Source organism: Atopomonas sediminilitoris (genome assembly GCF_022601735.1).
Lineage (GTDB): Bacteria > Pseudomonadota > Gammaproteobacteria > Pseudomonadales > Pseudomonadaceae > Atopomonas > Atopomonas sediminilitoris.
Genome location: NZ_JAKUMM010000011.1, coordinates 1 through 57,671, shown reverse-complemented (window position 1 = coordinate 57,671; position 57,671 = coordinate 1). Strand labels below are relative to the sequence as shown.

Sequence of the window (57,671 nt, the reverse complement as noted above, 5' to 3'; positions counted from 1 at the left end):
CGTCTTTGATGTGGCAAGTCATGCCGGTCTGGTGCGCAATGAGGAAGACTTTGGTCAAACCTTGGCGGTGTGGGGGGTGTCCAGTGGTCCGTACGTGGTAGTGCCATTGTTAGGGCCAAGCACGCCACGCGATTTGGCGGGGCGCCTACCTGACGCCACGCGCATAGCTATAGGTAACGTTGATCACGTACCGACTCGCAATAGCATTACAGCAACAAACATCATTGATACGCGTGCGGGGCTCTTAGAAAGTGAAAAGCTGATCACGGGCGATCGCTACACGTTTATTCGCAATGCTTACCTGCAGCGTCGTGATTTCTTGATCAACGACGGCGTGGTAGAAGACGATTTCTAAGCGTTGCTTAGATGTTGAAAAGGGCGATGGATCTAATCCAATCGCCCTTTTGTTTTAGCGCATGGCGGTAATCAGTATCCCCAGAGATGACAAGCCATTGCCGAGGTCGTCTACGCGCTTGATCTCCCCCGTAATTTCAAGCCCCTTAAGCGATGGGTGATCCGAACTGATCTGCACTTCGACATGCTCGCCAATGCTGGGTGTGCAGGCTGCTTCAAGATGCAGGCCGGTGCTGGATAAGTCTTTGCAAGTCGCCGGAATGTTCCTTCCTGCGTAAATAAGCGTGGCCCCTGCTTCAACTTGCATACGGATGAAATCGCGTTTCTCGCTGTAAGCTCTATCCGTCATACTCATGGACGCTGTCCTCGTTGTTGTGCTCCCGCTTTCATATAAGCCCCATATATGGTGTCTGTAAAGGTATTCACCGACGACTGGTGATGCGCGATGCGAGGATATGGTCTATTGCTCAACTTAGGGGCTGGGCTATGCGTTGCTGGCTGGCCTTGAACCCTGAAAACGATGGGAGTAGTGTCGCCCACTTGAATGGCGCTACCTAAGGGCACCCATTGAGGCCTGATGACGCAATGATGGAACAGCAGCACGCGAAACTGCTTGTCGTGGATGACGAAGAGGTTGTGCGGCACAGTTTGGCCGTGTACCTAGAGGACTCCGGCTATGCCGTTGTTCAGGCTTGTGACGGAGCGCAAGCGCTTCAGTTGTTAAGCAGTGAAGCGTTTGATCTGTTGTTGTGCGACCTGCGCATGCCCAAGATGGACGGTCTGACCCTTATTCGCACGATTAAGCAAACCCACACTAGTCTGCCGGTGATTGTGATATCGGGTGCTGGCGTGATGACGGATGTCGTTGAGGCGTTAAGGCTTGGGGCTTGTGACTATCTAATAAAGCCCGTGCATGATCTAAGTATGCTGGAACATGCGGTTAGTAAAGCGCTAAAGCACGCTCGCCTTGAACAAGAGAATGAGCGCTACCGTCTAGAGCTTGAAACGGCTAACCGTGAGCTTAAAGCCAGCTTGCGCTTGCTGGAGGATGACCAGGCGGCCGGCAGGCAGTTACAGATGAATATCCTGCCGCCGACGCCTTGGCGGGTAGGGGATTTTAGTTTTAGTCACCAAATTACCCCTTCGCTGTATCTGTCGGGGGATTTCATTGATTACTTTCAAGTAGATGAAAACCTGATCGCCTTTTATTTGGCCGATGTCTCAGGGCATGGCGCGTCATCGGCGTTTGCTACTGTGTTGCTGAAGTTCATGACCACGCGCCTGCTCTATGAGTTTCGGCGCAACAGCTTAGAAACGTTTGCGCCCTCTGAAGTGCTTAACAGCATCAATCGTGGATTGATCAACTGCAAACTCGGCAAGCACGTGACGATGATCGGTGGAGTCATCGATCTACGCACGGATACGCTGCATTACAGTGTCGGCGGCCATTTGCCGCTTCCTATTTTGCTGGTAGATGGGGAAGCTGTTTTTTTGGAGGGGCGTGGTTTGCCTGTCGGCTTGTTTGAAAAGGCGACGTATCAAAATCATAGTGTCGCTCTGCCAAAGTGTTTTTCCTTGGTGTTGCTCTCAGATGGCGTCTTAGAGCTGCTGCCTGGTGATACCTTGAAAGGCAAAGAGGCGTCACTCCCAGCTTTAGTGGCCAAAACAGAAGGTAGTCTCGATGGGCTGCGCAGTGAATTGGGGCTGGCCAAATTGCGAGATATCCCAGATGATGTGGCCTTGCTGGTGTTGAGCAGGAACCTGCAATGAGTAATGGGCAAATCCAGTTTGCCGAACAGGACGGAATGTTCGTCCTTAAGTTTGTTGGCGATGTACGCCTGACGTTGTGTGCAACGTTGGATTACACGATTGAGAAGATTTTCTCGGCGTTGAGTTTCCGTGCGATTATCATCGATCTCACAGAAACGAGCTGTATCGACAGCACGTCGCTTGGCTTGCTCGCAAAATTGTCGATTCTTTCACGAGAAAAGATAGGCCTGCTGCCGACCATCGTGAGTGATAGCGATGATATAAGCCGCTTATTGATGTCGATGGGCTTTGATCAAGTGTTTAATTTGATCAGCGGTCCCGCGCCTTGCATCGATTGTGCGGATCTGCCAGAGCAAGATGTGTCGGAAAGCGAAGTCAAAGCTAAAGTTTTGGAGGCGCACAGAATATTGATTGGCTTGAATGCTCACAATCGAGCGGCCTTCAGCGATTTAGTGCATGCCTTAGAACATTAATTTTTTATTTAAAAGCCCGCATTTAGCGGGCTTTTAAATGCGTTATTTTAACTTAAGAGCTTTTCTAGCTTAACTTGGTCGATTGCAAACAAGCGAATGCCTTCGGCAAGTTTTTCTGTGGCCATGGCATCTTCATTATGCTCCCAGCGGAAGCAGGCTTCGGACAAAGTTTGCTTTGCTTCGCCAGTTTGTTGGCTGTTCAGTGCCCGGCTCAGTTGACCTGAGTCTGCCGCTAATGCTTCCAATAGTGCTGGACTAATGGTTAAACGATCGCAGCCGGCGAGCGCTTCAATTTGTCCGATATTGCGGAAGCTGGCACCCATTACAATGGTTTGGTAATCGTTCTGTTTGTAGTAGCGATAGATGCGGCTTACCGACTGAACACCTGGATCGTCAATGCCTTGATAATTGATACCTGTTTGCTGCTTGTGCCAGTCATAAATTCGACCCACAAAAGGTGATATCAGCGTGACGTTCGCGTCAGCGCAGGCGCAAGCCTGTGCAAAGGAAAAAAGTAGGGTCAGGTTGCACTGAACGCCAGCCTTCTCAAGTCTTTCGGCAGCTTTGATGCCTTCCCAAGTGGCGGCGATCTTGATGAGCAGACGGTCATTGTTAATGCCGCGCTGATTATAAAGCTCAACCAAGTTCATAGCCTTGGCGTAGCTGGCTTCGCTGTCAAACGATAGCCGTGCATCAACTTCTGTCGAAACGCGCCCAGGGATTAGGCGCAAAATCTCTTCGCCAACGCTCACGGCAAACAGATCGCAAGCGCGGTTGACGTCGCCATTAGCGAGCTGGCGGGCTTGGTTCAGTGCATCAGCATAGCGCGGCAGTTGTGCGGCTTTCAGTAGTAGTGATGGGTTGGTTGTGGCGTCAACCGGGGTGAGTTTTGCTATCGCCTCAAGGTCGCCGGTGTCGGCAACCACGGTGGTCATGCTGCGTAATTGTTCGAGCTTGCTGGTCATACAACAACCTTATTTTGAGTCGTAGAGTGACCATAGCGGAAGCAGTGTGTACGGCACAATCGCGCAGCGTTAAAAAACTATGTTGGTGCTAGGTCAAAGCGCATTAACGGCCCTGAAGAAGGTCGCAAGCTTGATCGAATAAACGCAGAGGATCTTGTGTTTTATGCACTTGCGTTGAAAGCAGCTGGCGAAATTGACGTGCGCCGGGAAAGCCCTGAGCTAGGCCTAAAACATGGCGGGTAATATGATGCAGTGCGCCGCCTTCGGCTAGGTGTTGCTCAATATAAGGCCGAATGGCCCGCAAGGCTTGTTCGCGAGAGGGAGGCATATGGTTGGCGGAGAAAAGCGCAGCATCTACCTCGGCAAGCAAATAAGCATTGTGATAAGCCTCGCGTCCTAACATGACGCCGTCGCAGTGACGTAAGTGCTCTTGGCATTCCGCTAAGGTCTTAATTCCACCATTAATAATGACTTCAAGCGCTGGAAAATCTTTCTTAAGCTGATAGACCCACTCATAGTTGAGCGGCGGTATTTCACGATTCTCTTTCGGTGAAAGCCCTTCCAGAATGGCAATTCGGGCATGGACAATGAATGTATTGCATCCTGTTTCCGCAACTTGGCCTACAAAGTCACAGAGTTGGCTATAACTTTCTCGCCCATTGATGCCAATGCGGTGCTTAATAGTCACGGGTATAGAGACGGAGTCCTGCATGGCTTTAATGCATTCGCTGACGAGAGCAGGGTGAGCCATCAAGCATGCGCCGATCATGTTGTTTTGTACCCGGTCGCTAGGGCAGCCAACATTAAGGTTTACTTCGGCATAACCCGCTTTTTCAGCAAGTCGACTGCTGGCAGCTAAGTCTTGCGGGTTACTGCCTCCTAGCTGAATAGCCAGCGGGTGCTCGTCCGTGTGATAGCGCAAAAAACGCTGCGTATCGCCGTGTAGCAGTGCGCCCGTGGTGACCATTTCCGTATACAGCAGAGCATGCTGAGACAGTTGGCGTAAGAAATAGCGACAATGCCGGTCTGTCCAATCCATCATCGGTGCAACAGAAAATCTCCTATTTACCGAATCCTCTGGTTTTCCTTGATTTTCTAAGGGGTTGTAAGGCATTTGGTGAGTTCTCGTTTGCTACGATTTACTGCGATTTTTGCTTGTTTTTGCAATGCGTTTGCTAAAATGTAGCAACACACAACAGTCGTGTAGCAAAAAAACATGGGCACAATTACTACTCGCAAGCGTAAAAACGGTTCTACGGCCTATACGGCACAGATCCGCATCATGAAAAAGGGCGCGACAGTTTATCAGGAAAGCCAAACCTTCGATCGCAAGGCCGGAGCACAGGCCTGGATCAAAAAGCGCGAGTCTGACTTGGCTGCGCCGGGCGCTATCGAGAAGGCAAACCGGAATGGGGTTGTAGTCAAAGAGATGATTGACCGCTACCTGAAAGAGTATGAAAAGCTTCAGCCGCTTGGAAAAACCAAGCGTGCGACCCTGAGGGCAATCAGCGAGACGTGGTTGGGGCAGGTAGAAGACAAAAACATCTCAAGCCAAGTCATCGTTGAGTATGCTATGCGTCGAATGGGGGAAGACGGAGTCCAGGCGCAAACGGTTGGAAATGATCTTTCTCACTTGGGGGCAGTGCTTTCAGTTGCCAGACCAGCATGGGGCTTCGACATCGATCCTATGGCGATGCCGGATGCGAGGCGCGTGCTTAAAAAAATGGGAGCTGTAACTAGGAGTAAGGAGCGAAGCCGTCGACCTTCTAAGGATGAGCTGGATAAGTTGTTGGGATACTTCTGCTCGATGAGAGATCGCCGCAGGCAGGAAATTGATATGGTGCGTGCCGTTGGCTTTGCGCTGTTCTCCACGCGGCGACAGGAGGAAATTACCCGCATACGCTGGGATGCGATGGATGAGGGCAAGCAATTGGTTCTCATTACTGACATGAAAAATCCGGGACAAAAGCATGGAAATAATGTTTGGTGCCACGTTCCGGATCCAGCCTGGAGCATTCTGCAGTCGATGCCGCGAATTTCTGATTACGTATTCCCCTACAACGCTCGCTCTATCTCGGCCTCATTCACCAGGGCGTGTTTGTTTCTCGAAATTGATGATTTGCATTTTCATGATTTGAGGCACGACGGAGTAAGTAGATTGTTTGAAATGGGATGGGACATTCCTAGAGTGGCGTCAGTGTCAGGCCATAGAGATTGGAACTCTTTGCGGCGGTACACCCATTTGAGAGGTAATGGAGATCCCTACAAAAATTGGCCGTGGTTGGAGCGTATTGTTAGTGGCCCCGTTATTGAAGCCAAAAAACGGTTACGGCGATTGCCCTGATCCTCTTCCCATGAGTTTTTCATGCTCCATCTTCGCTTTTTGGTGTTGAGCGTCGAGATAGGTTGCAAGGTCATTCAAGTGAACGCCTCTGGCAGCTTTCTGGCTTTTTTCGATTGCAACTAACGGAAGATCAATGTCGCCACTGGCAATCTTCAATTTAAGCTTTTCCGGCGTCAGGTGGCTGAAATAGTCGCGACAAACGCGCTCAAGTGGAATGATCACTATGCCGTTGTATTGTGCTAGCAATATAAAAGCAGTGTTCATTGTTGCGTCCCATTTGGGGTGATTGATTTAAATCGTATGGTTAATGCCGGGTGCGCATAGTGTTGATGCGTCTGGTGTTGAAAGGTGGAACGAGTAAAAGTATGTAGTGCTGCGGCAGGTCTCGCTGTCTATCGACATGCTGTCTAGGAGTGTTTTTGTGATATGCGAGCACACCTGATCTTTAATTCGCTCAATATCAACTGAGAGGTCGCACGGCAAAAACTTGTAGTACTTGATGTGAGTGAGATGTTGTGCCCAGGCTTGAGCGCTTGATCCATCCTTGTAATCCTGTACATAGATCTCAGCAAGGCAATCTTTGATCTTGCAGTAATGGAGACGGAGCGCATTCGCGCAGTAAATTTTATACTCACTTTTTGAGTGCTTGTATACAAACATCAAAACTCCATGCGGCTGATTTTGAACTATTTCTAGTAGCTCTGTGTGGTTGATGTTCTCCGAGAATACTTCATGCTTATTAACGGCTGTGCTGACTAGTCCAGCGATCAGCGGGTCAGTGCTAAGGCGAGGGGTGGTGGGTAGGGCCATATCTAATACTCCTTTCTGAGTAAACTTAGCCGAAGTGGCATTGGCAGAGTTGAGGGTCTGCTTTACTTTTTATTAGGGTTGCTAATAATCGGTTTCGTTGGGTTTCTTAGTGGTGCCCATGGCCATAAATGGCTTGATCGAGTTCGCCTGCTGCTGCTTGCAGATATAACCATGGTGCTTCATCTCTCCTCATTGTGAGTATTGTGTGTCTGGTTTTTGATAGCCGTTTGCGCTGCCTATTTAAGGTGTTCTTGCGGCACGACTACCAACACTTACCGTGGCGGTTTGACCCATGGTCCATTGAGGCGTCGAGTCCAGTCTTCTTCTTTCTGAAGTCGCTTCATTATTTTCTTGACGGTAAGCCAGTACCTGTATCGGGTCTCTGGTGCATCTGACGCCTGGTGAACCTTCAAAAACCAAATAATGTGCTTTAGCCTCCACTGTTCTGGGCGTCGCAGCCTCCATCGACCATAAATAGCCTCGAAGATTTTCCTGGCTTGAGCCAGCTCGCGTTCATATGTACTAGGGGAGCCTTTCAGAACGTGTTCGAGGAAGTCCTCCATAGGGCATTTCATTTAGTGCTGCTTCCCAGGTATGAGTTAGTGATTTCAGTTCTGTTGTGTCCTAGCTCTTTGCTAATTACTTGTCGGCCTTCGCGGTCTGACTCTTTCTCTTGTTCTGATAGGATTTTACGTTTTGATATTACTGGGGAGGGGTGGCCAACCAGCTCTTCGTAGCGTTGGCATGCGTACGCGGCCCTAAGCTCATGAAAACCTTTGATGATGTTGATGAATCCACTTCTTCTGGCTTTTTCAATGGGGCCGCGTAGGAAAGATATGTAGCTTTCCTCAGGTGAAAGCAGGTTTTTACTGGACTTTGGTGAAACTTCAATTGCATAGTCGATAGCTGCTTTAACAGCGTCGGTTGCTGGGATCCAGCGTTCTGCAAACGCACCTTTTCGGCCACCTTTTGTTCCATCTTGTATGTTTATCTCTCCGCGCTTGCTTGCTTCGTTACGCAAACGCGGTAAGTTCGATAGGATTGCCTCGCGAAGTCGCATTCCACATGCTCGAGCCAAGCCAACTATTGCTGCAACACGTTCTAGGTCTTTAGCTACAAGGTGCTCTTGAAGTAATGCAACGCTGTTGGTGTTTGTTCCGTTTGGAGGTGAGGTGCGTATAAAAGTGCGCTTTTTATCAAGAAGAACTCCAATTTTATCGATCCGTATTTTGTTGTCTCCTCGCAGAATCTTAAAAACCACATTGCATGAGGAAATCCTGTTATGTGCAGTTGCTACAGAAATTTCCTCTTCTTGCATCTGTGCCTTTAGGTGGTCCGCATAGCTAACAAGATTTTCGTGACTGATCTTGCGTAAATCATCTATGCCAAGATTTATCCTCATCCAGTCGCAGAACAAGTTAAAGCGTTGGCTGTGCGCTTCTACTGTTGCGAACCTTCCGTTTCCACAATGTGCTCTTAGAGCGTTTTTGGCTGCATGCTTCGGACTTCTTCCGTGTCCAAAATTTTTTGCATTGTGTTTCCCGTACTTTGCCATATCTAATTCTCCTGGTTAATCGTCTAAAAAATTCACTAAACAATGGTCTGGGCCTTAATTTTTTAAGTTGTTTTTCTATTCGCAGCTGGTTCCGCCAAGATATGGTTAGTGCTGACAGGGAGAACCCTGCATCCGGCTGCATTCAGATCGAATCTGTCATTAGTTAGCGCAAGGCATGGCCGTTTAAGTCCAGGAAGGACGGCGGATATGGCTGGTGGGCTGACAGGCCACCGCATTGGGCGTTAGTGGATCGTTTACCATCGGCTGCCGTCCATGCCCGCTTGTCACGCGGGTGCCCATTAGGGCGGTCGTCAGTATCTCTTTGATGGGGGGGTAGACGACCGAGCAGCCGAGTAGGCTGCCTATCTTGTCGTCAAGTTTTGTGGGTTGCGATCTGACAGCGAAAACCAACGCTGTTCAGGACGAGAACAGGTATCGGCTATGCAAGTGCAGCGCTATGAGTCGTGTGCTTTTTATGAAGCAAACACAATCGCCTGCAAGAGAGCGGACGATGTAGCTTTTGAGGTGATGCTTTAGAAGTGCTGGTAGCCAGCTATGCGTAACGTATCCAGCATTGGATCGCGTCGGCAATAAGACTGTCTACTGGTTTTAATTTTTTTGCAATAGGTGGACGGAAATTTTTTTTGTCGGAGGTTTTGTCGATAAAAGTTGGCTTACGACCCACATATCACCTGGCTTCTGCCAATCCGTCTCTGTCGAAGGCTGTCATGCGACGTGTCAGCATAACTCTTACTGCGAGAGGTAAAGCCTTCCTTCGATTCAGAATGAGCCTGTCTGAGGCAATAAAATTCGTCATATGCCAACTTGGCTGGAGCAGCGATTTGCCTGCACGGCCAAGGCCTTTGCTGCACGTGTTCCGCTGAGCGGGCGCAGCGGAAAAAGGTTGTTGCCGAACAGTCACTGTTTAAGATTGCCGAAAGGAAGGTTCAACAATGGAACGTTGTTGCACCAACATTTCAGGGGGTGTGTTGATGTACTTCAGCATGCACACGAAGGGGCTTCGTGCGCATGGCGAGAGACATGTCGGCGGGCAGCCTTGGCTCGTTATTTTTAGACTCCAACAATTTCTAGAGCGGGCAGCTGGCGTAATTTCCTGCGCGGTCGGCGTACAGTCGGCCCTTCGATTGCTCTGTTTCAGTGACTGTGTCTTGCCCGCTGGGCACCATCTTGAAGAAGGAGTTTTGCTTAAGCGTGCCTTCTAGGCCGGGTTTGCATTTTGGGGAGAGGTAGGAAAATGGTTGCGATGAGAGCATGAGGCCTTTACGGACGAAATTCACAACCTACTCAATAGCACCCTTGGAAATTTGCCGGTGGAGCCGCTGTGGCACGGCCTTTATCGAGGAGAGAAGCCTGCAATCTTTGCCGGCGATGAACCTATTTTCCTGACCAGCACAGGCGGGGAGAGCGGAGCGTTGATTAACTTCCTTGATTAAGATCTCCCAGCTTTACGGCGAATGTGCGCAGAACTGGCGAATGTGCCTAGTGGTACCTCGGTGGCGGTTGCCGCGACTCCTCACGATCAGCGTGAATTGACATAGAAGATCTAGGCGTTAGTCACAATGCAGCCGGCGATGAAAGGGAAAGAGTCCGTCTTTACAAGGCTGATTATGGCTGCGGTAGAGCCATACCTTAGCGCTGCGCCACGTGCGCAGCCTGAAATCGTGGAAAAACCGCCAGTTGTTGCAGGTGTTGGCCTGCGTGATTGCAAGGCTGTCAGAGCGGAGGCACTGCAAGAGTTTGTTGGCGCGCTACTGGATGCCGGAGTACTGGGAGGCTGGGCAGAAGAGCGATTTATGGAATTTGTAGAAACCTAGGGTGATCAGCAGGGTGCCTGAACTGAATAACACCGATGATAATTACGATTACGGCTACTTTGACTCAACTGCAGACGTCGACGCCTTCATTAAGGCTTTATTCGAACATGAAGTTGCAGAGCATAGTCACATGCGATGCAAAGACGTACAGGTCACCAGACAGGGCAAGCCGAGAATGCTCTCTGGGTGTATTTTCGCCAAGTCTGGCTCCATAAGAATGGATTGTGGAAAGCTAAATCGTATCGAGCGCGTGCTCTTGCTTGGGCATGCTGCGCTTGGGATCTCAGGCGCGCGTACATTGGCGAGTCGTATCCAGAACAGTCTTGAAGAGAAACTCACGGCAAGCCTTCCCAAAGGGGTTGTTTCAATTAAAGATTCTGGCTTTTTCATAAAGCTGCCTGATGGCGAAACAGAATTACAAACGACAACAGATGACTCAGCAACTGTGCTTTTTGCAGTCATTAAAAGCAGTGGCAATGGCGCACGCTTTCGCTTGCATTCTAATTAACAGTGTTAGTCTAGCTGTGACAGTTTTCCCGAGCTAGGGCCTTTTGTCATCGATGATGGTTTTATCATTGATGATCTTGAGGCTACGACAAACAAAGATGACCTCTCAGTGCCGGCTAAGATTGATTTTTTCTTAAGTATAAAGGCAGAGAAGAATGTTTATGCGCCGGCCGATAAGGGTGGCGAGCCGGCAGTGATGGTTAACATGATGTTCTCTGTCGATTGCCACCTGGCTCATCAGGATAGCGATGAAACTTGGACGCACCAGTCGGTCGCTGATCGCTTAGCTAAGAACAAACCAGACCATATTATCTACAGTATTGCCGGTAATTTTGGCGAGCAACGGGGTTGGCTGCGTAGTTGTCAGTACCAGTCAAAGGAACTTGGCGCCGCTTATTGATGCCTGAAGCGCGATAAAAACTGCCAGCTAACAGACCGTGTGAAAACAAACTAGCAAAGCGACGTTAGCTCTCAAATGCCTCGACTCAGTTCGAGGCGTTTGTTTTTTTGGAGGCTGGCGTAACGTGAACGGGCAAAAATGGCTCTTTCAGACCGGCAGTTCGATCATTTACTGCGCGCCCAGTACCTTGATTGCTCGTTTGAGGTTCTAGGCCTGCACGGCCAAGGCCATTTCTGCATGTGTTCCGCTAAGTTGGTGCAGCAGAAAAAAGGTCGTTGCCGAACAGCCACTGTTTGAGATTGCCGAAGGGGTTCTCAACGATGGAGAGTCGACGAACCATCATCTAAGGGTGTGTGTTGATGCGCTGCAGCATGAGCTCCTATGCTGTTTCGTGGGCATGCCGCGAGACATACAGAAGGGTCGACTGGGTGCATTGTTGCTTGAGCGGGTAGGCGGCGCAATCTTCGCTGCGGGCGGCGTACAGCCGCTCCCCTCGATTGTGTTGTCAGCGGCTGCGTTTTACCTGTGGGGCACTGATAGTTGTTCTACGCGCTTTAGATGAATGCGCTGGGATCGAGCTGTTGGACATCGCCGTAATTTTTAACCGCACGATGGGGGGGGACACGCTTGGTGATCTGAGCATCCTCACATACTTAAAACTGCTCGCCGTTGGAGTGGCCGGTGCCAGCAATGGCGCTAAGCGAGAGCTGGTCAAGCACTTTTTTGTTGGCTTGGGGCATCGGCTCGTGCGGTTGGCTATCGGCGCACTTCTGGGCCGCTTCGTGAGGGAGCACCAAGCAGTGCTCTGCATCCACGATCATCCGCACTTTGTACGCCATGTGTTTGCCTTTCGGCGCATCGCGCTCGCCTTGCTTGCATATTTCAGTGTGTCGATATCGTTGAGTAAAAGACACCTAAAGTATCGCTATGAGCCCTACAAAAAACACTAACCTGGTGAGCTATTTCGAGTTCGCCGATTGGACCAATATCTATACCGAGGCTCACATTGCTGAATTGATCCAGGTCCCACTCGCTGAATTTCTCCAGAACCCAAGTTTCTATCTGATCCAAGCTGGCCAGGAGACAGCTGTTGCGTGTGTCATGAATGGCTACAAACCGCTTCTGCCCAAGCAGGTTCTGGCCGCAGCCAAGATCCACGCGCAATGGAACTCGGAGGGCTAATCCAGGCCGCCTTAAGTGGACACACCATTAAGCATTTATACGAGCCTCGAAGGCTTCGGGGATATGTGGTTAGCGTGCTGTGAAGTCGTTGGCGGTTGTAGTCGATTTAGATCTGTTCAAACACGGTTTCACGCACTTGAGCGGATCTTGAAGCGCTCGACTTAGATGCATTCAACCTTTAAGACTATTAAAGAAGCTTTCCTCGCAAGCATTGTCGTAGCAGTTGCCTTTGCTACTCATAGTGCATCGAAGGATGTGCTTTTTTGCAGTAGTCCCTGATAAGCCGGAGCCTAGTACTGGCTGGCTTGGTGGCTACGAACGATGACCCCCTTAGGTTGCTTGCGGCGCTAAAGCGCCATTTGTAGTGCGCCCAGACTAGACCAGCGATCATCCGCGACGTTGGACGAAAGAGCGATTAATCTCGACGTGCCAATGCTGCAGTTGGAGCGGCTTGCGAATCAGTCACGCGAAATAGTCATTGCCTATGCGTTACTTAGCATTAGCCACTAACGTGCTTTGCCAACGAGTCGTATAGGCAGGCGATAACAACGTCTGCCGCATGGCCCAGTCGGCTGTTTTAGCCAGTCGTGCCGGTTGTAAGGTGCCGCGTCCCCAGCGTTGGTTGATTGCATCCAGCGTGCTCATCAGTTGTTGGCCTTGGTTGACTGGCGCTTGGCTGAATAAGTCCGGTGTGTAGTCGGTATGGCTGCACAAATCACTCAGTAATACTTGGGCTTTGGCATAGCTAAACCCTTCTCGGTAGACCTGCTCCAAGCCAAACAGCGCGGCTTTGATGATCAGGCGGCTGTCGTCGGTTGGGTAGGGTAGTTGGCAGAGAATGCCGTTGGCGTATTTCGCTTCGCTAGGCTTGAACATGCCGGTGCGTAGGCTGACGCGTACTTGGCGGCACAGCGAGCCTTGTTGGCGGAGTTTCTCGGCGGCGCGGCTGGCAAAGGCGGTCACGGCATCGGCAATCGGTGTGAGTTCACGTAGGCGTTGCCCAAACGAGCGGCTACAGCAAATCTCCTGCTTGGGCTCAATCACTTGCTCAAGACTCAGGCAGGGTGTGCCGCGTAGTTCGCGCACGGTCTTTTCCATCAGCACGTTAAAGCGCTGTCTTAGCGTCCACACGTCCGCTTGTGTTAGCTCCCAAGCGGTGTTGATGTTCAGGGCTTTTAGCTGAGCGCTCAGGCGTGAGCCAATGCCCCAAATATCACCGACTGGCGTAATCCTCAGTAGCTTGTTCCGCCGCTCAGGGTCGCGTAAATCAACCACGCCGCCGGTTTGTTGTTGCCAGCGTTTAGCCGCGTGATTGGCGAGCTTGGCGAGGGTCTTGGTCGGAGCAATACCAATGCCGACTGGGATGCCCGTTTTTTTCAGCACCTCAGCACGTAGCTGGCGGCCGATGTTTTCCAGCGGCTCAGGCAACCCCGTGAGCTCGGCAAAGGCTTCGTCGATGCTGTACGCCTCGACACTCGGCAGGCGGGCTTCTAGCACACTCATCACCCGTTCACTCATGTCGCCATTTATGTGTAATAGAAAGTCAATAAGAACCGGGCCATGCTCGCCCTTGGAGCTTCTCATACCCAACCGGTATGGCTGTAGCTTCTGAGGAGATCGCCGTCGCTCACCGGATCATCCGGTCATCCTGTTAGTAACCGGTCAAAGCTGATCTGTTACATCGAAGGCGGACACCTGTCCATCGACAACACCCCTGCCGAGCGGTGAACCGCCCTCCCATGTACATATGACCAAAACGTCGCCGTTATCCTACCGTTCTGTCATGCCTACCCACGACGGAGTATTGACGGTCTCCGTCCTATAACATAGCTTTTCCGAAAGGCGCTCAAGTACATATCGTCATGTGCATACGAGCCTCGTGTCGTTAAAAGAAATGGTTGGTGCCGCATGAAAGTGCTCTTCATGATGCCGTTCGGCGTGTCGAGCTTCTCCGCCCCCATCAAGATCAAGGCTTCGTCTTGGTGTTAGTGCCAGATGCACGTCACCTTGCGGTGCAGGAATGGAGTGTGAACATGAAAGCAGAAACGGAATCGCGGATTTTTTCGGTGGACGAATATGTCCGTCCGTCTAACGGCGAACCGATCCGTTCAGTTGTTCTGGAGACCAACGATTCTGTCGTTGTAGTTTGGCACGCCTACCCTAGGCAGGAAATAGCTGCCCATGTCCATCCTCACGGCCAAGATACTTGGACGGTTATCTCAGGTGAGGCCAAGTATTATCAAGGCAACGGCGTAGAAATTCATCTTAAAGCTGGAGATATTGCCATTGCAAAACCTGGGCAAGTACATGGTGCCGTGAACTCTGGTCCAGGACCTTTCATATTTGTCTCCGTGGTTGCGCCGGGCAGTGCAGGTTTTGCGTTATCTGAGAAATAGGCGAAAGGCCTGAGAGGAACCTGATGAATACACGAGTATTTACGTTCGCTGGTGGAGAAACGGGGGTTTGGCGCGTTGTTGCGATGAATGCCGTGGCAGGAGCCCCTCTCCCTGGAATCCCACGGCTCAACGTAGCCGCTGGCTCTGTTTCGCCGCAGCCTCCGGGCACCAAATGGCTCCTTCGCGGGATAACGAGTAACGAGCGCTATGTCGTGCGTGAAGAGAAGGATCGTCTCGTGGCGAAGCAGCCAAGCTTGGGTCGAGCAGAGGCTACCTGCGCCGCCCTGATCCCTATCCGGAAAAACCCCTCATGGTGGGGACTGTCTCAAGACGAACGCCGGAAGATTTTTGAGGAACAGTCCCGTCACATTCACATCGGGCTCCAATATCTCCCTGCTGTGGCCCGCCGCCTCCACCATTGTCGGGACCTGGGCGAGAACGAACCCTTCGACTTCTTGACTTGGTTCGAATATTCCCCGTCTGATGAGACGGCCTTTAACAGGCTTCTGGCCGAACTCCGAGCCTCGGTGGAGTGGCAGTATGTCGACAGAGAAATCGACATCCGGCTAGTGCATGAGCCGGCCTAGCATCAGGTTTAACTTCGATCTACGTGCGGCACACTCCTGCGACACCCGCAGCCCAGCAAAACCCCGAAAAATCTAGTGTGTCGCATAACTTAGGAGTAACGCGACAGGTATGTCTAGCGAGCCACTAGTCGCTTAAGAACTTTTCTACTTATAGCCTCCTCTTTCTCTCATCGATCTCCTCGGCATCCTGCCGTCTAGAGCCGGCACATTGTCCAGCTTTCGAATGAGGCTCTCCAGCTTTTCCAAGTCGCCCTCGGCAATGGCTCGCTCGTCGGGAGTTAAAGGCACGGCCTCCAAGTACCGTCCGATAGACGATTTGCTTTCCAATGCTTGGGCCCTTGCGCTGGCTTTCGGCAAGTTGAAGTCACACCCCGCACAGGCCATGCGATGTGGGCAGCTGCTCCAGAAGGGATTTGAACAATACGAGTCGCCCAAGTCATAGAAGGTGTAGGGGGCATCTGAATGGCGAACAATTACGTCATGATCGATCAAAACGGAGACCATATGGGCCATTTGATCGGCTTTAACGAAGGATGCTGCCAGCTTGGTAGGCCGAATTCGAATGTAATGCAAAGTCGAATTCGGCGAGCTATGTCCCGACCACTGCATTAGCTCGATCAGCGACATGCCCTGAGGGACGCTGGCGAGCGCCGTCACTGCGGAGGCACGTCCCCGGTGGCTGGTGATTCGCCCGCGACTGTCCTCCAGTGGCACACCCGCCTTGGCGCATAGCATTGGAATGATGGTGCCATTAATGACACTGGAGCCTATGCGCTTGCCTCGAAACTGAAATAGGTAGCTAACTTTTTCCCCGGTTCGCTCATCCAGCAAAGCGGCCTGGTTAGCAGGCCTGTCCTCCAGCCAGGCGTCAATGCGCTCCTTCACGACCACCGCTACAGGTTTGACGAAAGCTTTGAACGTCTTGCTGGCAGGAATATCGAGATAGCATAAAGTTTTTGCTGGAACGATGGTCCCATCCTCGTGTACCACATCATTGGTCTGAGGATGCGCGCATCTTTTATCCAAGCGCATGATTTCATTGCTGCGCAAACCAGCGTGCGTCCACACTACAGCAATGGCTTGAACCATCGACAGCGGATAGTGAATCTCCGAAAGCAGATCACTACGCTCAAGATTTAGACTCGCCCAAATCAGCTTGAGCCAGGTCGAGTCATCAATTACCCGCGGGTTGATACCCGAGTTGAATGTCACGGATCGCGGGGTGGCGAGGTGATGCCGGGGGCTGAACTTCAAACGACCCCATCCCCAGAGTTCAAAGTCTGTAAAAAATCGTCGCAAGGCATGTAGAAAGCCGCGCTTCGAGTTGGCAGCGATAGGCTGACCAAGCCCCTTTAGCTGTGTTCCCTTCGCTGACTCCAAAGCCCACTCACCGACCGTCATCCGGTCGACGGCAGCAATAAATGCAGCGCAAGTGGACATGCTCCAATCGGTAGGCGCCGCCATTCCTGATTGCTCGCGCGCTAGCCAGACACCGGTCCTCAAGATAAAACTGTAATTGCTTTCACGTGTGCGTGGACGCAAGGTGGAAGTGTCTCGCCATCGACGGCACCACATTGCCCAAGTCGGATCGATGCCTTCGATGCTTTTCGCCCGCCAACAGGTATAGCCTCGCATGCGTAAAGGTTTCGCCAAAATCCCCATGGCAGCGAGGCCGTGAGATACCTTTCCGACCGATCTCGCGACACCTTCGCTTCGATGCTGTTGGCCCTTCAGTAGCAGTTCCTCGGTGAATGTCTCCAACCGCGGATCGCCGTTTTCCAGCATCAAGGCACCCAGCACGTTGGAAAGGAACTGCTCAAGATGGCGAGCAGCGTAGCCCAGCGATCTCAACGCTTGGCTCAAGCGAACGTGCTCATGTCTGAACACGGCATGGCCGAAGATAAAAGAAGCATATATCGCCGGCTGCCGGAATTTGGCGATACGCTGCGGGGTTCGAAAATCGCCGAGATGGTAAGCAACGGAAGCGAGATATGGTCGTGATCCTGCTCGATTACTGAGCAAGGTCAACCACTGCGACTCAGACCAACACCAGTAGGGTTTACCGGTTTTGCTGACATTCCAGAGAATGACTGCCACTGATGAAATGGCTAATCGCTGAGAAACGCCGCTGTGCGCCGCTATATCAGCTAGCGGCCTCATGAGCTCAGGTATCTCTGATTGGAGGTAGCCCCAGTCTGAACGGTGAGAGCGATTCGAAAGTATGCTCAGCTCGATTTTCGATAGATCGCTCTGACGTACGTACTTGCTCGCGTCGAACGGAACATAAGGGGTGACTGAGGGGGTGCTCATAGCAATGCCTCAGACCCAAAGAGTTCACAGAACATCCGAGCATCGAGACTGCCGACGGAGTGCGCCATCTTTGCGGTTAAATCCGCGCCAGATAGGTGCAGGTAAATCAAAGTGGTTTTGGGGTCTCGATGTCCAGCATACGTGGTCAGTTCATGGAGCTTCCAGCCCGCACGGGCCAGATGGGTAAGCCGAAGGTGGCGAAAGGTATGAGTGCTCAGGTGCGATAGTTTCGCTTCCTTGGCCCACCCTTCAACCGTTTTACTCCACGCCCAACGGGACAGTGGCGAGCCTCGATTACGATCTGATGCTGATCGAAACAACGAACCTCGCATCCAGCCAGCGCCGCGAAGAGCATGTAGATGCTCTATCAAGACAGGTGCAATGTCTGGGCTGTAGCACACGACGCGGCTGCGTTTGCCTTTGGTCGTTTCCGCTCGCACCGAGATCAGTCGGTGTGCAACGTCTAAATCCTCAATACGCAAGGCCACCAACTCGGCACGGCGAAGAGCCCCGAAATACGCCAACGACAGCATTAGTCGATCACGGATAGACGACCTGGCCGCAATACTGAGAAAGTGTCGCCACTGCTCATCGGTGGGAATGTCTGGCAACTTAATCAGCCGTGGGAGCAAGCCCCTGACAAACCCTCCATGTCCAGGCACTTGGGCCAGCCGACCATGCTGTCCGCGGGGCACGGGGTTGTGCTCGCAAAGACCCTGAAAAACGAGGTGGTCGTACCACAACCGGATAGCAGTAAGCCGCTGGTGCAAGGTTGAATTCGCCACCGCGCTCTTTGCGCCAGGTAGCAGCTCACGGATGTAGAGCGTGACTTGTTCGAATGTCGCGGATTCGGGTTTCAGCCCACTCCCTTCGCAATGCAATAAGTAATGCGCAAGGGCACGGCCATAGGCGTCAAGGGTGGCCGGCGCACGCCCCAGATTACCCAAGAGCTCCAGCCAAGCTTGTACACTGGAATAACGACTTAACACTTGCTTGTGCAATGGGGTGGTGGTCATGGGCGCCCCCTGAGCGTCAACGGATTCAGCCTAGCTCAAAAGCATTCCACCTAACTTAATACAGGGCGTAGTTACTGCTGAAGGCGATAATTCCGTGGCGTTTAAGCAAGGGACGCAGATCGTGAAAAGGCGCGCCCATCTTCACCCAAGCTTTGGCCTCGGCGGAACGCGCAATCACACAACCGTCGTTATTGCTCAGCACCACAATCGGTGTGCGGGATAAGTCGGGGCGAAATACTCGCTCGCAACTGGCGTAAAAGCTGTTGCAGTCGATCAGCGCGAAAACAGGCTCAGGCATGTTGGCGATGATTGCGTAGGCTGTTGGTGACCACACCCCAGATCAGCAGCTCATCGCCTTCAAGGATGTAACGCGGGGCAAAGCGCGGGTTTTCTGAGCGCAGTAGCCACTGGCCTTGCTCGCTGCACAGGCGTTTTACAAACACCTCACCGTTCACGCAGGCAACCACAATGTCACCGGGCTTAGCGGTTAAGCCACGGCTGACAATCAGGTAATCGCCATCGAAAATCCCCACGCCGGTCATGCTGTCCCCGGCGACACGCACCACGTAGATATGCGGGGCGTGCAGATCGAGCAGTTCATCGAGCGACAGTTTGTGCTCCATGTGATCCAGTGCGGGGCTAGGGAAGCCAGCGGGTACTAGGGCGGTGAAGTAGGGGAGTAACGCGCCGGAGGGTTCCAGGCTGCGTACAAGAGTGATGTTGCTCATAAGCGGCTCAAGTAAAAAAAACTGTATATATAAACAGTATTTGAGGGGCACCATTTAGGCAAGGTGATTTCGTCGGTAAGTGGTGTAGATAAATCTTCGTTTACCGGGCTGGAGTTGGCTGAAGAGCGCAACGCATGTCTGTTCTACGGATGCCTTAATCAGTATGTGCCAAAAAGTCGTCGTGCCATCATTGACGTACTGCTGACGGTTTGTTTTCATTCGCAAAACTTCTAGAAGGCTTGATTTAGAGCCTCGCCGATTAGGGATCATGTTTTCATGGATGAAGCAGTGGACGGTGTACGTCCTGAAGAAAGTACGCGTGACGCCGTCGACTCCGGCTTGACCTGCTTGGTCATGTTGGCCCGTTTTCATAACGTGGCCGCTTCCCCGGAACAGCTAGTTCATGAGTTCGCTGAAGACGGTCGGCCGTTCTCTAAGGTTGAGTTGCTGCTGGCTGCGAAAAAGCTTGGCCTCAAGGCTAAGGCCAGCCGGTCTAAGTTCTCCCGCCTTGCGCATACCCCTTTGCCTGCTATTGCTGCCGATAATGACGGCGGCTTCTTCATCATCGCCCGTATGGATGGCGATAACGCCCTGATTCACTGCCCAGAACAGCAGCGCCCGGTGGTTTTGAGCCAAGAGGCCTTGGCGGCACGTTGGAGTGGGGAGTTGATTCTGTTGCGCTCCGAGGCGTCGATGGCCGGGGAGTTGGCCAAGTTCGACTTCACCTGGTTTATTCCTGCGGTGGTCAAATACCGCAAGCTGCTTGGCGAAGTACTGGTGGCATCGTTTGTGTTGCAGATCTTCGCCTTGCTGACACCGCTGTTCTTTCAGGTGGTGATGGACAAGGTGTTGGTGCATCGTGGCTTGTCCACCTTGGATGTGATCGCCATCGGCCTGCTGGGTATCATGGTGTTCGAAACACTGCTCTCGGGGTTGCGCAGTTATGTGTTTGCCCACACCGCCAGCCGTATCGATGTTGAGTTGGGCTCGCGCCTGTTTCGGCACTTAATCACCTTACCGCTGGCGTACTTTCAGGCGCGCCGGGTGGGCGATTCGGTGGCGCGGGTGCGTGAGCTGGAAAACATCCGCAGTTTTCTTACCGGCAACGCCATTACCTTAGTGTTGGATGTGCTGTTCTCCGTGGTGTTTATCGCGGTGATGTTCTTTTACAGCGGTTGGTTAACACTGGTCGTGCTGCTGTCATTGCCGGTCTATTTCGTCATCTCGTTGCTGATAACGCCGCTATTGCGCGCCCGCTTGAACGAGAGCTTTAACCGTGGTGCGGAGAATCAGGCCTTTCTGGTCGAGACCGTCAACGGTATCGATACGCTCAAATCGATGGCAGTCGAGCCGCAGGTTAACCGCAAGTGGGACAACCAGCTGGCCGGTTATGTCGCCGCCAGTTTTAAAACCCAAACCCTGTCCACCGTGGCGCATGAAAGCGTTGGTCTGGTCGGTAAATTGGTGACGGTCGCCACGCTCTGGTTGGGCGCCCGCTTGGTGATCGACGGCGATTTAACCGTCGGGCAGCTGATTGCCTTCAATATGCTCGCCGGGCGTGTCTCGCAGCCGATCATGCGTTTAGCGCAGCTGTGGACCAACTTCCAACAGACAGGCGTTTCGGTTCAGCGCTTGGGCGACATTCTTAATGCGCGCACCGAACTCAACCAAGCCACGCGCTCGGCCTTGCCGCCGCTGCGCGGTGAGGTTGAGTTCGATCAGGTGCACTTTCGCTACCGGCCGGATGGTTCAGAAGTGCTGCGGGGCATTTCATTGCACATCAAACCGGGGGAAGTGATCGGCGTAGTGGGGCGTTCCGGCTCTGGCAAAAGCACCCTCACGCGGTTGCTGCAACGCCTGTATACCCCTGAGCGTGGTCGGGTCATGGTAGATGGCATGGACCTCGCCTTGGCCGATGTGGCGTCTCTGCGGCGGCAGATTGGCGTCGTGCTGCAAGACAACATGCTGTTTAACCGCAGTATTCGCGAGAACATCGCGCTGACCGACCCCGGCGCACCGTTGGAGCAGGTCATGCAGGTGGCCAAGCTGGCGGGCGCCCATGACTTTATCGTCGAACTGCCGGAAGGTTACGACACGGTTGTGGGCGAGCACGGCGCGTCGTTGTCCGGTGGGCAGCGGCAGCGTATCGCCATTGCTCGAGCGTTGATGGGTAACCCGCGCATCCTGATTTTTGATGAGGCCACCAGTGCGCTCGATTACGAGTCCGAGCGCATCATCCAGCAGAACATGCAGGCCATCTGCCGGGGTCGCACCGTGATCATCATTGCCCACCGCCTCTCGGCCGTGCGCGACGCGAATCGCATTCTGGTTATGGACCGTGGGCAAATCGTTGAACAAGGCAATCACGCTGAACTGCTGAACCATCAGGCCGGCCACTACTCACGGCTGCACCGCTTGCAGCAAGGCGGTGCCGCATGAGTGCCAAGCGCGACTTGCTCAAGCGTTATCGGCAAGCCTGGCAGATGGCTTGGCAGCAGCGAGACAGCATGCAGCCACCCAAGCGAGCGCAGGACGAAGTGGCTTTCTTGCCCGCAGCGCTAGCCCTGCAAGAAAAACCTGTACACCCGGCACCTCGCATCATCCAATGGGTAATCATGGCCTTTGCCGTTTTGGCGTTGCTGTGGGCCTGTATTGGCGAAGTGGATGTGGTAGCCACCGCCAGCGGCAAAATCGTCCCCAGCGGTAAGAGCAAAGTCATTCAGCCCAGTGAAGTGGCGGTGATCAGTGCCATTCACGTACAAGACGGCCAAGACGTGCAGGCCGGCGACCTCTTGGTCGAGCTGGATGCCAGCCAGACCAGTGCTGATGTACAACGCTTAAGCAGTGACTTGCTAGCCGCGCACATCGACCGTGCGCGGGCCGGCGCGTTGCTGGAAGCCATACAGCACAACCGCCCTCCCGCGTCCTTGAGCGAGCGCTTGCCAGAGGCCAGCGCAGCCCAGCAACAGGCCGCCGAGCGCTGGCTGCAGGGGCAATACCTGGAGCTCACCAGTCAGCTGGATGAAGTGGATGCCGATATCGAACAGCGCGTTGCCGAGATTCGCGCCGCGCAAACCAACGTCGCCTCACTGCAAGAAACCTTACCGATTGCCCGCCAGTTAGCGGCGGACTACCAGCGATTGCTGGACAAAAAATACATCGCCAAACACGCCTATCTAGAGAAAGAGCAGCAGCGCCTTACTCAGGAGCGTGAACTGGCTATTCAGCGGGTGCGCGTGCAAGAGCTCAGCGCCGCCCGCAAAGCCGCCGAGCGCCGCCGCGCCGGTGTGCTGGCGCAAACTCGCCGCGCCATGCTCGACCTGCAACAAGATGCCGAGCAGCGCATCAGCGCCTACCAACAAGAACTCAACAAAGCCAAACGGCGTAACAGCCTTACCCGCCTGACCGCCCCAGTGGCCGGCACCGTGCAGCAATTGGCTATTCATACCCCCGGCGGGGTCGTTACCGAGGCCCAACCGCTGATGGTGATTGTGCCCAGCGAAGAGCCAGTAGAAGTAGAAGCCATGCTGGAAAACAAAGACATCGGCTTTGTTCGCCCTGGGCAAGAAGTGGAGATTAAAGTCGAAACCTTCACTTTCACCAAATACGGCGTTGTGCACGGCACTGTGCAAAGCATCTCCAACGATGCCATCGACGATGAACGTTTGGGCTTGGTGTACAGCACACGCATACAACTCAAAGAAAAAAGCCTACGCGTGGGTAGTCAAGATATCGCCCTGTCGCCGGGTATGGCCGTGCGGGCAGAAGTGAAAACCGATAAACGCAAAGTGATCGATTACTTCTTGAGCCCGCTTCAGGAGTACACCGATGAAAGTTTGGGTGAGCGATAAGCCACATCAGGGAGGGGCGGTTGCACATGAAGGTGCTATTCATACACCAGAATTTTCCGGGGCAGTTTCGTCATATCGCTGCGCATTTGGCCGCACACCCGGAGTACAACGTGCTCGCCATTGGCCGAGATACTTCGCCGGGCCTGCCTGGTGTTGAGCTGCTGCGCTATAAACCGCATCGTAGTGTTAGTGCAAAAACGCACCCGTATGTACGCAGCTTTGAAGATGCCGTATTGCATGGTCAGCAAGTGCTACGACTGTTGCTGGACCTTAAAGCCAAGGGCTACCAGCCGGATGTCATCGTCGCACATCCCGGCTGGGGCGAAACGCTCTACGCCAAAGACGCCTTCCCCAACACCCGGCTGATTCACTTCTGCGAGTATTACTATCACGCCAACGGGGCCGACCTAGGCTTTGACCCTGAGTTTCCGCCGACGATAGATGATTACGCACGCATTAGAAGTGCGAACGCACTGCATCTTCTGAACCTTGAGAACTGCGATGTAGGGATTACCCCTACACATTGGCAACACAGCCTGCACCCAGCGGCCTATCGCGACAAAATCCAAATTATTCATGAAGGCATCGATACTGACCGTCTCGGCCCCGATCCGCAGGCCACGCTGACACTCCCTAACGGACGAGTGCTCAAGGCTGGCGAACCGATCATTACCTACGTGGCGCGCAATCTAGAGCCCTATCGGGGTTTCCACACTTTCATGCGAGCACTACCGCAGGTGCTTAAAGAACACCCAACCTGCCAGGTGGTGATCGTTGGAGGTGACGGTGTGAGTTATGGCAGTAAACCTAAGGATGCGCCTAACTGGCGGGTCAAGTTGCTGCGTGAGAACCCCGTCGATCTTGAGCGAGTGCATTTTCTTGGCAAAGTGCCCTACGACACCTATCGCAAAGTGCTGCAGGTGTCGGCGGTACATGTATATCTGACTTATCCGTTTGTATTGTCGTGGTCGCTATTGGAGGCGATGGCGAGCGGGTGCTTGATTGTTGGTTCGGATACTGCGCCGGTCAGAGAAGTGATTAAAGATGGGAGCAATGGCTTTTTGGTGGGCTTTTTTCAGCCGCAGCAGATTGTCGAGCTTGCGGTGAAGGCTGTTAATTCATCGCAGCGCTTTAGTGCATTTCGCCAGCCGTCCCGCAGTGAAATAAAGCGGTACGCGTTTCCTATGGGTAATGCGCTTTACATGAAATGCCTTGGGTTTACTGAGGTTATAACTAAGTCAAGCATGTTATGAATAACATGCTTGGGCTGGGGCAGGCTTGGAGTGAACTTGGTATTTAGTGCCTAATTCAGTTTTGCTATCTGTGTAATGAACAAATGGAGAACTATTATTGCATTTCAATAAAATCAATTTGCCCCTTTTTCTTTGATTTATTTATGGCCCTTGCTCCTACTCGTAAAGGTGCCGGATGAGTACCTGCCCCCATGGTTTATTAAGGAACAGTATCTATGCGTCAATCCAGCAAGTCGGGACGCTTTTGCCTATTTACCCTGATCGGTGCCCTAGCCGTAATCCCAGCACTAGCGGCATTCGCGTATGTGGCTTACCGCATCACTCAGAACGACTCGAGGCTTTGCATCGCCGAGAACCGTGTTCTGAGCCCAGAGGAACATCGACAGGCGTTCTTGCGCAACATGATCGCCCTCAGTGCTGCGAGCAGCCAACGCCATGACGATGTGTTCCGTACACAGGAGCGCCGGGTCGGGATCATCCACAACCCGCCCATGCTTGATTTCAATGTCCTGATGGGGGAGATGCTGGGCAACAGGAAGACTTTCGAAGAGAACTTCGACATCGAAGTCGTGGCCCCTAGGCGACCCAATTTCGATACGAGGCGTGTGCGGGAGCCCTTCGTGCTGGTGAATTACCGTGCCGCCGTCGATGGTACCGCCACCTTCACCGATAGTCGGCACATCGTGCCTAGAGAGAAGGTAGATGTGGTGCGGGAGTTCGGCCAGCCGAGCCTCTACGAGCGTTTCTTTGGATTTGGCAACACCTACTACCGCGTTACCTACAGCTTCGTCGACATCGCCTGTTGCGACAGCACGCCTTATGGGCGCACGCGCGAGCAAGTACTGGCCGGCAATCGGGCGGCCTATTTGGAGACGCTGACGACCATGGCCAAAGGAATTGCGACGCATACCCGTACGGCCACGGTATCCAACTGCGGGGAAATACTGACGCAGGACAGTGAAAACGGACTTGGAACACAAACCATCAAGTGGACTGGACTTTAAGGAAATAGACCATGACTTTACCCACGATAGAACAGATCGTTTCACGCTATCTCTTCGATACGGATGTTCCCCCTTCTAATTTGAAGGACGCTGCCCTAATTCGTCCAGCGGGAGTGGCTGGGACTGCCATCCAGGTGGACATGAACGAGTTCATGACCGCAGGAGCCGGACGTTTCGTCGGCGTTGAGCGCTTCAGATATGTACGGAACTTCTTGGGGGGACACGACGATGCCTACCTGGGAGCTGGCCAGAAGCTTGCCGCTGGTGTCTACACCCGAGACCAGTTACTCAAGGCTTATGGCAAGAGCCCGGATGATGGCGTGCTTGCGGTGAGCGGGTACTACCAGGGCGTTCTTGATAGCGACTATGCCGAACGGGCCTACATATTTGGTTCTGGCGAGTACCAGATCAACAATGACGCGCTGTTCTACGTCAACGAAGACGGCTCCCGGGAAATCGTGGACATCTGTGTCGAGCCGAAAAATGACAACTTCGACTATGAAGGTGGCGGGTTTCTCGCGAAGTTCACCAACTACCTCACCAAGGACCAGATTGATCCTTCTGGCATCGGTAGGCAGGTTCCAATCGTATTTACCGGCGCGGTTTCACAGAAGCTGGCGCTTGTGGGCGAGGACTGGTACGAACTGGATGTGAAGAGTAGCTTGGCCGATGCGGCGGAGCTTGCCAATAAGGCCACCCTGACTACAAGTCTGCCCTACTTTACCGGGTTGTTTGCCGGGGTCATCGGGCGTCTGGTGGCTAATGACATCATTACCTACGAGGACCCCGAAGGGCGCTACGTCATCTACGACGGTCGCGACGTGAATAACAATGGGGTTATCGACCCCACGGCGATGTTGAATTTCACCGAAATCGATCCCTACAAAGGCGCAGCGGTCATCGCTGGCAAAGGGAACGACACGCTTTACGGTACGAGTTATTCGAACGACGAACTCTTCGGTGGCGATGGAAACGACCAGTTGGATGGGCGTAGTGGGGCCGACCTTATGGAGGGGGGGGCGGGTGACGATATCTACATTGTAGACGACGAAGACGACACCGTTGTCGAGGGGGCCAATGGAGGCACCGATCTGGTCAAGTCGAGCGTCACTCACACGCTTGCAGACAACGTCGAAAACCTCGAGCTCACTGGCAGTGACGACATCAATGGTACTGGAAATAGACTTGACAACGAGATGCATGGCAATGCCGGCAACAATCTTCTGCGAGGCGAGGGGGGCAGCGACCTAATTTACGGCAACGTCGGCGACGATACGATCTATGGCGGCGATGGCGATGACAACATCTTTGCTAGGGAAGGAAACGATACCATTTGGGGGGATGGGGGCCTCGACTACATCGATGGTGGAGCCGGAAACGACCTGATCACTGGTGGCGTTGGCAACGACATTCTCGTCGGGGGAGACGGCAGGGACATGATGCGCGGTGGCATGGACTTTGACACCTACTTCGCCGACAAGCATGACGTGATCGAGGATGACAATGCTGGCAGAGGGCAGGTTTTTCTTGGAAACCAGGTCTTGACCGGCGGCAAACGCAAGGAATCCGACCCGGAAAACGAATACAAAGGCGGCGGCAATCTTTACGTGCTGAACGGCACGACCCTGGTCGTCAATGGTGGCTTGAGTATCAATCAGTTTACAAATGGTGACCTCGGGATTCATCTAGAAACAGAGCCTGATGATGAGGAGAAAGATGAATCCCCAGAAACTGGAGATGCCGAAAGTCGCACTTCCCCCATCGTTCTGGATCTCGATGGTGATGGGGTGGAGACCATGGAGTTAGGCTCCAGTTATTTCGATCTTGATGGTGATGGGTTGAGTGAGCGTTCTGGCTGGGTCAGTCCGGATGATGGTTTGCTGGTGCATGACCTTAATAATGATGGTTTGGTTAGTAGTGGTGGTGAGCTGTTCGGTAACCACACGTTGCTAAAGAGTGGTCAAAAAGCCGCCAATGGCTTTCAGGCGCTGGCCGAGTATGACGACAATGGCGATGGCAAGATCGATGCTCAGGATGCCTCGTATGCTGCGCTGCAAGTGTGGCGCGACCTAAATGGTAATGGCGTTAGTGATGCTGGCGAATTACAGAGTCTTGCCAATGCCGGAGTGGTGTCGATCAATACCGATTACGACAACTCGACGCATGTTGATACCCACGGTCATCAACATCGCCAGGTTGCTTCGATCATGCTTAGCAATGGGAATGCCTCCACTGCGGCGGATGTGTGGTTTAAGGTCGATGGTGCCCGCCGGGTGAACAGTGGTGCAATTGAGCTGACACCAGATGTCGTTGTTATGGCTAACGCAAAGGGTTTCGGTAAGGTACACGATCTACACCAAGCAATGGTGCTGGACGCTGGGCTAAAAGATCTATTGAACCAGTTTGTTGCCGCCGATAGTGCCGCCGCACGCGATGCTCTGCTCGATAATTTGATTTATCGCTGGGCTGGTGCAGCTGATGTTGATCCGTACAGTCGTGATCCTAAGAAGGTTTATGGCCATGTGATGGATGCACGTCAACTGGTAACTTTGGAGAATCTAGTTGGCCGGCCTTATATGGGTACTTGGTGCTGGGGGGAGCGTGACCCTAACCCGCATGGTCAGGCTGCACCAATCCTTATTGCAGAGTATCTAGAGTTTAAACGCTTCACCGCCGCGCAAATTTTGGCTCAGACTGAATACGCCAGCGAGTTAGATATCATTCGCTCGCACTTCGGCTCGGATGCCCAGCGCATTGTGGTGAACTGGGATGCGTTGGAAGGCAAGCTTGACGCGCTTTTTGAGGCTGGTCAGGCAGAGCGAATTGCTGAAGTGGTCAAGGTGTTATACGACCTGGGCACGTACTCCCCCCGTTATCGAGCGGAGCGAGATGCAGCGTTCCAGGCGATTGCCGCTTCCGATGTCAATTTGGCACCCTTCTTCGATTATTCAACCAAGCTCGGTACGGTTCACAGCGACACGCTAAATGGCATTAATGCGGGCACTATTTTTTATGGGCTGGAAGGTAATGATCGGCTGTATGGTCAGGTCGGCGGCGACAGTTATCATTTCGCTAGAGGGCATGGTGATGACAGCATTCTTGATCAAGGTGGTTTTGATCAGATTGTATTTGGCCACGGCATTTCACAAGCTGATCTAGAATTTACACGCAATGTGACTACTGTTTGGATTGCGGTAAAAAATATAGACGGCAGTGATGCGGGCTCACTTCGCATTGATAATTTCTTCGATTTCGATGGTTCAGTTACATATGGGGCTATCGAGAAAATTCGCTTTGCTGATGGTAGTAGTCTTGATCAGCAACAAATATTGAATATTTTAACAGCCTCGTCAATTACGAGTGGTGATGACTTGGTTTTTGGTACGTCACAAGGGGACTCTATTGAGGCACTGGCGGGTAATGATAGCGTTCATGGCCTCGGCGGGAATGACTTCTTGTCGGGTGGTGAAGGCAATGATGTACTGATTGGTGATGACGGTAACGATACTCTTGTGGGCGGCGGCGGTGATGATCGCCTCATTGGTGGTCGTGGCAGTGATACCTACCAGATTAACGCCGGTCATGGTCACGATGTCATTGATAACGCTGCTGAATCGGGCAATAAAGTTGATCGTATAGTGTTTGGTCAGGATATTGACCGCAGTCAGGTCACTGTATCCCGAGTTAATGATGACTTGCTGGTTAAAACCTCAGCAACCAGTAGTCTAAAGCTAACGAATTACTTCCAAGGTGATGCTGCAAGTGGTACGGCAGTTGATCAGATGGAGTTTGAGGATGGCACCATTTGGACGATTGCTGATATCAAGCCGATGGTGATTAAGGCTAGTGAGGGTAACGACACCATTAAGGGCTATGCTTCTAATGATACGTTGTCTGGCCTGGGGGGTAATGATGTCATTCTCGGTAATGGAGGGAACGATGTCATCTTAGGCGGCGAGGGTAACGACACGTTAGATGGTGGTGTAGGGGACGATCAGCTATTTGGTGATGCCGGCAATGATGTGTTGCTCGGTGGTGATGGCAACGATGCTCTGAGCGGTGGTGCAGGGGATGACCGGTTGGAAGCAGGAGGTGGTGACGACACCCTGATTGGCGGTACCGGCAATGACTATATAGATGCCGGTGCAGGTCGAGATGTGCTGCAGGGTGGAGATGGGGATGACATCCTCATTGGCGGTGCAGGTGATGACTCTATCGCTGGCGGTAAGGGTAATGACGTTCTGGATGGTGGCAATGGGAAAAATAGTTACTTTTTCGCTAAAGGTGATGGTCAGGATGTTATTAGCGATGCTTACGAAAGTGATGAAATAACTATTTATGTGTCTGATCTTTCCCTCGATACCCTCGTGTTTCGCCGTGCAGGAAGAAATCTTCAGATTTCTTTTTTGGATAGCTTGAGTGATCAGCTCACCCTGAAGAACTTCTTCAATAGTGAGCTGCCTTATAGTGGCATTCGCTTGGATTCTGGAATTGGCGCGTATGTGCTCAATCCTGCGCAATTGAAGTTGTTAACTCTGGAAGGCTCCGTATTGAATGATTTGATCTGGGGTTTCTCAGGTGATGATGTCATTCGTACCTTAGACGGCGACGACACTATTTATGGGGGGGCTGGCAGTGATTTGATTGAGGGTGGTTCCGGTAATGATCGTCTCTACGGCGACTCAGGGAATGATGTCGTAGACAAGATTGTAGGTGCAGGTGACGACATCATTGATGGTGGCAGCGGTAACGATCAGCTATTTGGTGGTTGGGGTAACGACACCTATTGGCTTTCGCCTGGCTGGGGCGCTGATCAAATCGCTGATGGCGTTGGTCATGACACCGTTCGATTTAGTGGCGTACAGCCTGAGGAGTTACTGTTACGTCGCGACGGAGATGATCTAGTTGTTCTGCGAGCAGGTAGCGCTGATACGTTGCGGGTTATTAATCAGTTTAAAGATGTAGCAGGTAGTCTCGGAGAGTTGCATGTTGACCGGTTTGAGTTCGACGGTGGTGTTATCTGGGATTTTGAAGCCATTAAGAACATGGCCCTTGCAGGAACTGACGTTGCAGACACGATCTTTGGCTTTTTTGACGACGACACCATTGATGCCGGCTCAGGAAATGACACAGTAAAAAGCGGCGCTGGCAACGATAATCTGACTGGCGGTAAAGGTGACGATCAGTTAGAGGGGGGCGAAGGCGACGATACTTATTGGTTCGCCCGTGGGGATGACGTTGATCGTGTCTCCGACAGTGCTGGCACGGACACGTTACGTTTCAGCGATAGCCTGCCCTCTGACCTCGTGTTACGTCGCGATGGGTTGGATTTGCTTGTTCGTCGTGCTGAAAGCGGTGATGAGGTACGTGTTACCGGGCAGTTCTCCAACTTGGCGGGTACTCAAGGGGTAACGCCTATCGAATTTATCCAATTTGCTGATGGTACACGCTGGAATTATGAGCAAATCAAGCAGATGGCATTGGCTGGCACCTCAGTGGCCGATGAGATCTTTGGATATGCCGATAGCGATGTAATTCACGCCGGTGAGGGCGATGACGTTGTGCATGGCTTTGATGGCGACGATGAGGTGCATGGCCAAGCTGGCAACGACACCCTGAATGGCGGTGATGGTAACGACACGCTGTTTGGCGAGAGCGGCGATGATGTTCTCAATGGCGATTGGGGCGATGACACCCTCCACGGTGGTGAGGGCAATGACGTGCTCAACGGCGGTGGGGGCGATGATCAGCTCTTTGGCGATGATGGCGCTGACCACCTTGTAGGCATGGGGCTGCTTGATGGTGGTAGCGGTAATGACTTGCTGGAGGGTAGCGGTCAACTGCTGGGTGGGGATGGTAACGACACGCTTAAAGGTGAAGGCTTCGATACCTTACGCGGCGGTGCCGGTGATGACCTGATTGAGGCTTATAGCAACGCTTGGGATCAAGGCAGCAATACCATCGAGGGTGGTGCTGGTAACGACACTCTCTACGGCTCGTTCGGTGAAGATACCTATCTCTTCAATTTGGGTGATGGCCATGACCTGTTGATTGAGCGGCGTGCCGATCAGGCTTACAGCAATATTGAACCGACGGCTGATACTTTGAACTTCGGTGCAGGCATTGCTGCCAGCGATCTGAGTTTCTATCGTCGTGGCTTGGACATGCACATCGAGCACGCCAACGGCACTGATTCCATTACAGTGCAGAACTGGTTTAAAGAGCCCTCGGATCACTTCAAGCTTGAGCAGTTTGTTTTTGCTGATGGCAGCCAGCTGACCCAAGCCGAGGTCGAGTCTCGTGTGGTGCGGCAGGGCACAGAGGGTGTCGATAGTTTCATCGGCTATCGCGAACTTAACGACACCATGCGCTTAGGGGCTGGTGACGATAAAGCTTGGGGCCGGGCCGGCGCGGATGTGCTCTATGGTGAGGTGGGCAACGACTACTTGGACGGTGAAGCCGGTAACGACACCCTTTATGGGGGCGACGGCAATGACCAGCTGATGGGCGGTGTCGGTGACGACTTGTTGTTCGGTGGCAGTGGCGATGACAAGTATGTGTACGCCTTAGGCGGTGGCACCGATGTTATCGATAACACCGGTGGTGGGTATGACGGTGTGTTCTTCAGCACCGGCATCACTGAGGATCGTTTGTCTTTTAGTCGCGATGGTAATGACTTACTGATCAGTGTTGATGACGATCCAGCCCAGTCCGTTCGCATCAAGGCACATTTTGCCGGCGGTGATAAGGCGATTAGCTATGTGCAACCTGATGGCAGCTTCATGATCAATGCTGCGCGTATCGCGCAAATTATTGCAGCAGGCTCAGTGCCGGGTGGGTTTGATACCTTGGTTGAAGGCACTACCGCAGGCGAACAATTAGCTGGCGGGCAAGGGCGTGACATGGTGCGCGGCCTAGCCGGTAATGACACGCTGTTTGGCATGTCAGGCGATGACCAGCTTGAGGGCGGTGACGGTAATGATTACCTGTCCGGTGGTAATGGTGGGCAGTCTGGCTCCGGTAATGACACGCTGCTGGGTGGCGCTGGAAATGACGTGCTCGATGGCGAGGATGGCAACGACATGCTCACCGGGGAGGCGGGGGATGATAAGTATTATTACCGCGCCAACGGTGGTCTCGATGTCATCGATAACACTGGTGGTGGCTTCGATGGGGCATTTTTCATCGGCATTGCACGTTCGCGACTGAGCTTCCATCGTGATGGTGATGATTTGATCATTCTGGTCGATGGTGACTTAGACCAGCAGGTTAAGGTGTTGAAGCATTTCCAGGGCGGCGATTTTGCGCTGGACTATGTGCAACCTGATGGCGGCAGTTACCTGACCACTAGCCAGATCGCAGGGCTGTTGACTGCGCTGCCCTCTACCGATGGTGGACAAACCGGCGGTGGTTCGTCAGGTGGCGATAATGGCGGTAACACTGGCGGTAACTCAGGTGGATCCACTGGTGGTGAGCAGCCGCCAACGGCTGGATTGGGCGGGGCCGATAACCTCGTAGGTACAGCTGGTAATGATGTGTTACTCGGTGGTGCGGGCAATGACACGCTCGCAGGTGCTGCCGGCAATGATGTGTTGCTTGGTGGTGTAGGTGACGACACCTATGTCTACACAGGCGGCCAGGATGTGATTCAAGAGACAGGCGGGGCCGCAGATACGCTTCGTTTCGCCGCAGGTATCACGTTTAACCAAGTCGGTTCCGGTCTCTCAAAATCAGGCAATGATCTGATTTTGAAGGTAAACGGCAGCACGGCAAACCAAGTCACCCTGAAAGACTTTTTCTTAGGCGGTGACAATCTGGTTGAAACCTTTACGTTTGAGACAGGCGGCCAATTAACGGCTGCGCAAATCTTCAGCGCCTTTGGGTTAAGCGTGCCCGCGCCGGTGGCGGCTTTTGACAGCACTGTGCAGGGCGGCGCCGGCAATGATGCAGCGCTTAATGGCACCGCTCAGCGTGACTTGCTGCAGGGCTTTAATGGCAACGATGTGCTCGACGGCCAGCAAGGTAATGACCGCCTTGAAGGGGGTAATGGTAACGATACCCTCATAGGTGGCTTGGGTAATGACACCTTGTTGGGTGGCCGCGGTGACGACACTTATGTGTTCAGCGCGGGAAGCGGACAAGATGTTATCGACAACACGGGAGGTGGCTTCGACACCTTACGTTTTGACGGCATCAGTTTTAATCAGGTCGGCAGCGGCTTGATGAAAAGTGGTAACGATCTGGTCCTGAATGTTAGTGGTGGCACAGACAAAGTCACCCTTAAGAATTGGTTCTTAGGGGGCGATCATGTGGTTGACGTCATCAGCTTCAGTACAGGTGGGCAGCTGTCAGCCGCGCAAATTTTTGCCGCCTTCGGGCTGACTAACCCCGACAGCGTAGGTTCGCCCAACTATCAAAATCTGCCTGATGAGCGGAGCTTTGGTACCTCGTTGGCGGGGCTGGCAGGCAACCAGAACATCCTCGGCTCATCGGATGCCGATTGGCTTGATGGTGGGGCGGGTGATGACACGCTGCGCGGTAATCAAGGCAACGACTACCTGCTGGGTGGCGATGGTAATGACACCTACCGCTTTGCTGCTGGAGACGGCCAAGACACGATCAATAATCTGTCTAACCGAGCGGCTGATAATGATGTCTTGAGTTTCGAAGGCATCGCCCGAGAGAGCTTATGGTTCTCGCGACAAGGAGACAGCCTGGTTATTGATGTGCTTGGCGCCGCTGATAGCGTGACGGTACAGGATTGGTACGCCAACAGCGGCCAACAACTGGACGCCATCACTACAGCAAGCTCTTCGCTAGTAGCCAATAAGGTTGATGCACTGGTCAATGCTATGGCCGCTTTCGGGGCCCCGGCGGCGGGTGAGGTGACTCTCTCGCAGACACAGCGTGATCAAATCAATGCGGTGATTGCGGCCAACTGGCAGGCATAAGCTGGGAAATGAAGCCTCCTAGCTGCATGGCTAGGAGGCTTTTTATTGCCAGAGACTGTTGTGGTCAACAAAAAATGGACACTGGTTTAGTGTCTTATCCATACAGTGATACTGCCGACATTGGCGCTCGGTACCCGTTGTAACTGTGTGGTCGTTGGTGGCTGAATTGCTTGTTAGATGGCGCAGCACATGGGCTTCAGCCTGCTCCTTACTGGCGTAGCCGCGCTCATTATCCACTCTGTTTTTAGACTTCTAAAAAATAGCCCCGTGGGCGCGTTTTCTCCGCAGTTGCCGCGTCGGCTCACGCATTTTTTGTTCCGGTATCGCCACAGAATTTGCCGGAACTAGGTGCTGGTGAATGGCTGCCTTGGTCGGAGTGAAACATCGGCTGCGATTGGCAGCAGCGCACCACATAGATATACGGGGCTTGTAGATCGAGCAGCTCATCGAGCGACAGTTTGTGTTTCATGTGGTCTGGCGAGGGCTAGAGAAACTGGCGGATACAAGCGCAGAGAAGTAGGGCAGCAACACGCAGTACAGCCTATCTACACCAAAAGTTTACCTGTTCAAATCAACATACTAGATGCGTCGACTTAGGTGACATATCTTGCTGCTATCTGTTTTGCCTAAGGCAGTGTGTGGGGAGTAAAACGGCCATAACGCTGTCTACTGCGCGGCTTGTCTGGCCTAGTGCCGACAATACAAAGCAACAACGTGTGGCTTTACCCGCACTCCTGCAATGGATAAGGTGACGGCCATCGCAAAATGGCAGGTCGCAATATCCCAGGGATGGCCCACCAGACCGCAGCGCCGCAAGGCGCGTCTTGCTAGCCAATCCCAACCAGACTCCTTGCCAGCACTCTTTAGCCAAAGCCTGTAGCGGCGCTACAGGCGCGTGGAGATATTGTTGATGAATGATGTGTCGCAAGCGCTGTTAGCAGCGCTGCCCGAAGATGGCAGCAGCATGGGCAACCAAGCCTTGTTCAATGCCTTGCAAAGCAGCCAGCCCGGCCTTAGCGAGGCCGACTTTGAAAGCGCCCGTGAAGCCCTGTTAGCGCAAGGCCTGCTCAAAAAAGGCCGGGGCCGTGGCGGTGCGGTGCGGCGCGTATTACCCGGCGAGGCAGCGGCGGCTAAACCGGCCGCCAAGGCTGGCAAAGCCACCAGCAGTGTGGCCACCGGCATCGACGCCATGCAGAAAACCCTCTGGGCCACCGCCGACAAGCTGCGCGCCAATATGGACGCCGCCGAGTACAAGCACATCGTGCTGGGGCTGATCTTCCTCAAGTACATTTCCGACAGCTTCGCCGGCCGCCGCGTGGAGCTTGCGCGCAAGCTCACCGATGAGAACGACGATTACTACCTGGGCGCTCACGCCCTTGACGGCAGTGACCCAGAAGCGCTCAACGCCGAACTGGAAGACCGCGACTACTATCGCGAAGTGAACGTGTTCTGGGTGCCGGAAGTGGCGCGCTGGGAGTCGATCCGCGCCGCCGCCAAGCAGGTGGATATCGGCAAGCGCATCGACGAGGCCTTGGCGGCGATTGAGGCAGAAAACCCTCGGCTAAAGAACATCCTCGACAAGCGCTATGCCCGCGCGCAGCTGCCGGACGGCAAGCTCGGCGAGCTGGTGGACCTGATCTCTACCATTGGCTTTGGCGATGACGTGGGTAAGGCCCGCGACTTGCTCGGCCAAGTGTACGAATACTTTCTCGGCCAGTTCGCCAGTGCCGAAGGCAAGAAGGGCGGGCAGTTCTATACCCCGGCCAGCATCGTGAAAACCCTGGTGGCGGTGCTCAACCCGCACCACGGTAAGGTGTACGACCCCTGCTGCGGCTCCGGCGGCATGTTTGTGCAGAGCGAAAAGTTTATCGAGGCCCACGGCGGCAAGTTGGGCGATGTGTCCATCTATGGCCAGGAATCCAACCCCACCACCTGGCGTTTGGCGGCGATGAACTTGGCCATTCGTGGCATCGACTTCAACTTAGGGCGCGAACCGGCGGATACCTTTATCCGCAACCAGCACAGCGATCTGCGTGCCGACTTCGTGCTGGCCAACCCGCCGTTCAATATCAGCGACTGGTGGCACGGCAGCCTGGAAGGAGACCCGCGCTGGGTGTATGGCACCCCGCCGCAAGGCAACGCCAACTACGCCTGGCTGCAACATATGCTCTACCACTTAAAGCCCAATGGCCGTGCCGGCATCGTGCTGGCCAACGGCTCCATGAGTTCCAGCCAGAACAGCGAAGGCGATATCCGCAAAGCCATGGTCGAGGCCGACGTGGTGGAAGTGATGGTTGCTCTGCCCGGCCAGCTGTTCTTCAACACCCAGATTCCTGCCTGCCTGTGGTTCCTCGCCAAAGACAAAACCCACCCCTCTCCCCTCGGGAGAGGGGCCGGGGGTGAGGGTAGTACGGGTATCGACCGCAGCGGCCAGGTGCTGTTTATCGATGCGCGCAAGCTAGGCACCAGCGTTAGCCGCGTGCAGATCGAGTTGACCGATGCCGATATCGAGCGCATCGCCAGCACCGTGGCGGCGTGGCGTGGTGAGCCAATGGACGCCCCCTCTCCCTTGGAGGGAGAGGGCCGGGGTGAGGGTAGGCAACCACTGCCCGAATACCAAGACATCCCTGGCTTCTGCCGCAGCGTCACCCTCGCGGAAATTGCCGAGCATGGCCATGTGCTGACGCCGGGCCGCTATGTCGGTGCCGAAGCGGTGGAGGATGACGACGAAGCTTTTGCCGAGAAGATGCAAAAGCTCACCGCCCAGCTTGGCGAACAGATGGCCAAGGGCGCAGAACTCGATCAGCTGATCCGGCAGAAGCTGGGAGGGCTGGGGTATGAGGTCTGACACCAAAACAGCCGCAACCGTAGGTCGGGTTAGCCCGCAGGGCGTAACCCGACATCATGGCGATGGCCTGTTGCCGCAGGGCGTCGGGTTACGCTGCGCTAACCCGACCTACGGGGCTGATCCGGCAGAAGCTGGGGGGGTGGGGTATGAGTTCTGAGTGGTATAGCGGGAAACTCGGCGACGTAATTGAGCTTAAGCGTGGCTACGATTTGCCTCAGGCAAAGCGTAATAAAGGAGTTGTGCCCTTGGTATCTTCATCTGGGGTAAGCGACTCTCACAATACAGCGATGGTAAAGGGGCCAGGAGTCGTTACGGGGCGATATGGAACAATCGGTCAGGTCTTCTATGTTGAGGACGATTTTTGGCCTCTTAATACCACTCTCTATGTCCGTGATTTCAAGGGAAACCATCCGAAGTTCGTCCATTATTTTTTGAAGACGTTAGATTTTCTCGCGTACTCGGATAAGGCAGCGGTGCCGGGTGTAAACCGAAATCATCTTCATGAAGCATCAATTTTTATGCCTCCGGTGACGGAGCAGAAGGAGATCGCTGCATTTCTTGGCTCCCTCGACGACCGCATAACCCTGCTACGCGAAACCAACGCCACCCTGGAAGCCATCGCCCAGGCGTTGTTCAAATCTTGGTTCGTCGATTTCGACCCCGTGCGCGCCAAGGCCGAAGGGCTAGAACCCCAATCCATGGACGCCCCCACCGCCGCCCTGTTCCCCGACAGCTTCGAAGAGTCCGAACTGGGCTTGGTGCCTAAGGGGTGGAGGGCTGGGAACTTGGGAGTCATTGCGCAGACTGTAAGGCGGCAAATTCAAGTTTCTGAGTTACATGCTGATGTGCGCTACGTTGGGCTAGAGCACATTCCTCGAAAGTCGCTGAGCTTAAGCAGTTGGGGAAATGCCGACGGCTTGGAGAGCACAAAGGCTGCATTTTCCGAGGGGGACATACTGTTCGGCAAGCTTCGCCCATATTTCCACAAGGTGGTCCTCGCCCCGTTCTCTGGGGTCTGCTCGACGGATATTTTGGTCTGTCAGCCCAAGGAGAGAGCGTATTTTGGCGTGGTAGCAATGTACTTGTTTAGTGAGACTTTGATCAGCTATGCGGACCGTCTCTCGAATGGTGCAAAGATGCCCCGCGTGAACTGGAAAGACTTGGCAGCTTATCCAATTGTCGTTCCGCCATCAGACATCGCAGCAAAGCTGAATGAGGCTATACATCCACTTTTGTCACGAATGATTGAGGGTATTCACCGAGCCCAAACCCTTACCCAACTCCGCGACACCCTTTTGCCCCGCCTAATCTCCGGCCAACTGCGCTTGCCGGAAGCCCAAGAACAATTGGAGGAGGCCTTGGTATGAGCAAAGACCTGACGACCTCGGCAGTGGCGCGCAGCAACGTGCTAAACAACCGCTATGCCCTGAGCAAGCTGGAGGAGCATCTGGCTTTGGGCGGCCTGCGCATTGAAGGCGAAGTGGTCTTTTTCAAGTCGCACGTAGCCGAGCTGCTGGACGTGGATGAGCGCACCATCGACCGCTATCTGGCCAGCCACGAAGCCGAGCTCAAGCAGAATGGTTATCAGGTTATAAAGGGAAAATCCTTAAAAAACATGAAGTTAGCTCAAGTCGACGACATCAGTGTCGTCGACTTGATAGGCGCTAAGGTGCCTGCTCTAGGCGTATTCACGTTTCGCGCGGTACTGAACCTTGCAATGCTGGTGACGGAGAGTGAAAGGGCCAAGGCCATTCGTAGCCGCATGCTGGATATCGTGCTGGATGTGGTGGCAGAGCGCACCGGTGGCCATACCCGCTTTATCAACCAGCGTGACCAGGATTACCTGCCTTCGGCCTTCATGGAGGACAGCTACCGCAAGCAGTTCACCAACGCCTTGCGTGACCATGTCGATATGGGCAACCACAAGTACGCGGTTTACACGGACAAGATCTACAAGGCGGTATTTTGCGAAAACGCCCGTGAGTACAAGCAGGTGCTGCGTTTGGCGGATGGCGACAGCACACGCGACACGATGTATGCCGAAGTGCTGAAGACCTTGGCCAGCTTTGAAAGCGGTCTGGCGGTCAGCATTCAGCAGTTGGCGCAACAATTGGGTCGCAAGCTCAAGCCCGCAGAAGTTGACCAGTTGCTAGCTGAGGCCGCTGACAGCCCCTATCTAAAGCCCTCGATAGATGACGCCCGAACCCGCATGGCCAGCCGCGATCTGGGCTTTCGCGAAGCGCTGCACCAGAAGCTGGAGGCCTATGTCCAGGCGGTGCCGGAAGCCGATTTCGACCGCTTCCTTGGGGAGCGCAGCGAGGCGCTGGAAGAGCGACTGTCAGACCCGAAACTGATGGCCGTGCTCAAGCGGCTGAAGGATCGTTGAGGCCATGGCTGACCTGACGCTGTACTTCGATGCCCAGCATGCCGTTGATGTGCATGACTGGATTATTGAGCATTCGGGTGGCTTGCCCGGCTTAAAGGATCTGGGGCAATTGGAAAGCGTTTTGCAGCATATCCAGAACGACGACTACTACCCCACCTTCGACGCCAAGCTGACGCATCTGATCTTTGCCATCAACAAATTCCATGCCTTCAACGACGGTAACAAGCGATCGAGCCTGACGCTGGGAGCTTATTTTCTGACGTTGAATGGTTACGACTATTGCGTGCCGCAGTTTTTTGTCCAGATGGAAAATATTGTGGTTGCAGTGGCCGAGGGGAAGATCAATAAGGAATTGCTACAGCGTTTGGTTATTTCCCTGATTCAGGATGATGACTTCCCTGAGGATCTCAAGCTTGAACTGCTGGAAAGCCTAGGAGCCTGAATGCGATCGCACAGAGTCCCTTTTTTCAAGCTGGAGTTGAATGCATGAGGCCGTACCAGCCGCCACTGACTCTCACCTCGTACATGCTCGCCCTGGTCGCCGAGATCAGCGAGCAGGTGGGGCGGTTGACGGCGACGCGCAGTGAGGCTTTGACGCCGCAGCTGCGTCGGGGTAATCGCATTCGCACGATTCAGGCGTCGCTGGCCATCGAGAACAACACTCTGAGTGTGGAGCAGGTCACGGCGCTGCTCGATGGCAAGCGGGTGCTGGGGTTGCCGCGAGAAATTCAGGAAGTACGTAACGCCTTCGCGGCTTATGACGCCATGCCGAGCTGGCAGCCGCCACAGCAGGCTGATCTGCTGGCTGCTCATGACCTGCTGATGCAGGGCCTGATTGATGACGCCGGGCGCTATCGCCAGGGCGGTGTCGGCATTTACCGCGAGGGGCGTCTGCTGCACATGGCGCCCCCGGCCAGCCGGGTGGCTGAACTGATGCAGGATCTGCTGCGTTGGCTTGGCGCCAGTGACTGGCATCCGCTGATCGTCAGTTGTGTGTTCCATTACGAGTTCGAGTTCATCCACCCCTTCGCCGACGGCAATGGGCGTATGGGGCGCTTGTGGCAGACGCTGATTCTTAGTCTGTGGCGGCCTGTGCTGGCCTATTTACCGGTCGAAACGGTGATTCGTGAGCAGCAGGAGGCCTACTACGCCGCACTGGCAGCGGCCGACCAAGCGGCCGAAGCCACGCCTTTTGTGGAGTTTATGTTGGCGGCGTTGCGCCAGGCCCTGCAGGAAGCGGGTCAGACCGATCAAGTAGGCGATCAAGTAAGCGATCAAGTAGCTCGCTTGTTGCAGGTGCTGTCGCCTGGGGCGGCGCTCAAGTCGAGCGAGCTGATGCAGCGCTTGGGTTTGGCGCATAGGCCCACCTTTACTAAGAACTACCTCAAGCCGGCATTAGCGGCTGGCTTGATTGAAATGACTGATCCCGCATCACCGCGCAGCCCGGTACAACGGTACCGGCGCAAGTCCTTGTGATGCTTAGGCCAGGTAAGGCAGACGAATGACTGAAGATCAACTGGAACAGGAAACCCTCGGCTGGCTCGGTGAGCAGGGTTACACGCACCTCTATGGGCCGGACATCGCCCACGATGGCGACAACCCCGAGCGTGCAAGTTACCGCGATGTGCTGCTGATAGGCCGCTTACGCAGAGCCGTTGAACGGTTAAACCCCGATGTGCCAATGACGGCACGCGAAGATGCGCTGAAACAAGTGGTCGATTTGGGTGTGCCGGTGCAGCTTTCGGCCAACCGCCTATTCCATCGCTTGCTGGTCAGCGGCGTGCCGGTGCAGTACCAGAAGGACGGTGAGACCCGGGGCGACTTTGTTCGTCTGATTGACTGGGCGGATGTGCGAGCCAACGAGTGGTTGGCCATCAATCAGTTCAGCATTCAGGGGCCCAAGCACACGCGGCGGCCGGACATCATCTTGTTCGTCAACGGCCTACCGCTGGTATTGCTGGAGCTGAAGAATCCAGCGGATGTGAATGCCGACTTGATCAAGGCGTTCGATCAGATCCAGACCTACAAGGAACAGATTCCGGACGTCTTCCACTACAACGAGATTCTGGTCATCAGCGATGGCAGCGAGGCGCGCATGGGCTCGCTGTCGGCGGATATCGAGCGCTTTGCCCGCTGGCGAACTATCGATGGAGTGGCAGTTGATCCGTTGGGAGAGTTTAACGAGCTAGAAACGTTGGTGCGTGGTGTGCTGCAACCGGCCATTTTGCTCGATTACCTGCGTTACTTTGTGCTGTTTGAGGATGACGGCCGGCTGGTGAAGAAGATCGCCGGCTATCACCAATTTCATGCGGTGCGTGCGGCTATTGTGCAGGTGGTGAATGCTTCGCGCCCCGGTGGCACGCACAAGGGCGGGGTGGTTTGGCACACTCAGGGCTCGGGCAAGAGCATCACCATGACCTGTTTCGCCGCACGGGTGATGCAAGAAGCGGCGATGGAAAACCCGACCATCGTGGTGATCACCGACCGCAACGACTTGGATGGCCAGCTGTTTGGTGTGTTCTCGCTGTCGCAGGATTTGCTGCGTGAGCAACCGGTGCAGGTGACTACGCGGGGCGACTTGCGCGAGAAATTGGCTAACCGCCCCAGCGGCGGCATTGTCTTCGCCACCATCCAGAAGTTCATGCCGGGCGAGGATGAAGACAGCTTCCCAGTGCTCTCGGAGCGCTCGAATATCGTGGTGGTGGCCGACGAGGCGCACCGCACCCAATACGGTTTCAGTGCCTCGCTCAAAGCCCCTGGTTTGCAGGCTGCTGAAGCCAGTGCGCGCTACCAGGTGGGTTACGCCCAGCACCTGCGCGATGCTTTGCCCAATGCCACCTTTGTTGCTTTTACCGGCACGCCGGTTTCAAGTGAAGACCGCGATACCCGTGCGGTTTTCGGTGACTATATCCACGTCTACGACATGCAGCAGGCCAAGGAAGATGGCGCCACCGTGGCCATCTACTACGAGTCACGCCTGGCTAAGTTGTCGCTCAAAGACGCGGAGCTGGCGCATATCGACGAGGAGGTCGATGAGCTGGCTGAGGATGAGGAAGAAGATCAGCAGTCACGCTTGAAGTCTCGCTGGGCAGCGTTGGAAAAGGTGGTCGGTGCTGAGCCACGGATTAAAAGCGTGGCGGCCGATCTGGTGGCGCATTTTGCCGAGCGCAATCAGGCGCAAAGCGGTAAGGCCATGGTGGTGGCCATGAGCCGCGAAATCTGTGTGCACTTGTACAACGAGATCATCGCGCTGCGTCCGGAGTGGCATGACGAAGACCCGGAAAAGGGCGCGGTAAAAATCGTGATGACCGGCAGTGCTTCGGACAAAGCCCTGCTGCGCCCGCATATCTACCCGAGCCAAGTGAAGAAACGCCTGGAGAAGCGCTTCAAAGACCCGAAAGACCCGCTGCAGTTGGTGATTGTGCGTGACATGTGGCTGACCGGCTTCGATGCACCTTGCGTGCATACTTTGTATGTCGATAAACCCATGAAGGGCCACAACCTGATGCAGGCCATCGCCCGGGTAAACCGCGTGTTCAAAGACAAGCAGGGCGGCTTGGTGGTGGACTACATCGGTATTGCTAACGAGCTAAAAGCAGCGCTGAAAGAGTACACAGCCAGCAAAGGTCGGGGCAGGCCCACGGTGGACGCTCATGAGGCATATGCAGTGCTGGAGGAAAAGCTTGATGTGCTGCGTGGCTTGTTGCATGGCTTTGATTACCGCGATTTTTTAACCGGTGGGCATAAGCTGCTCGCTGGTGCAGCCAACCACGTACTGGGCGTTAAAGAGGGCAAAAAGCGCTTTGCCGATAACGCCTTGGCTATGAGTAAGGCGTTCACCCTCTGCTGCACTTTGGATGAAGCTAAAGCCGTGCGCGAAGAAGTGGCCTTTTTCCAAGCCATCAAGGTCATGCTTACTAAGCGCGACATCAGCTCAAAAAAGAAAACCGATGAAGAGCGCGAGCTGGCCATCCGCCAGATCATCGGCAATGCCGTGGTGTCAGGGGACGTGGTTGATGTGTTTGCCGCCGTGGGGCTGGATAAGCCTAACATCGGCTTGCTGGATGACGAGTTCCTCGCCGAGGTGCGCAACCTGCCAGAGAAAAACCTTGCCGTTGAGCTGCTGGAGCGCCTGCTGGAAGGTGAGATCAAGAGCAAGTTTGCCAGCAACCTAGCTCAGGAAAAGAAGTTCTCTGAACTGCTCGATAGCGTGATCAAGCGCTATCAGAACCGCTCCATCGAAACCGCCCAGGTCATCGAAGAACTGATTGAAATGGCGAAAAAGTTCGCTGCTGCCAGTCAGCGCGGCGAGCAGTTAGGGCTCAATGATGACGAACTGGCCTTCTACGATGCCTTGGCAAATAACGAAGCTTCGGTGCGTGAGCTGGGTGACGAAATTCTCGCCAAGATTGCCCACGAACTCACCGACAGCCTCCGGCAGAACGTAACGGTGGATTGGAGCAACCGCGACAGCGTGCGCGCCAAGTTACGCCTTATGGTTAAGCGCATTTTGCGCAAGTACAAATACCCGCCGGATCAGCAAGAAGAGGCTGCGCAGTTGGTATTGGCCCAGGCTGAAACGCTGTGTGAGGCGTGGATGTAACCGGAGTACGCATGCAGGGATCGCTGTTTGATGAGTACCAACCCTTACCCGCCGATTTGCCCTCGGCGGGACGCATGCCGCTCAATGCGCCGGGTCGTAAGGTGCAAGCCACCTTGCTGGGTGACTTGACCCAACCGGGTGAGGCACTGGTGGTGGCTGGGTACAGCGGGCTTGATCAGTTGCTGATGTTGATCAGCCAGCGTGGCGATAAAACAGGCTGTTTGCGCTTGTTGTTGGGCTCTGAGCCCAGCCCAAGCCGGCAGCAGGAATTTCGCTTGAAGCGCCATGACTTTAGTGAAGAGGTGCGCACTTATTGGCGCGCACGGGGTGTTTCACTGCGTTTAAGCGGGCAATTGATTCGCTGTATCGAATTACTTGAGCAAGGTGCTGTGCAGGTGCGTTATCCGGGCGCTGGTCCTCGCGTGCATGCCAAGCTGTATTGCACCGCGACCGCCGTTACGTTGGGCTCCAGCAATTTCACTGAGCCTGGGCTTACTTTTCAGCATGAAGCCAATGTTCGTTTTACCCAAGGGCAAGAAAAGCAACGGTTTAACGAGGTTTGGCAGGTCGCTGAGTACTTATGGTTGCAGGGGCTTGACGCACGGGACCACTTGATAGCTCTGTTGAGGGAGCTGCTGCGGTTTGTGAGTTGGAAAGAGGCCATGGCTCGCGCTTGTGCTGAACTGCTCAACGGCACCTGGGCTGAGCAGTACTGGCAATCGCTGAATGCACACCAAGGCACCAGGCTTTGGCCCTCACAGCAGCAAGGTATTGGGCAAGCTTTGTACTTGCTGGAAACTGTGGGCGGTGTGTTAGTGGCGGATGCTACCGGCTCAGGTAAAACCCGTATGGGGGCTCATCTGCTACGTGCTATCTATGATCGTATTTGGTCAATGTCGCGCGGGCATAAAGGGCAAATGGCCATGGTTTGCCCACCCTTAGTAGCCCCCAACTGGGATAACGAAAGAACGCGCTGTCAGCTTGCGTTAGATGTGATTTCGCATGGCTCGTTAAGTGTGCTCAAGCCGGCAGAAGACAGCATCATTGCTAGGCAACTGGCACAGGCGCAAACCTTGGCTGTCGATGAGGCACATAACTTTCTTAATCAGCATTCCAAGCGCACACGTCAGTTGCTGCATAACTTGGCAGATCAGACCGTGTTGTTTACAGCCACCCCGATCAATCGCTCAGCCAAAGACTTATTGCGCCTTATCGATATTCTTGGGGCTGATAACTTTGACGACCCGGTGCTGGCGATTTTTGAGCGGTTGAGTCGCGCCAAAGGGCATCACGCGGAAATCCAGCCCCACGAACTGCATGAGTTAAAGTCGGCGATTGCCAGTTTTACCGTGCGCAGAACCAAAACTCAGCTCAATGCCATGGTGGCTCAGCAGCCAAAGGCCTATACCAATGCCAGTGGGAGGATTTGTCGCTATCCAGTGCATAGCGCGGTGGGCTATCCGCTGAATGAGCCTGAAGGCGATATCCGCTTGGCGAAGCAGATTGCTGTGCTTGCACGACATTTGAAAGGCGTTGGGCATTTCGAAAAACCGCTGTATCTACCAGAAGCCTTGGCACGCCAAGGCGTGACGGCAGATAAGTATCTGGCGATGCGTTTGCATTCGGCGAGTTCGCTGGCTCAGCATCATGTGATGGCGAGTTTGCGATCATCTCGATTGGCGTTATTTCGCCACATACTCGGTGAGACTAAGGCGCTTGAAGCCATGGGCTTGCCGACTTTGGGTGAGAAGGGTGGTGAAGACGATAGCGGCAATATGCTGGAGCGGATTGAATCGCTAAAAGGCCGTGTGCCAGAAAACCTGTTAGGCATCCATTTGCCTGATTGGCTTACAGACCCAGAAGAACATAAGAAAGTGTGTGACGCTGAGGCCTGGGCGTACAACCGCATCTTGACGCAACTTGAAAAAATGAGTGACACCCGCGAGCAGCGCAAGTGCAGTTTGCTGCTTGAGCTGGCCGAGCGGCATGAGCAAGTGATTGCGTTTGATCACTTTCCACTGACCTTACGCTATTTGCGTCATTTACTGATGCAGCAGCCTAAGCCACTCAAAGTGGATGTCTTACTCGGTGTGGGCGGCAATAAAACGCAAAACGAACGCCTGCAAAAGCGCTTAGATCCTATTCATGGCGCTGGGCGTGTTATCGCGCTGTGTAGCGACGCTATGTCTGAAGGGGTGAACTTGCAGCGTGCTTCCACCATGGTGCATTTGGACATGCCTAGCGTGGTGCGCTTTGCTGAGCAGCGTGTCGGGCGGATCGATCGAATGGATAGCCCGCACGATACGATCGAATGTTGGTGGCCACTGGATGCATCCGCCTTTGCACTGAAAGCGGATGAAAAGTTTGTGGCGCGAACAGAAGAGGTGGAGGCGTTACTGGGTGGCAATTTGCAGCTGCCCAATGAAATGCAGCCTGAGGGCAGCGCTTCTCACGTGATTCGCTACGAAGATGTCGAGAGAGAAATTAAAGCCCGTGAAGCAATCCCTTGGGATGGGATTGAAGATGCCTTTGCACCGGTGCGTGGGCTTGTAGAGGGGCCAAAGGCGCTGTTAGAGCCTGCTGAATATGCGCAGCTTGTTGACCAAGCAGAAGTGGTGCTGTCGCGGGTAAGTTTGGTGCCAGCGCATGAGCCATGGCTGTTTGCTTGCCTGGCAGGTAACGCGCACAGCGCACCTCGTTGGATATTCTTGGCCAATGAGGCTCAACAACCTTTAGTGAATCTGCACGATGTGGTGACCGCCTTGCGAGAACGATTGCCGCAAGAGGTGAGTGATTTGCCACCCAGTCATTCATCGGCTCGTACCTTGGTTAACTTGTTGGCGCAGCTGACCAGTAAAGAGCGTTTATTACTGCCGCGCCGCAAGCAACGTGCTTTGGAACAAATGGCAGACGTTATCCCACGTTGGGCCAAGCAAAAAGGCTGGATAACCACCGCTGAGCAAGCTGAGCAAGTTCAATGGCTTATAGAAACGCTGCAAACCACTGGCAAAAACGACTGCCCAGACTGGGCGCAGTTGGCTGATGCCTGGCTAGACCTCGTTAGACCAACGTGGTCGCGGTATCTAGAGCGTGTCGGCAGACGTGCAGCCATCACGCGTTTGCGCGACATTCACAAAGACTTATTGGCTAAGCCTGTGCCCGTCGAGCAAGTGATCGAACGTGTTTCCGGCATCGCCATGCGGCAAACGTGGGAAGAGCGGATTGTCGCGTGTGTGTTGGGTTATTCAGGGTAGCTGCGGCGTAATGTGCTGTTTGTGATAGTGTCAATTGGATCAGCAGACACTACTAGAAGCGCCTTTTTAGGCTCAGCAGAGATGTGGCGGTCGCTAAAGCTCAGTGCAACACCTTTAAGCTGTCTGACCCTATATTGCCTCATGCCATGCAAAGCCTGGCGTCCAACAGAGGGTTGGCCCAGAGCTGCTCACTGAGGTGGCAGCGCTTAAACTGCGCCAAAATCGCCACCATAAGTGGCGCGGTTTTTAGAATTACGCCAAAATTGCGCCAAAAGCACTCTGAATGGCGCCACGTTGCTATGTCATTAATGACCGATCTCGTCACCAGTATCCATGCTTCTAAGCAAGGTTTGACGCTCGCTGAGCTACTAGCGAAGCACCCTGAGCTGGCTAGGCGAACAGTTCAGCGGACCATCGCCAAGCTTATAGAAAGCGGTCAGGTTGTGGCGCAGGGGGAGGCCCGAGCAAGACGCTATTTCGGCATGCTACCAGTGTCTGAGTCGAGCGTTGTTGAAGGCGATCCCGATAGCTTTCCGTCCTATATCCCGTTGTCGGAAGACAGTCGTGATGTTCTTGCATACATCAATCAACCGCCAGAGGCGCGCAAGCCGGTTGGCTACCAACACGACTTTTTAGACGCATATCAGCCGAATGTAACGAGTTACCTGCCGCAATCAATACGGCGACAATTACATCGAATGGGCAAAACTACCGACGCTGTAGAACCTGCCGGCACATACAGCCGTGCTGTGCTGAATCGTCTCCTGATTGACTTGTCTTGGGCTTCTAGCCATCTGGAAGGCAACACCTACTCTAGGCTCGACACTCGTCAGCTGATTGAGCATGGCACAGCTGCCAAGGGTAAAGCTGCCATCGAAACACAGATGATCTTGAACCATAAAACGGCCATTGAGCTGCTGGTTGAGAACATCGACAGTGCGGAGTTCAATCGCTACACCTTGATGAATCTGCACAGCGCTTTGGCGGAGAACTTGCTGCCAAATCCTGCCGATGAAGGCCGCATTCGTCAGCACGCTGTTGATATCGGTAAAAGCACCTACCGCCCCCTAGCTACACCTCAACAGCTTGAGGTCACGCTTGATTCATTGCTCGGTAAAGCCAACCAGATTAGGGATCCCTTCGAGCAGTCTTTCTTCATGATGGTTCATTTGCCCTACCTGCAGCCTTTTGCGGACATCAACAAGCGTACGTCTCGGCTCGCCGCGAATCTGCCCCTTTTTCGCGCTAATCTTTGCCCGCTCACCTTTTTAGATGTGCCAGAGCAGGCGTACAGCAGAGCGATCCTAGGTGTGTATGAAATGACTAGGGTGGAGCTTTTGCGTGATCTATACCTCTGGGCTTACGAGCGCTCAACCCAAGAATATCTAGCCATCAAGCAGGATTTGGCAGAGCCGGACCCGTTGCGTCTGATCTGGCGGGATTTGATCAAAGCAACCGTTCGAGAAGTGGTTATCAATGCAGAGCTTGACCCTTTGAGTTGCATTCAGTCGTCGATTTCTGAGGCGGTACCAGAGCGCGAGCGACTTGATGTACAGGCTCTCATCGTTGAGGAGCTTCGCCGACTGCACGAAGGGGTTCTTGCGCGCTACGGTCTGAGGCCTTTGGAGTTCGCCCGCTGGAAAGCACGTCACACTGACTAACGTGCGGCCGTTTTTTTTGCGCGACGCAGATTGTCGCTAACCCCTGTAGCATAGCTGCTCGACGATCTCAGAGGGTTGCAAAAAGCTCAAAACATTTCGCGTGTCGATAGTGCGAGTGGTCGCGAATGCAGGGAACAGCTCCACACTCTTGGTCATAATCAAGGCGACGGACTCGTCCATGGCCAAGACGGCTGCAGAGGGGCAATGCCCTGGTTACAAGAGCATCAATGGCCCGGTGCAAGTAAACGATTAACCATTAGAGCTGGAAGGCCGAACGACCTAGCTTGTGTGTGCGGCGCTCCTTAGATGGATCATTATTGGTTAACTTGCCGAATGTGTTTTGCGTGTCTTTCTTGAAGCCGGTAATGATTGATTGGCGTCTTGCGCAATCGAGCAGCACGTGGCTGAAGGTGCCAATAAACGCGCTGATAAAATTCACACGCGACGATAGCGGTAGCGTCTGGCCGTGGCCTAATGCCCAAAGCCCTAAGCTGGCTACGTAGCGTCCGCTTAAAGCCGCAACAACAGCCAGTAAACTCGCGCCCAACAATGTATGGCTAAAGCCGTGCAAATTCCCTTCACCAGTGAGCAGCACTAGCAGAGGTTGCAGATCTATCACTATCTGCGCTCAGCCAGATACCAACAGTGAAAAGCTGCCTTGCCGCAGCAGGACTGGGTCCATGTGAAATGGTGTGAAAGGCACGTTTTTAGCCCCACAGGTTGTTGCAAATACGCTGCACCGCCGCGTTGGCACCGCGTACGTCGAAGTGTTGCGGATCAAACTGCTGGCCAACCCACTCTAGGGCTTCACGGCCTTCGTCGCTGTAGGAGTGTTGTAGGGCTTCTAAAAAGTGCAGATAGCCCGGCACTCCGCCGACATCTTCCGGCGGGCAAGCACTGGCACCGTCTAACATCTCGCACAACGTGCTGCTAGATTGCCAAGGCACGCTGTCTTCCAGGGCAATCACATGCTGCCACGCATCGCCAAAGTCGTAGACATAGCGCAAACGCACATCGGGATTGAGCACGTGGTGCAGCTTAATTTTGCGGTCATCACGCGCACCAAGGCTGGAGGAACTCTGATCAAGCCTGACTTCCTCTGATTTGCATTTGGCGTTATCCGTGCGAAGAAAAGGGTGTGCTTGTGTGGGCGATAACAAACAAGCTTGTGTCGTTACCCCAGCGATTAAGCGTGCGTGACATTGCGCAGGCTTACGTGTGGTGGCTACAGAGCTAGGCCCGCGATAGCCGTAACCCCGATTATTTTTACGCGGTATAACGGACATGACAGATCACACCCGCTTAGAAAAAACACTGCAGCATGCCCTGCAAGAGGCCGAGCAAGCCGTGCAGCGCTGTGTGCGCGATGGATTTGCTGCATCGAGCAGTGTGCGTGCGCAATTAGATGAGCTAACTCGGCTTAACAGCGCCCAGACGCGCATGGCTGATTACGGAAGTACTGCCCTGACAGCCTGGCATATCAAGCGAGCAGGGCAGCTGAGTGCAAGTCTTGTGCAGCAGTGTCGGCAGGCTCGTTGGAACACGCTGGCGCATCACCTTGCGCAAGCTCCTGGCTTGTTAGTGCATCAGGGGTGGGTGTTGGTTGTGATGTCGCTGGTAACCGTGGCGCTGGTTTTTAAGCAACACGTAGCGTTAACGATGGCACCTTGGCAGCCTGCTAATGGAGCGCTGATTGCGATGAGTTTAATGGCGCTGTTTCTTCAGGTGGCAGCGTTACCAGGTGTATTGCTGCATAAAGCACAACACAGTAACGGACCGCTGGCATGCTTTTACATGATGCTCGCGGTGAGCGTTGTAATACTGCTGCTATGGCTTGCGAACGGCCGAGCAACCGAGCTGGCCGCAGGTGCGGCGCTGGCCATGATGATTAACGTGCTGATATATGGGGTGGCATGTTTAGCCATGCAGGCGAAACGCCAGCCCGTTGGACAAGGTGTCTATAACAGTGACACTGAGTGGCTGTTCAGTAATGACGACGATGAGATGGAACTGGCGCTTGCGGGCATAGAGCCCTACAGCAGCATGTATGGTTTATCTGATCATTAATAACGCCCAGTTTGGCAGGCGCCATAAGCCTGCTTTGCCGCTTTTAATTTCTTTCACACATCAGGGATGAGTATGACTACTTATTATTCTGCTTTTTTGGCACTGACCCTGGCTTTAACCAGTGGTTGTGGGTTGATTCCGCGCACCGGTGAGCCCTCGCTGGCCCTGCAGGTTGCCGATGCGATGGCCATTCCTGCAGAAGACGTGAGCCAAGCTGAGTTTGCAAGCCAGCAGGGGAATGTGAGTGGCCAGGCTAACCACGATAACCTAATCGATGGCGCGTTGAGTTTAGCCCCCGGCATGTTGCTATTGGGGGCGTTTGCAAGGCCAACAGCGAGCCAAAGGGTACAGATGGTGGCGTGGGTGCCGCACGATCAAGCGGTCAGCGGCGAGGCAGCGATTGAGCGAGCTATTGCCGCCGCCAAGCAAGCAATGCAGCGCATGAGCACCACAGCCGAGCCACAAGCGGAGGTGAGTGACAATTGGCGGCCGTACTATCTGGGCATGCCCTTTGGCGATGTAGGATTTAAGTCTGCCAAACAGCTGTACCAGCAGCTTGGCGGCTATACCCCCAGCCTTGAATCTGCTCCGTCTTTTATGGCCAGCCAGCAGCCGCATTGGGCACCCATTTATTTGGATATTTCTGTTGTGGGTGAGGGCGCGCAGGCGTTTACTGCTAAAGCGCCTGCATGGTTTTATGTTTACGACCCAGGCCAATATAAAGTTCGCCCTAAAGCTATCTATAACCGCGGCAAGGCGCATTATTTTGTGGCGCCAAGCCATTAAGTGGTTGACTTCAGTGCTTGGCCAGCTTGATCTAGGTGGTGCTTATGAGCAGCGTTAGTTGGTTGTTGTATGGCACCTTAGCCTGCTATGTGCTGATTGGCTTAGTGGGTTTTGGGGTTGCCTGCTGGTTAGATCGCCGTGCGGCGAGCAAACCGCGTTGCGACAACAGCAAAGCCTGTCAGGAAGAAAATCAATAAAGGCTCGAAAGGTTCGCTGAGCGCCGTGCTCCGCGGGTCGCTTGTTTGCTGAGCCCATATTAATGCTGTCGTGGTTGCTCCAGACACTGTTATCTGTGGATTGCTGGTAAGTGTCCATCAGTGTCCTCATGGACAGCATTGTCTTTTTCTCTGCTAGCGTGCTCAAAGGTAATACTTTTAGTTGTTCGAGGGGCGTGGCCACCTCCATCAAGATTGATGACGATATGAAAAGTCGTATTCAGCATTTGGCTGGCCTGCGCCAGCGTTCATCCCACTGGATTATGCGTGAGGTGATCACGCAGTACTTAGTGCTCGAAGAGGCCTAGGAGAGCTTCAAGTAAGAGGCCCTGGCGTCTTGGGCTGAGTATCCGGAAGCCGGCCGGCATTTGAGCCTCGTAACTGACTTGATTGACCACGCAGGCGGATCGCGCAGGTACTGCAGAAATCGGCCTGCAGAGTGCTCGCTAACCAAGCGCTAATGCTTGCATCCCTTCTTCACCTTCAGCCCTAGATGCTAGGGGGCAACCTGTTTTTCCAGCCATGGGGCTCATTTATTGCTATTGCCATGGCCTAGACGCCTGATTTTCGTTGCTTAAAAAATGCTTAAGTAAGATTTAAAAAAATCTTAACCAATTGATAGATATAGGAAAATATTAACTATCAGTCCAATCCATCATCGGCGCAACGCAGAAGCGGCGCGACACTGTATTCGGCGTGGTTGCTGGGTTTGAGCCTTGCAATATGGGGTTCTCCGGCTTACTCATTGCTAACGTGTTTTCGGGGCTTTGCGAGCCTTTTTAAAAGCTAGGTGGTGCGCTGTGCCACTCGATAGCTCGCTTGAACCACTGGGTTACAGGATGTACCAACATGGCAACGATCAGGCACGCGAAAGCGAGCTGACGGCACAGTCAGTTACACCGCTCAGATTTGTATCAAAAAAGATGGGGTACAAGTTTACACGGAGAGCCAAACCTTCGCGCGTAAGAAGGCGGCTGAGGCCGGCATACAGCCAAAGCCATGTGCCGGCGCTCATGCAGTGAGCCTTGTTACAGAGCCATTTCCAGCACTTGGCGGGAAATGTCTAGCGTCACATCGCCGCGTTCGGACAGTGCGACCATGCCGTGCTTATCCAGTGCTTGCAGCACGCGTTCGACGCCTTGTTGGTCGATGCCGTGGGCCGACAGGCGGGTGGCAATGCCGAGGCTGTTGAAGAAGGCCTCGGTATTGGCGATGGCCGCGTCGATGCGCGCCTCGTCACTGCCTTCGCGGATGCCCCACACGCGCTCGGCGTATTGCAGCAGCTTCTCGCGCTTGGGCTCGCGGCGCACGCGCCACATCGACGGCAGCACTACCGCTAAGCTCTGCGCGTGGTCGATGCCAAACAGCGCAGTCAGCTCGTGGCCGAGCATGTGCACGCTCCAGTCGTGCGGCACGCCCGAGCCGATCAGGCCGTTCAGGGCCATGGTGGCGCTCCACACGAGGTTCGAGCGCGCGGCGTAGTTGGTTGGCTCATCGACGGTGGTTTTGCCGATTTCCAGCAAGGTTTGCAGAATGCCCTCGGCGGTGCGATCTTGGAAATGCGCGCCGGTGGGGTAGGTGACGTACTGCTCGAGCACATGCACAAAGGCATCGACCACGCCGTTGGCCACTTGGATGGCCGGCAGGGTGTAGGTCAGCTCGGGGTCGAGAATCGAGAACTTAGGGAAGGTCAGCGGGCTGTACACCGGCAGCTTGTTTTCGTCACGGCTGATCACCGCGAAGCAGTTCATTTCTGAGCCGGTGGCCGGCAGGGTGGCGACGGTGCCCAAGGCAATTGCGTTATTCACCGGCACTGGATTAAAGCCGTGAATCAGCAGCTGCTCTTCTTGGCCTTGGTACTCGGCATTAGCGGCGGCGAGGGCGATGAACTTGGTGGCGTCCATCACCGAGCCGCCACCCACGGCGAGCAAAAAGTCGATCTGCTCGGCGCGCACGCGCTCCACCGCTTGCATGGCGGTGGCGAACTTGGGGTTGGATTCAATGCCGCCAAACTCGCTAACGCTGCGCGCTGATTTGGCCAGCTCGGCTTTCACTTGCGCGAGCACGCCGTTACGCAGCACGCTGCCGCCGCCGTAAGTGATCATCACCTTGGCGTTTTTCGGCACTAGGCTGTCCAGCTGGCTGAGCTGGCCCTGACCAAAGACGATCTGCGTGGGATTATAGAAATTGAAATTCAGCATGGCATTACCCTCGGTTGTTGCAGGGACTCACGGAGAGTCGATGGGCTGCATTGTGGGTAAAAGGGCCAGCGGGGCGAAACGCCCATTTCTGGCTAAAGTTTGCCTAAAACTGCTATCAGATATGATCAGCTGCATTTAACTGCTATATTTGTTGCCTAATCCTGTTTTGTTGTAATCGCCCATGCAATCGTTAGCGACTTTGATGCAGGCACTCAACCTGCCAGATGGCTTCTCCGAAACAGGCCTTGAAGGCGTGCGTTTCTTCGCCTCGCGTCAGGCTATTCCGCGTGCGCCGCTGGTTTACAACCCCGGCATTTGCATCGTGGTGCAGGGCACTAAGGTGGGTTATCTGGGTGGCAAACAGTTTGTTTACGACGCCAACTCATACCTGCTGGTATCGGCCACCTTGCCGTTTGAATGTGAAACCTTCGCCAGCCCGCAAAGCCCTTTGCTCGGCTTGTATATCGACATCGACCTGCCACAGCTCAATGCGCTGATCGACGAGCTGGGCACAGCAGCGATGACGGCCGATGAAGCCGAGCACGCCATGCCACGCGCCATTGCCCCAGTACCACTGGAGGCCGAGATGCTCGATGCCATTGCGCGGCTGATTCGTTGCCTCAGTAACGCTCACGAACGGCGCATTCTTGGCCCCGCTCTGCTGCGCGAGATACTCTTTCGCGCTCTGCAAGGCGGCCAAGCCACTGCGCTGTACGCACTGGCCGCGCACAACGGCCACTTCGCCCGCGTGGCCCGGGCGCTACAGCTGATACAGCACGACTACGCGCAGCACTTAGATGTCGAGCAACTGGCCCGCCAAGCCAATATGAGTACCTCGGCGTTTCACCGCGCCTTTAAAGAGGTGACGGACGACTCGCCTTTGCAATACTTAAAGAAAATCCGCCTAAGCAAAGCGCGCGACTTTATCGTCCAACAGGGCATGAGGGCCTACGTGGCGGCTGATCAAGTGGGGTACGAAAGCGCTTCGCAGTTCAGCCGCGAGTTCAAGCGCTACTTCGGTCACAGCCCCGCGCAGTTGATGCGCGAAGGGCGTTAATCCGAAGTGATGCTGGTGGATTATCAATAATGGGTTGATTCTGTTTCCTTCTTTGAGTGGTTTTTTGGCTGAGCTGGAGCTTCTATGTTGGTTAGCCAATCACTCATTCAAGGAACTTCTCATGCGAGCAAAGTTCAGCACTCAGTTATTAATGCTCTCTTTCGTACTTACTGCATCGCCGTTATTGGCGTGGGCGGCCGATGGCAATTCGCAGGTTGTGACTGCAGAAGAGGTGACTTGGGGGTATTTGAATCCCTTGCGTGGTGATAAAAGTCCTGGCGCAGCGAACCTGTGGGGCGACCGCACGCTAAACGGTGCGACAGGCATGTTGGTACGTTTCAACAAAGGCTTTGCGTCGCCGCCACATATTCACAACATTTCATATCGTGGCATCGTTATTGAAGGGCTAATGCATAACGATGATCCTGCCGCTGAAAGAATGTGGATGCCCACTGGCTCGTACTGGACGCAGCCCGCCGGTGAAAATCACATCACAGCAGCGAATGGCGACAGTAATCTCATCTATCTAGAAATCGATGCCGGCCCATATCTGGTGCAGCCTGCTGAGCAGCGCTTTGATAATGGCGAGCGCCCGCTAAATGTTCACGAGAAAAATCTAGTCTGGCTCACATCCAGTGAGCTGACGCCGATCAGCGGCGAGAAGGCCGAAGTGACGCAGCTGTGGGGTAGTCATGAGCCGAGCGCGCTGAATGGCACTATGGTCAAGCTGGCGCCAGGATTTGAAGGTGCAATCGCAACGGCGGCTAGCGAGTTTCGTGCTGTGGTCATTCGAGGTCAGGTGACCCACCAATCAAGCACTCCCAGCAAGGGGAAAGCACTCACTGCGGGCAGCTATTTTGCATCCTCTGGTGATTATGCTCATGCACTTGCGACAGAAGAGGGCGCGCTGATCTACATCCGTACGAACAACGCATACAAGGTATCTAGCAAATAAAATTGCTGACTTTCCAATTGAGGGGTAATGAGCTGGCTCCGCAATCTGGTGATTAACGTCGTCTCAGTTAACGCCTGGTTAAGGGGCTGGCTATAGGGTTATAGCCAGCCCCAGTGAGCGCAGCGAACGGCTTGAACCAGTTGTTAGGCATCAGAACTGGTACTACTTGCTGGGCGGAGTGATTTACCCATGAATACGCTTAGCGGGTGCTCGGGGTATGCGCCGAAAGCTCCCCGCCTTACGTAACCTTATTTTGCATAGAAACTAAGTGCCTCAGGTTGGTACGGCCCAGTTTCAAGCATGAGTTCTCTGCAGCCAGACTCGTAGGCACTTGTCTCCAAAGCAACAATAATTTTCTTTGCAATGCCTTTCCCCCTAGCTTCAGGCAGCACATACATGCGCTTAATTTCGCCATAAGTTTTATTCAGTACGACAGCGCCACAACCAAGCGCGGATTGTTGTTCATCGCGCGCAACAAAAAAAAGCACATTGGATTTTGAGAGTGACGCGAGGTCAAGCGCATAACGTGCTTCTGCTGAGTATAGGGAGTCTTGATAGGCGTCGAGACCTGCGATTAGGGCTATGACATCTGCCTTATTGGGTGATTCATGTTCGACACGCATATTCGATTTGATGCCTAACGATTAAGTTAAGGGGAAGGCTTTAGCCTGTCCCGGTGAGCGAGGCGAGCGATTTGAGCACATTGTTATGCGACTTTTAATTTCGGGGTTAATAAACCGCTATAGCTGAAAAGCTTGCCAATAAATGGCAGTGAAAATGAGACTGAAAACTCGTACTTGCCGTTATTGATGCGCTTGTAGGCTTCTGATGATGGAAATAAGAAAAGTGGAAGTGGAACTCCCATAAATGTGATCTTTCGTTGTACCCAATACCAGCCGCCATCCTTAACTACAACTCCTAGCGTAAGCGATAACCTGCCGCTTGTTTCACGCCAGTAGCCTGTTGGGTAGTGGTCATGAGGGGTAAATACTGAGGCCATTTTATATTGTGAATCAAAACACCGTGACCAGTTAAGAGCGGAATCGGTATGCGATATTGATACATGGAACTCATGCTCGCCCGAGAGACAAGGTAAGCCAAATTTTTGGGCTAACCGATGACCCACCAAGCCAGCAATACTGCTTCCATACTCTATTACCACTACACCAGATAATTCACCGCCATAGCGATGAAGTTCCTGGAGTAGTGGGTCAAGGCGCTCGAACTTATCACCAAACCATTGGATTACTAGATTCATATTTAAGTCGTGTAACGATTAAGCTAACGGGCTGACAAAAGCGCAGCTTTTGGCAGTCCAGCGAGTGAAACGAGCGGCGTTGAGCGCAT

At 53.9% G+C, this 57,671-nt stretch carries 45 protein-coding genes and 4 pseudogenes (1 of these 49 running past the window's edge); 30 read left to right on the top strand and 19 right to left on the bottom strand.

Translation table 11 applies throughout. The features are described from left to right. Positions 1–355, top strand: partial view of an MlaA family lipoprotein gene (locus tag MKI83_RS16070; RefSeq protein ID WP_370867422.1) — the 3' portion only. It extends 335 nt beyond the left edge of the window; 355 of the gene's 690 nt are visible here — the last part of the coding sequence; the start codon falls outside the window, past its left edge; it ends in the stop codon at positions 353–355. A gap of 54 nt (positions 356–409) precedes the next feature. On the opposite strand, the gene MKI83_RS16065 is transcribed toward MKI83_RS16070, so the two are convergent. Beyond that, positions 410–709, bottom strand: coding sequence for a PilZ domain-containing protein (locus tag MKI83_RS16065; RefSeq protein WP_241588289.1), 300 nt, complete (start codon positions 707–709; stop codon positions 410–412). 233 nt (positions 710–942) lie between these two features. On the opposite strand from MKI83_RS16065, the gene MKI83_RS16060 reads away from it, so the two are divergent. Next, entirely contained in the window at positions 943–2,124 is a 1,182-nt protein-coding gene (locus MKI83_RS16060; RefSeq protein ID WP_241588288.1) for a SpoIIE family protein phosphatase, read from the top strand. Next, entirely contained in the window at positions 2,121–2,597 is a 477-nt protein-coding gene (gene rssC, locus MKI83_RS16055) for an anti-sigma factor antagonist RssC (RefSeq protein ID WP_241588287.1), read from the top strand. Before MKI83_RS16060 ends, rssC begins: the two co-directional genes overlap by 4 nt. A gap of 47 nt (positions 2,598–2,644) precedes the next feature. Here rssC and tal read toward each other — a convergent pair whose 3' ends face one another. Beyond that, the gene (gene tal / locus MKI83_RS16050; RefSeq protein WP_241588286.1) at positions 2,645–3,562 is read right to left on the bottom strand and encodes a transaldolase; all 918 of its coding nucleotides are present in this window, start codon (positions 3,560–3,562) and stop codon (positions 2,645–2,647) included. 103 nt (positions 3,563–3,665) lie between these two features. Continuing rightward, on the bottom strand, positions 3,666–4,676 hold the full coding sequence (gene dusA, locus MKI83_RS16045; RefSeq protein ID WP_241588285.1) for a tRNA dihydrouridine(20/20a) synthase DusA: 1,011 nt from the start codon (positions 4,674–4,676) through the stop codon (positions 3,666–3,668). Between the two features lie 102 nt (positions 4,677–4,778). Here dusA and MKI83_RS16040 point away from each other — a divergent pair, with 102 nt between their 5' ends. After that, positions 4,779–5,906 carry a tyrosine-type recombinase/integrase gene (locus tag MKI83_RS16040; protein ID WP_241588283.1) on the top strand — a complete coding sequence of 376 codons (1,128 nt, stop codon included), beginning with the start codon at positions 4,779–4,781 and terminating at the stop codon, positions 5,904–5,906. Here the strand turns inward: MKI83_RS16040 and MKI83_RS16035 are convergent. The 3 genes from MKI83_RS16035 to MKI83_RS16025 all read right to left on the bottom strand — a co-directional run bounded on the left by MKI83_RS16035 (position 5,889) and on the right by MKI83_RS16025 (position 8,271). Further along, positions 5,889–6,170 carry a pyocin activator PrtN family protein gene (locus tag MKI83_RS16035; protein WP_241588281.1) on the bottom strand — a complete coding sequence of 94 codons (282 nt, stop codon included), beginning with the start codon at positions 6,168–6,170 and terminating at the stop codon, positions 5,889–5,891. The genes MKI83_RS16040 and MKI83_RS16035 overlap by 18 nt on opposite strands. 27 nt (positions 6,171–6,197) lie before the next feature. Next, complete coding sequence (locus MKI83_RS16030; RefSeq protein ID WP_241588280.1) at positions 6,198–6,716, bottom strand: hypothetical protein; 519 nt, start codon at positions 6,714–6,716, stop codon at positions 6,198–6,200. 571 nt (positions 6,717–7,287) lie between these two features. Further along, positions 7,288–8,271, bottom strand: a complete 984-nt coding sequence (locus MKI83_RS16025) for an integrase domain-containing protein (RefSeq protein ID WP_241588278.1) — start codon at positions 8,269–8,271, stop codon at positions 7,288–7,290. A 1,592-nt stretch (positions 8,272–9,863) separates the two neighbouring features. Here MKI83_RS16025 and MKI83_RS16020 point away from each other — a divergent pair. The 3 genes from MKI83_RS16020 (at position 9,864) to MKI83_RS16010 (ending at position 11,013) form a co-directional block, all read left to right on the top strand. Continuing rightward, positions 9,864–10,106: a hypothetical protein gene (locus tag MKI83_RS16020; RefSeq protein WP_241588276.1), complete on the top strand. Its 243-nt coding sequence runs from the start codon at positions 9,864–9,866 to the stop codon at positions 10,104–10,106. A 13-nt stretch (positions 10,107–10,119) separates the two neighbouring features. Continuing rightward, positions 10,120–10,614 (top strand): hypothetical protein, encoded by a 495-nt coding sequence (locus MKI83_RS16015; protein ID WP_241588274.1) that lies wholly within the window; start codon positions 10,120–10,122, stop codon positions 10,612–10,614. Positions 10,615–10,722: 108 nt separating this feature from the next. Then, complete coding sequence (locus tag MKI83_RS16010; RefSeq protein WP_241588273.1) at positions 10,723–11,013, top strand: hypothetical protein; 291 nt, start codon at positions 10,723–10,725, stop codon at positions 11,011–11,013. Between the two features lie 653 nt (positions 11,014–11,666). On the opposite strand, the gene MKI83_RS16005 is transcribed toward MKI83_RS16010, so the two are convergent. Beyond that, a complete protein-coding gene (locus MKI83_RS16005; protein ID WP_241588272.1) occupies positions 11,667–11,852 on the bottom strand; it encodes a hypothetical protein in 186 nt (61 codons plus the stop codon). Between the two features lie 88 nt (positions 11,853–11,940). Here MKI83_RS16005 and MKI83_RS16000 point away from each other — a divergent pair, with 88 nt between their 5' ends. Then, positions 11,941–12,195, top strand: coding sequence for a hypothetical protein (locus MKI83_RS16000; RefSeq protein ID WP_241588271.1), 255 nt, complete (start codon positions 11,941–11,943; stop codon positions 12,193–12,195). Between the two features lie 27 nt (positions 12,196–12,222). Here MKI83_RS16000 and MKI83_RS15995 read toward each other — a convergent pair. Continuing rightward, positions 12,223–12,542: pseudogene (locus tag MKI83_RS15995) on the bottom strand (integrase core domain-containing protein); the annotation flags it as partial. Between the two features lie 142 nt (positions 12,543–12,684). Continuing rightward, positions 12,685–13,713, bottom strand: a complete 1,029-nt coding sequence (locus MKI83_RS15990; RefSeq protein WP_306423276.1) for a DinB/UmuC family translesion DNA polymerase — start codon at positions 13,711–13,713, stop codon at positions 12,685–12,687. Between the two features lie 515 nt (positions 13,714–14,228). Here MKI83_RS15990 and MKI83_RS15985 point away from each other — a divergent pair. Both MKI83_RS15985 and MKI83_RS15980 read left to right on the top strand, forming a co-directional pair. After that, positions 14,229–14,591: a cupin domain-containing protein gene (locus MKI83_RS15985; protein ID WP_071534424.1), complete on the top strand. Its 363-nt coding sequence runs from the start codon at positions 14,229–14,231 to the stop codon at positions 14,589–14,591. Positions 14,592–14,614: 23 nt separating this feature from the next. After that, a complete protein-coding gene (locus MKI83_RS15980) occupies positions 14,615–15,178 on the top strand; it encodes a chlorite dismutase family protein (protein WP_026084028.1) in 564 nt (187 codons plus the stop codon). A 144-nt stretch (positions 15,179–15,322) separates the two neighbouring features. Here the strand turns inward: MKI83_RS15980 and MKI83_RS15975 are convergent, their stop codons facing one another. From MKI83_RS15975 to MKI83_RS15960, 4 genes and pseudogenes are all read right to left on the bottom strand, one after another. Then, positions 15,323–17,488: a site-specific integrase gene (locus MKI83_RS15975; RefSeq protein WP_011914409.1), complete on the bottom strand. Its 2,166-nt coding sequence runs from the start codon at positions 17,486–17,488 to the stop codon at positions 15,323–15,325. Next, positions 17,485–18,504, bottom strand: a complete 1,020-nt coding sequence (locus MKI83_RS15970; RefSeq protein WP_011914410.1) for a tyrosine-type recombinase/integrase — start codon at positions 18,502–18,504, stop codon at positions 17,485–17,487. The genes MKI83_RS15975 and MKI83_RS15970 overlap by 4 nt, the downstream gene beginning before the upstream one ends. 58 nt (positions 18,505–18,562) lie before the next feature. Beyond that, positions 18,563–18,802: pseudogene (locus MKI83_RS15965) on the bottom strand (Y-family DNA polymerase); the annotation flags it as partial. After that, positions 18,795–19,232 (bottom strand): LexA family protein, encoded by a 438-nt coding sequence (locus MKI83_RS15960; RefSeq protein WP_241588270.1) that lies wholly within the window; start codon positions 19,230–19,232, stop codon positions 18,795–18,797. The pseudogene MKI83_RS15965 and the gene MKI83_RS15960, both read right to left, overlap by 8 nt. Positions 19,233–19,508: 276 nt before the next feature. On the opposite strand from MKI83_RS15960, the gene MKI83_RS15955 reads away from it, so the two are divergent. The 5 genes from MKI83_RS15955 (at position 19,509) to MKI83_RS15935 (ending at position 34,291) form a co-directional block, all read left to right on the top strand. Further along, positions 19,509–21,671 (top strand): type I secretion system permease/ATPase, encoded by a 2,163-nt coding sequence (locus MKI83_RS15955; protein WP_272493078.1) that lies wholly within the window; start codon positions 19,509–19,511, stop codon positions 21,669–21,671. Next, a complete protein-coding gene (locus MKI83_RS15950; RefSeq protein WP_241588269.1) occupies positions 21,668–23,083 on the top strand; it encodes an HlyD family type I secretion periplasmic adaptor subunit in 1,416 nt (471 codons plus the stop codon). The genes MKI83_RS15955 and MKI83_RS15950 overlap by 4 nt, the downstream gene beginning before the upstream one ends. A 26-nt stretch (positions 23,084–23,109) precedes the next feature. Then, positions 23,110–24,336: a glycosyltransferase family 4 protein gene (locus MKI83_RS15945; protein WP_241588268.1), complete on the top strand. Its 1,227-nt coding sequence runs from the start codon at positions 23,110–23,112 to the stop codon at positions 24,334–24,336. A 215-nt stretch (positions 24,337–24,551) separates the two neighbouring features. Beyond that, entirely contained in the window at positions 24,552–25,340 is a 789-nt protein-coding gene (locus tag MKI83_RS15940) for a hypothetical protein (RefSeq protein ID WP_241588267.1), read from the top strand. An 11-nt stretch (positions 25,341–25,351) separates the two neighbouring features. Continuing rightward, positions 25,352–34,291: a calcium-binding protein gene (locus tag MKI83_RS15935; RefSeq protein ID WP_272493077.1), complete on the top strand. Its 8,940-nt coding sequence runs from the start codon at positions 25,352–25,354 to the stop codon at positions 34,289–34,291. 230 nt (positions 34,292–34,521) lie between these two features. Here the strand turns inward: MKI83_RS15935 and MKI83_RS17005 are convergent. After that, positions 34,522–34,676, bottom strand: a pseudogene (locus MKI83_RS17005) (IS3 family transposase); the annotation flags it as partial. 525 nt (positions 34,677–35,201) lie between these two features. On the opposite strand from MKI83_RS17005, the gene MKI83_RS15925 reads away from it, so the two are divergent. From MKI83_RS15925 to MKI83_RS15890, 8 genes are all read left to right on the top strand, one after another. Beyond that, positions 35,202–37,139: a class I SAM-dependent DNA methyltransferase gene (locus MKI83_RS15925; RefSeq protein ID WP_241588265.1), complete on the top strand. Its 1,938-nt coding sequence runs from the start codon at positions 35,202–35,204 to the stop codon at positions 37,137–37,139. Between the two features lie 146 nt (positions 37,140–37,285). Further along, the gene (locus tag MKI83_RS15920) at positions 37,286–38,506 is read left to right on the top strand and encodes a restriction endonuclease subunit S (RefSeq protein ID WP_241588263.1); all 1,221 of its coding nucleotides are present in this window, start codon (positions 37,286–37,288) and stop codon (positions 38,504–38,506) included. Beyond that, positions 38,503–39,525, top strand: a complete 1,023-nt coding sequence (locus MKI83_RS15915; RefSeq protein ID WP_241588261.1) for a DNA-binding protein — start codon at positions 38,503–38,505, stop codon at positions 39,523–39,525. The genes MKI83_RS15920 and MKI83_RS15915 overlap by 4 nt, the downstream gene beginning before the upstream one ends. Positions 39,526–39,529: 4 nt before the next feature. After that, positions 39,530–39,967 (top strand): type II toxin-antitoxin system death-on-curing family toxin, encoded by a 438-nt coding sequence (locus MKI83_RS15910; RefSeq protein ID WP_241588259.1) that lies wholly within the window; start codon positions 39,530–39,532, stop codon positions 39,965–39,967. 44 nt (positions 39,968–40,011) lie between these two features. After that, positions 40,012–41,001 (top strand): Fic family protein, encoded by a 990-nt coding sequence (locus MKI83_RS15905; RefSeq protein ID WP_241588258.1) that lies wholly within the window; start codon positions 40,012–40,014, stop codon positions 40,999–41,001. A gap of 25 nt (positions 41,002–41,026) precedes the next feature. Continuing rightward, positions 41,027–44,128, top strand: coding sequence for a type I restriction endonuclease subunit R (locus MKI83_RS15900; RefSeq protein ID WP_241588257.1), 3,102 nt, complete (start codon positions 41,027–41,029; stop codon positions 44,126–44,128). An 11-nt stretch (positions 44,129–44,139) separates the two neighbouring features. After that, the gene (locus MKI83_RS15895) at positions 44,140–47,382 is read left to right on the top strand and encodes an SNF2-related protein (protein ID WP_241588256.1); all 3,243 of its coding nucleotides are present in this window, start codon (positions 44,140–44,142) and stop codon (positions 47,380–47,382) included. Positions 47,383–47,681: 299 nt separating this feature from the next. Further along, positions 47,682–49,043 carry a Fic family protein gene (locus tag MKI83_RS15890; protein ID WP_241588255.1) on the top strand — a complete coding sequence of 454 codons (1,362 nt, stop codon included), beginning with the start codon at positions 47,682–47,684 and terminating at the stop codon, positions 49,041–49,043. A gap of 256 nt (positions 49,044–49,299) precedes the next feature. Here MKI83_RS15890 and MKI83_RS15885 read toward each other — a convergent pair whose 3' ends face one another. Together MKI83_RS15885 and MKI83_RS15880 are read right to left on the bottom strand one after the other, a co-directional pair. Further along, positions 49,300–49,662 (bottom strand): metal-dependent hydrolase, encoded by a 363-nt coding sequence (locus MKI83_RS15885; RefSeq protein ID WP_241588254.1) that lies wholly within the window; start codon positions 49,660–49,662, stop codon positions 49,300–49,302. 88 nt (positions 49,663–49,750) lie between these two features. Continuing rightward, complete coding sequence (locus MKI83_RS15880) at positions 49,751–50,329, bottom strand: plasmid pRiA4b ORF-3 family protein (RefSeq protein ID WP_241588253.1); 579 nt, start codon at positions 50,327–50,329, stop codon at positions 49,751–49,753. Positions 50,330–50,483: 154 nt separating this feature from the next. Between MKI83_RS15880 and MKI83_RS15875 the strand changes: the two genes are divergently transcribed. The 5 genes and pseudogenes from MKI83_RS15875 to MKI83_RS15855 all read left to right on the top strand — a co-directional run. Continuing rightward, complete coding sequence (locus tag MKI83_RS15875; RefSeq protein ID WP_241588252.1) at positions 50,484–51,110, top strand: hypothetical protein; 627 nt, start codon at positions 50,484–50,486, stop codon at positions 51,108–51,110. 72 nt (positions 51,111–51,182) lie between these two features. Beyond that, the gene (locus MKI83_RS15870) at positions 51,183–51,896 is read left to right on the top strand and encodes a hypothetical protein (RefSeq protein ID WP_241588250.1); all 714 of its coding nucleotides are present in this window, start codon (positions 51,183–51,185) and stop codon (positions 51,894–51,896) included. 44 nt (positions 51,897–51,940) lie between these two features. Next, positions 51,941–52,093 (top strand): hypothetical protein, encoded by a 153-nt coding sequence (locus MKI83_RS15865; RefSeq protein ID WP_241588248.1) that lies wholly within the window; start codon positions 51,941–51,943, stop codon positions 52,091–52,093. Between the two features lie 128 nt (positions 52,094–52,221). Beyond that, entirely contained in the window at positions 52,222–52,419 is a 198-nt protein-coding gene (locus MKI83_RS16930) for a CopG family ribbon-helix-helix protein (protein ID WP_272493076.1), read from the top strand. 541 nt (positions 52,420–52,960) lie between these two features. Continuing rightward, positions 52,961–53,093: pseudogene (locus MKI83_RS15855) on the top strand (site-specific integrase); the annotation flags it as partial. Between the two features lie 46 nt (positions 53,094–53,139). Here the strand turns inward: MKI83_RS15855 and MKI83_RS15850 are convergent. Beyond that, positions 53,140–54,312 carry an iron-containing alcohol dehydrogenase gene (locus MKI83_RS15850; protein WP_241588243.1) on the bottom strand — a complete coding sequence of 391 codons (1,173 nt, stop codon included), beginning with the start codon at positions 54,310–54,312 and terminating at the stop codon, positions 53,140–53,142. Positions 54,313–54,493: 181 nt separating this feature from the next. On the opposite strand from MKI83_RS15850, the gene MKI83_RS15845 reads away from it, so the two are divergent. Together MKI83_RS15845 and MKI83_RS15840 are read left to right on the top strand one after the other, a co-directional pair. Next, a complete protein-coding gene (locus MKI83_RS15845) occupies positions 54,494–55,369 on the top strand; it encodes an AraC family transcriptional regulator (protein ID WP_241588242.1) in 876 nt (291 codons plus the stop codon). Positions 55,370–55,490: 121 nt separating this feature from the next. After that, a complete protein-coding gene (locus MKI83_RS15840; protein ID WP_241588241.1) occupies positions 55,491–56,324 on the top strand; it encodes a DUF4437 domain-containing protein in 834 nt (277 codons plus the stop codon). Positions 56,325–56,572: 248 nt separating this feature from the next. Here the strand turns inward: MKI83_RS15840 and MKI83_RS15835 are convergent, their stop codons facing one another. Then, positions 56,573–56,947, bottom strand: coding sequence for a GNAT family N-acetyltransferase (locus tag MKI83_RS15835; RefSeq protein ID WP_241588240.1), 375 nt, complete (start codon positions 56,945–56,947; stop codon positions 56,573–56,575). An 83-nt stretch (positions 56,948–57,030) separates the two neighbouring features. Next, entirely contained in the window at positions 57,031–57,582 is a 552-nt protein-coding gene (locus MKI83_RS15830) for a DUF4166 domain-containing protein (RefSeq protein WP_241588239.1), read from the bottom strand. Positions 57,583–57,671: the final 89 nt, after the last annotated feature.

What these genes read in the sequence shown, in the direction of transcription:
- MKI83_RS15915 (WP_241588261.1), top strand. Translation starts at nt 38,503, where the DNA reads ATGAGCAAAGACCTGACGACCTCGGCAGTGGCGCGCAGCAACGTGCTA.
- MKI83_RS15900 (WP_241588257.1), top strand. Translation starts at nt 41,027, where the DNA reads ATGACTGAAGATCAACTGGAACAGGAAACCCTCGGCTGGCTCGGTGAG.
- MKI83_RS15905 (WP_241588258.1), top strand. Translation starts at nt 40,012, where the DNA reads ATGAGGCCGTACCAGCCGCCACTGACTCTCACCTCGTACATGCTCGCC.
- MKI83_RS15910 (WP_241588259.1), top strand. Translation starts at nt 39,530, where the DNA reads ATGGCTGACCTGACGCTGTACTTCGATGCCCAGCATGCCGTTGATGTG.
- MKI83_RS16025 (WP_241588278.1), bottom strand. Translation starts at nt 8,271, where the DNA reads ATGGCAAAGTACGGGAAACACAATGCAAAAAATTTTGGACACGGAAGA.
- MKI83_RS15830 (WP_241588239.1), bottom strand. Translation starts at nt 57,582, where the DNA reads ATGAATCTAGTAATCCAATGGTTTGGTGATAAGTTCGAGCGCCTTGAC.
- tal (WP_241588286.1), bottom strand. Translation starts at nt 3,562, where the DNA reads ATGACCAGCAAGCTCGAACAATTACGCAGCATGACCACCGTGGTTGCC.
- MKI83_RS16040 (WP_241588283.1), top strand. Translation starts at nt 4,779, where the DNA reads ATGGGCACAATTACTACTCGCAAGCGTAAAAACGGTTCTACGGCCTAT.
- MKI83_RS15920 (WP_241588263.1), top strand. Translation starts at nt 37,286, where the DNA reads ATGAGTTCTGAGTGGTATAGCGGGAAACTCGGCGACGTAATTGAGCTT.
- MKI83_RS15925 (WP_241588265.1), top strand. Translation starts at nt 35,202, where the DNA reads ATGAATGATGTGTCGCAAGCGCTGTTAGCAGCGCTGCCCGAAGATGGC.
- MKI83_RS15980 (WP_026084028.1), top strand. Translation starts at nt 14,615, where the DNA reads ATGAATACACGAGTATTTACGTTCGCTGGTGGAGAAACGGGGGTTTGG.
- MKI83_RS16000 (WP_241588271.1), top strand. Translation starts at nt 11,941, where the DNA reads ATGAGCCCTACAAAAAACACTAACCTGGTGAGCTATTTCGAGTTCGCC.
- MKI83_RS15875 (WP_241588252.1), top strand. Translation starts at nt 50,484, where the DNA reads ATGGCTGATTACGGAAGTACTGCCCTGACAGCCTGGCATATCAAGCGA.
- MKI83_RS15845 (WP_241588242.1), top strand. Translation starts at nt 54,494, where the DNA reads ATGCAATCGTTAGCGACTTTGATGCAGGCACTCAACCTGCCAGATGGC.
- MKI83_RS15960 (WP_241588270.1), bottom strand. Translation starts at nt 19,232, where the DNA reads ATGAGCAACATCACTCTTGTACGCAGCCTGGAACCCTCCGGCGCGTTA.
- MKI83_RS16065 (WP_241588289.1), bottom strand. Translation starts at nt 709, where the DNA reads ATGAGTATGACGGATAGAGCTTACAGCGAGAAACGCGATTTCATCCGT.
- MKI83_RS15835 (WP_241588240.1), bottom strand. Translation starts at nt 56,947, where the DNA reads ATGCGTGTCGAACATGAATCACCCAATAAGGCAGATGTCATAGCCCTA.
- MKI83_RS15990 (WP_306423276.1), bottom strand. Translation starts at nt 13,713, where the DNA reads ATGAGTGAACGGGTGATGAGTGTGCTAGAAGCCCGCCTGCCGAGTGTC.
- MKI83_RS15985 (WP_071534424.1), top strand. Translation starts at nt 14,229, where the DNA reads ATGAAAGCAGAAACGGAATCGCGGATTTTTTCGGTGGACGAATATGTC.
- MKI83_RS16030 (WP_241588280.1), bottom strand. Translation starts at nt 6,716, where the DNA reads ATGGCCCTACCCACCACCCCTCGCCTTAGCACTGACCCGCTGATCGCT.
- MKI83_RS15950 (WP_241588269.1), top strand. Translation starts at nt 21,668, where the DNA reads ATGAGTGCCAAGCGCGACTTGCTCAAGCGTTATCGGCAAGCCTGGCAG.
- MKI83_RS16930 (WP_272493076.1), top strand. Translation starts at nt 52,222, where the DNA reads ATGGACAGCATTGTCTTTTTCTCTGCTAGCGTGCTCAAAGGTAATACT.
- MKI83_RS15870 (WP_241588250.1), top strand. Translation starts at nt 51,183, where the DNA reads ATGACTACTTATTATTCTGCTTTTTTGGCACTGACCCTGGCTTTAACC.
- MKI83_RS15955 (WP_272493078.1), top strand. Translation starts at nt 19,509, where the DNA reads ATGGATGAAGCAGTGGACGGTGTACGTCCTGAAGAAAGTACGCGTGAC.
- MKI83_RS15970 (WP_011914410.1), bottom strand. Translation starts at nt 18,504, where the DNA reads ATGACCACCACCCCATTGCACAAGCAAGTGTTAAGTCGTTATTCCAGT.
- MKI83_RS15935 (WP_272493077.1), top strand. Translation starts at nt 25,352, where the DNA reads ATGACTTTACCCACGATAGAACAGATCGTTTCACGCTATCTCTTCGAT.
- MKI83_RS15975 (WP_011914409.1), bottom strand. Translation starts at nt 17,488, where the DNA reads ATGAGCACCCCCTCAGTCACCCCTTATGTTCCGTTCGACGCGAGCAAG.
- MKI83_RS15865 (WP_241588248.1), top strand. Translation starts at nt 51,941, where the DNA reads ATGAGCAGCGTTAGTTGGTTGTTGTATGGCACCTTAGCCTGCTATGTG.
- MKI83_RS16020 (WP_241588276.1), top strand. Translation starts at nt 9,864, where the DNA reads ATGAAAGGGAAAGAGTCCGTCTTTACAAGGCTGATTATGGCTGCGGTA.
- MKI83_RS15890 (WP_241588255.1), top strand. Translation starts at nt 47,682, where the DNA reads ATGTCATTAATGACCGATCTCGTCACCAGTATCCATGCTTCTAAGCAA.
- MKI83_RS15895 (WP_241588256.1), top strand. Translation starts at nt 44,140, where the DNA reads ATGCAGGGATCGCTGTTTGATGAGTACCAACCCTTACCCGCCGATTTG.
- MKI83_RS15850 (WP_241588243.1), bottom strand. Translation starts at nt 54,312, where the DNA reads ATGCTGAATTTCAATTTCTATAATCCCACGCAGATCGTCTTTGGTCAG.
- MKI83_RS15880 (WP_241588253.1), bottom strand. Translation starts at nt 50,329, where the DNA reads ATGTCCGTTATACCGCGTAAAAATAATCGGGGTTACGGCTATCGCGGG.
- MKI83_RS15840 (WP_241588241.1), top strand. Translation starts at nt 55,491, where the DNA reads ATGCGAGCAAAGTTCAGCACTCAGTTATTAATGCTCTCTTTCGTACTT.
- MKI83_RS16005 (WP_241588272.1), bottom strand. Translation starts at nt 11,852, where the DNA reads ATGGCGTACAAAGTGCGGATGATCGTGGATGCAGAGCACTGCTTGGTG.
- dusA (WP_241588285.1), bottom strand. Translation starts at nt 4,676, where the DNA reads ATGCCTTACAACCCCTTAGAAAATCAAGGAAAACCAGAGGATTCGGTA.
- MKI83_RS16060 (WP_241588288.1), top strand. Translation starts at nt 943, where the DNA reads ATGGAACAGCAGCACGCGAAACTGCTTGTCGTGGATGACGAAGAGGTT.
- rssC (WP_241588287.1), top strand. Translation starts at nt 2,121, where the DNA reads ATGAGTAATGGGCAAATCCAGTTTGCCGAACAGGACGGAATGTTCGTC.
- MKI83_RS16035 (WP_241588281.1), bottom strand. Translation starts at nt 6,170, where the DNA reads ATGAACACTGCTTTTATATTGCTAGCACAATACAACGGCATAGTGATC.
- MKI83_RS15940 (WP_241588267.1), top strand. Translation starts at nt 24,552, where the DNA reads ATGCGTCAATCCAGCAAGTCGGGACGCTTTTGCCTATTTACCCTGATC.
- MKI83_RS15945 (WP_241588268.1), top strand. Translation starts at nt 23,110, where the DNA reads ATGAAGGTGCTATTCATACACCAGAATTTTCCGGGGCAGTTTCGTCAT.